Origin of the sequence: Lentilactobacillus sp. TOM.63 (assembly GCF_030361045.1) — a bacterium.
GTDB classification, from domain to species: domain Bacteria; phylum Bacillota; class Bacilli; order Lactobacillales; family Lactobacillaceae; genus Lentilactobacillus; species Lentilactobacillus dabitei.
In genome coordinates this window covers 1-46,408 of sequence record NZ_JAUCAP010000014.1, presented here as the reverse complement: position 1 = coordinate 46,408, position 46,408 = coordinate 1, and the positions used below count along the sequence as shown (strand labels likewise).

Below are 46,408 nucleotides of genomic sequence, written 5' to 3'. Positions count from 1 at the left end.
TATGTGACTGGTTAGAAGAACAGAATTATGGCAATTATGCCGAGAGCACCGTGCGCCGGTACGTCAAACAGCTCCGGGTTAAATATAAGATTGATAAGCATACCAAGCGGCGACAGTATGAAGCGGTTCCAGAATTACCAATGGGATTACAGGGACAAGTTGACTTTGGACAAACGACCCAGATGACTACCGCCGGTAGTCGGATCAAATTGTACTTTTATGCGTTTGTCCTCGCCCACTCGCGGTATAAGTATATCGAATGGCAGTTAAGACCATTTGTGACTGATGATCTAATCCGGTGTCTTCAAAACACCTTCAAGTTTTTGGGTGGTAAACCTAAACAAATCGTTTATGATCAAGACCGAATCATTGTCGTCAGTGAAAACAATGGGGATATTATCTTTACACAGGCTTTTCAGGCTTTCCGTCAGACCGAACACTTTGAAGCAATTGAGTGCCGTGGGTTTGATCCCGAATCTAAGGGAAAAATCGAAAATGTGGTTAAGTTCGTTAAGAGCAGTTTCGCCCGAGGCCGAATTTTTAAAGATATTCGTTCCTGGAACAACGAATCAATGGATTGGCTACAGCGTCGCGGCAATGGCAAGCAGCATAATGGTACCAAACAGGTTCCGGCCGTTATTTTTGCGGAAGAGCAACCTCATTTACAGCCGATTATCAACTATCAGCCAGCTCAGGAAGTGGCAATTGAACGGACAATCCGCAAGGATAATACCGTGATGTACCAAAGTAACCGATACAGTGTCCCGTTTGGATCATACGATGCGCATGGTCGTCAGGTGGTGCTCAAAGTTAACGATGATAATTTAACGATTATTGATCAGCAAACCGGTGAGATCTTGTCAGAGCATCAGATCTCAACCGCCAGCGGCAAGCTCATTCAACGATCTAGCGATCGCCGAAATCGATCCGTGGGGATTCCAAAACTGATGGCGCAAGTTGTCCAATCATTTACTGATCAAACGGCAGCCCATCAATTTACCAAGCAACTTCATCAAAAATATCCACGTTATATTCGAGATCAGCTTCAGGTGATTTTACGTTTGCGTGGAGACTATTCGCAGCAAGCCCTGGATAAGGCCTTGGAATTTTGTCTCAAACAGCACCTAATCAGTGCCACTGATTTCAAAGCAACCATGGAGATGCTTCCAGAATACGAGGCCCATCTTGATCGCGTCCGCGATGAGTTAGCAACCCTTCCACTCGCAGAAGCCACTCAAGCGAAGTTGGAAATCCTTCAGCCGGAAGTACGTTCACTAGAGGTTTACGCGAAGATTCTGAAAGGGGCTCATCATGGCACAAATTAAGGAGATTCAAGCCATTATGCAAGAATTACGGTTAAGCGCAACGGGGAAAGTTCTGCCAGAATTGATTCAAGAAGCGACTAGCAATGAAGTTACCTACAGCGATTTTATTTTAGCGGTGATGAGGCATGAGCAACAAGCCAGAGCAGCGAAGGCCCGAATGCGACGGTTGAACTGGGCAACCCTACCTTACCAACGGTCTTTGGATGAATTTGATTTAAGCCTCCAAGCCGGCTTAAATCAGAAGCAAATGAATGAACTGCGAACTCTAAATTGGGTTGATCAAAGTTATCATCTAATTCTTTTAGGGCCAACTGGAGTGGGTAAAACCTTCCTATCAATTGGTTTGTGTGTGGAAGCCATTAATAAGGGGTACAGCGCCATTTTCATTACAATGGGTGATCTAATTAAGGCCTTAAAAACTGAGACTATTTCACGACAATCGCAGGTTCGGTTAAAGCGGCTTTACAAAGCTGATCTGGTCGTGCTGGATGATTTGATGTTTATGGCTTTAGATCGGCAAGAAGCCAATTTATTTTTTCATTTCGTTAACAAGTTATATGGCCAAACGTCGTTTATTATCACGTCTAACAAAAGCCCTGATCAATGGGGTGAAGTGATTGGTGATGAAATAATTACTGGAGCTATCTTGGACCGCATGGTCCAAAAATCTCAAGTAATTGAGTTAGTTGGTGAAAGTTACCGAGTTACCCATCGTCAGACAATTTTCAAAGAGTTGTAAAAGAGCCTGAAATCGTTACATATCAGGCGTAACCAGAGGTGGCTCATTCTTAATGAGCAAAACATAGGTAAAATGGATCAAAATTAATGAGCGAAAATGGATCAATTGAACTTGACGGCCACAGGAGTGCAATAAGGAAAAAATCGTGCCAATGACAAAAAAATCGCGTAAAAGAGCATTTAATCTTTTATCAAAAATTCTTTCAGAGCTATACGAACCAAATTGTTAGTTCGTTCATTCTCATACTGCTGAATAAATTTAAACATTTTGTTCGTCCAGTCGTCGTTGGGATTGCCATTTTTGACATCTTCACGTATCCGCTCAATGTTCTCTTCATCATCAAACGTGTCGTCAAACTTGTTTAAAATTCAGCGTATTTTTCATCAAATTCATCGCTTGTCACAATTTTTGAATTAATTAAATTATACGTCAGTAAATAATAGAAGGAAGTAATAAAAAATGGCAAAACCACGTTTAGTTTTAGAAAAGAAAGCACCAGAACCACGAGTATCACGATTGATTAGCATTAACACTGATTTGTATAACCAGTTGATGGACATTAAGCACGAAACTGGATTAACTGTCACAGCGGTAGTTAATAAGTTTATCGCTTATGGAGTGAAGAATGTAGAAATTGAAGACAACAAAAACGACGATTAATTAATCCACGTCAGATCTTATCAAAAGGAAGTGAGAAAGATGATTAAAACATTAAAGCAATTAATCCACGTTTTATGGGCAATAGAAAAAGACCTCCATGTTATCGCAAGTAACACAGGGGTCAACAGTAAAGCTGAAATTAATTCTAAAGATATTATAAGTACTATGCGTTCAGCCATTCATGATAGTAACGCAGTAAATTGAGACTAATCAAATAAGAGGAAACGGCGATTTGATTTCCAAACAAATTTTCAACGGCTGAAGTATTTCTAACATTAGCAAGTTCTTGATTAATATCGGCTATATTACAGATATCTTCATCAGACAAGCTAGAAATAAAATCATCGAAAGACTTTTCCATATTTATCACCTCGATTAATTGGGATAAATCAAGTATACAACTAAAGGAAGTGACAAAATGTCTCAAGTCATTAGTGCTAAAGTATCAATTCAAATTCCTGATAATTTTGAATTGATAAATAAGGAAGATTACCAAAAGTTAAAACGGGAATCAACCTTTGGACGGACTTGGAATTTAAACGATCTTCGTAAATGGTGTGGGAACAAATCACCACAATGGTTAAAAGAAAATTTCTTGGAAAATCCAAAATATTCACGGGAAATGCAAGCCTTAATGGATGATAGATATTTAGTCCATCGTGGCAGTAAAGGTAGTCCCTGGTTGTTTAAAGCTACCAAAATGCAGCAGTTCCTGGAGGATCATTGGAGCGAATTCAATTGGTAAAAACATTAAATTCTTGGCAAATCTAATAATCGATCGTGACGATTTGAGGAATCATACGACTTAGCCTCCTTAATGAATTGAATTCAAAATTCTACAAATATTAAAAAGGAGTGGTTTGATTAATGGAATCATTGGAAGTACTAGTTTTAGTGTTCTTAGCAGCCCTAGTCATTGAATACTTTATACCAACTGGGCGTCACTAAAAAATAGAAAGGAATCATATCGATGAATAAATTGCAAAAGTATTCGACATCTGAATTAATAGGTGAATTAAGAAAAAGAAAGGAAGCCCAACTGTTCCATGGTGGCCTTTATGCCAATACTGAAATACGAGGCAAATATGGCCAAGAAAATATGAAGCTTCCAAATGATTACTGGATTTTATTAATTAGCGACTTTTCTCCGCTAGATAGTAATTAAAGGCGTTGCGAACAATTTCTAATTCAGGATTTTGGGGATTTACTGATTTGATATATTTTTCTAAAGTTTCCCAATCTAAATTTCCTTTGGGAAACGATCTATCAGATTTCGCGTCTCGGGCCAAATCACCGATTGGCAGACTGACGTCTTTAAATCTCATTAACCAATTGTAAAAATCCATAAAAATTCACCACCTTAATTATATGCACTAAATAGTCCACTACCGCAAATGGGTGGACCAGCTAACAACTATAACTACTAATATTATAACACCTGGAGGGTCATCAGAATGAAAACATTAACAATACAGAACCGTATCAAACGTTTGAATATGATTATTGGACGCACACCCGTGGAAAACGATCATAGCTTGTTGGCATATTTCTTTGTCCTAGATAAAGAAAAGCAACGACTATCTGAATATATTTTACATCACGAGGTGGAATAATGACTAAATTTTGGAAAGCAGTTGGTGTAATGGATTCCCAAATATTAGAAACTGGTGTCTCTCGTGCCGACGTTATGCGAAAGCTCAGCATAAAGTATCCGACTTACGTCGTAACTGGGACCAACAAGAATTTTATGAAGAAGCAGAAAAAACGAGTCCCGATTTATCCGGAACCAATTAGATTAATCTGTGGCAGAATCACAAAATCTAAAAGAAAAGAAATAGCGTCAATGAAGGATTCAATTGATCAACGACACTATTTACATTAAAAGATGGAGGTAAATATAAATGGCAAATGAATTATCCCTACCAGAATACACGATTGACTATCAGCTACCTGTGATTACAATTAATAATTTTGATCAATTAAAAACAGCTGTAAAAGCATATGCCAATAAATATCAAGGAATGGCAGTAACAGCTTCCACAGAAAAAGAATCAAAGTCTAGCCGGGCAGAGCTTCGGAAATTGAAGCAAGCTCTTGATGATAAACGTAAGGAAATTAGAAAAAAATATGCTGAACCATATCAACGGTTTGCAGCTCAAATTAAAGATTTGGAAATGACCCTGGATAGTTCGATTAACCCAATTGACGCTGGGCTAAAAGAATTGAAAGAGCAGCAGCGTCAGCTTCGTTTGAAGCATGTTAATGCTTTGATTGCTGAAATGGCACCTAAACACCATGTGGAACCAGGCGAGGTTGAAATTGATCCTACTTGGTTAAATAAAACCACCACCGAGAAGAAAATAACCGAAGGAATTGCTGATGTGATGGGTTACATTAAAAAGCAACACGATGATTTAAAAACCGGTATCAGTACTATTACTAAATATGCTCAAGCTTATCACATTGATCCAGCTGGTTGGATCGACCAGTTGAAGCAAGGCCAAGATGTTAATTATTTGCTTCAAGCAATTGATAATCAGGTCAAACTAAATAAACAAAAACAGCAGACTCTGGAAGCCCAAGCAGCGGAAGCACAAACACATCAAGTTCAGCAGAAAGGTAAAACGATTGATACTAACACTGGCGAAGTTGTTTCACACACTGTAGTTTTAAAGATTACGGCTACAATTCCCCAGATGAAACTGTTGAAAAACTATATGGAGAGCAACGGAATTCAATATCATAAAGTGTAATGGTTATTCGATATGTATAAGCTACGTAATTACCAAATAGAAGAACTTCAACAAATCGTTTTATCAATGAAACATGGCAATAAGTCAATTATGGTACAGTCACCACCACGAACGGGTAAAACCGTAATCATGGCTGAAATTGCTAGGCGGACAACCGCTAATGGCAAACGGATTTTATTCATTGTGCACCGTAAAGAGATCGTTGATCAGGTAGTCACCACCTTTAAAGCCCAACAAGTCAATATGAAATTGTCTGAAATTGGCATGGTGCAAACTTTTACTCGGCATGTCGATAAACTAGCTACTCCAGATGTGATTTTTGTTGATGAGGGACACCACGCTTTAGCTAAGTCTTATCGACGAATCTTGTCTGCATTCCCGAAGGCGTACAAGCTGTTATTTACGGCCACCCCTTATCGAATGAATGGCGAAAGCTTTGATAAGATTGCTGATGATTTAATTATTGGTAAACCGATTGACTGGTTAATTGAACATCACAATTTAGCACCGATGGAATATTATGCTCCAAAACAAATTGACACCGCATTGTTAAAAACTAAGCGAACTGGTGAATTTAGTGAAGAAAGTATTGCTAAAGCAATTAAACCCAAAATTTATGGTGACGCCGTTAAAAATTACCAGAAATTGGCAAACGGTAAGCAAGCAATTGCCTATACCTACAACGTGGCAAGCACCAAGCGATTAGCAGAAGCATTTAATAATGCCGGAATAAGTTGCCAGGCGGTATCAGGAAAAACACCAAAGGATGAGCGAGATCGAATCATTCAGGATTATCGAGAGGGCAAAATTCAGATTATCACTAACGCTGAATTATTTACGGAAGGGCTAGATTTACCCAATGTTGATTGTGTGATTATGTTACGGCCAACGCAGTCACTGTCGTTGTATTTACAGTTTGCTATGCGGTCGATGAATCCACGCAAGGGTAAAACCGCGATCATTATCGATCATGTTGGCAATGTCGAACGATTTGGATTACCAACTGATCATCGAACCTGGACACTTCAAGGTAGTAAGAAGCAGAAAACCAATTCAACGACCGCAGTTGTTTCAAGTGTAACAGTCTGTGAACACTGTTTTGCCACGTTTTACCGTAAGGGTGATACTTGCCCGTTCTGTGGAGCACAACTTACCAAAGATGAAGAAATTGAAGTTGTGGAAGATGCCAAATTGGAGCGGGTAGACACCAAAGTTAAACAAATGGCCAAACAAATGATGGAATCTAATGTTGCTATGAACGTGGCTGACAAGAAACCAGCAGAGTTAACCAGCATGGCGGAATTACAAGCTTATGCCAAACTTCATAAATACAAGCGTGGTTGGGTATTCTACCAAGCTAAAGCGAAAGGACTGATTAGAAAGTGAGTATTTTACCAGAAAACAAAGTACACAAACCTAAAAGTACGCCACGAAATTTCTTTATTTTTGGAAAAACCATGAGTGGCAAAAGTTATTTAGCTGAACGATTCCCAAATTCATTGATTTTTAACACGGATGACAATTCCGAATCCGGAATTCGACCAGCAATTCAGTTGAGAAACCAGCGGAATGCGAAAGGGAAGCTAACTCAATCGATTATTGACCAGTTAGATGAGTATCTCTTAGCGTTGCAAACAGAAAACAACACCTATGAAACCATTGTGATTGATGTCATTGAAGATGTGGTATTCATGTTGGAGCAAGCGATCTGCATGGAAAACGATGTGAAAGCTTTGTCGGATATTCCATATGGAAAAGGTTACGCCATGTTTAATGCAGCGTTGATTGGGCTGGTAACGGAATTAAAACAGTTGAATATGAATGTGGTTTACATTAGTCGAGCAGTTACTACCGGTGAAGGAATCACAGAACACGAAATACCGGCGCTCAAAGAAAAATACTATAACGTGGTTAATGGTAACTGCGACTTAGTTATTCAAACCCAACGAATTGGTAAACGATACATTCGTCGAGTAACTGACCGTCGTAAGCATTATCAACGCGACCAAATTGAAGATCCTAAGATCTTAAATATCTTGGATAACATTTCTGGAGTATTTGATAAACCGATAAAAACAACCAAGGATGAACAAAACAAGATTGTTGAAAAAATTGACGAAGAAAAAGGAGATCATTAATTATGAGTTTACGAGATATGGCTAACAATGCACTAAAAGATTTTAACGCCAAAAAGGATAACCCAAACACTTTTAATTCACTACCATCTGGTGACTACTTAGTTTCATTTGATGGGATGGAACACCGCCATTCTGATAACGGTTGGGATGGATTAAGTATTGCAGTCACCGTCATTGATGGTGAACAAGCCGGTCGAAAGGATTTCAATGGATTCAATTTCGATACCAAGTCAGCCAACGGTAAGGATATTCCAGAAAGCGTCATTGCCACTCGAATCAAACTAGTTGCCAAACTTGCTAACGCATTAGGAATTACTCTAAATGATGATGACTGGGACGATATGGACACCCTTTCCGCCGCCTTCCTGGGTTCTAAAGGGACACCGGTTCATATGAAGCTAGATGTGCGAGAAAACAAAAAGAAGCCCCAATATCCATACAAGAATTATGACTTCTCTCCGGCAACCAAAGAAGAAGCTAATAACGATCCCATTGACATTGACGACGATGATCTGCCTTTTGACTAAATTTATTTGACGCAGTGACGTTATCCACCAACAGGGTGAAATGCCCTTTAAAGTGAGGTTAGAACATGAGGAACTTAGTAAATTATGCCATTAAGTATGCTGAATTTGGTTTTAGTGTCTTACCAATGGCTGGGAAACGCCCTCTGATAAAATTTGCTGATCAACCTCCCTTAACCGTTGAGCAGGTTAAACAGGTTTGGAAAAAATATCCCTATGCCAACATTGCCCTTCGAACCATTAAATTCTTTGTGGTCGATATTGACGTTCATGAAAATGAAGCGAATGGTTTTGATTCAATCAAACAGTATGAACATCCCGAATACTTTCGCAAAACGTTAGAACAAAAAACAGCTGGTGGTGGTCGTCAATTGTTGTATTTAAAACGTGATGATATGACGATTCAGCAAAACATTGGTTGGCTACCTGGTGTTGATATTAAAGCCCATCCAAATAATTATGTGGTCGTCGCACCAAGTAGTAACCACGGCAAGCTATACGAATGGTTAAATAAACGGCCAATTGTGACGGCAAGTCCAGAATTAGTGAAGGCGATCAATCAAGAAAAGATCACTAATTACACCCCAGAAGATTTAAAGTTCAGCGGTGGTAAAACCACAACCACGCATTTATTTGAACAAATCATGCAGGGACTAGGCGAAACCGGCGGTCGTAATAATGCATTAGCAGCCTTCATCGGTGGGTTATTGTTTCGCAATGTGGATGCTGAAATTGTATATCAGTTGGCAATGATGGCTAATCAAAACACGCCAAAATCATTATCAACCAATGAGTTTAACCGAACTTTTGATTCAATGGTTAAGAAAGAAATTAAGCGAAGGGAGGATAGCGATTAATGGCAATTAATGAAGAGATCGATAAGCTAAAAAAGTTACAAGAAAAACAAAATAAAGTTGCCGAAATGCCAATTCAAGGTTTGAAACTGAATAAAGACGGTGCCATCCGAGCAAACAGTATTCACAATATTGGTGTGATTCTACAGCGTGACCCACTGTTAGCAGGCAAAATTGCTTTTAATGAATTTACCTACGAAATTGAGTTGTTACAGGATATTCCTAAATTGATGCTGGAAAAAGGCGTGATTGATGACGATTATCCACCGGCAATCTTGAATTACATCGAAAGTAAATACAACGTCCTGTTCTCTGACAAATTATTAAATGGTGCATTAGTCAACGTGGCCAGGAAAAATGTGTATAATCCGGTGCTAGATTACTTTGAAGATTGCTATCAAAAGTGGGATGGCAAGATCCGTTCTGATGATTTTTTACCAGATTATCTAGGGGTTGAAAAATCAGCAGTAACAGCATTGCAGACTAGATTATTTTTTGTTGGAGCGGTTGCTAAAGTCTATAAACCTGAAATGAAATTTGATTATGTTTTGGATTTAATTGGCGGTCAGGGTGCCGGAAAAACCACCTTACTGAAGAAGGTTTCTAACGGTTGGTACACTGATCAGTTTACCGATTTTGAAAACAAAGATAATTATTCAAATATGTTACGAGCTTTAATTATCAATGATGATGAAATGACCGCGACTAACAACAGTAGTTTTGAAATCCTGAAAAAGTTTATCAGTTCTGAAGTTCTGGAGTATCGCAAGCCATATGGACGACATACTGTACGGCGTTACAAAAATTTTGTAATGGCTCGAACAACAAATGAACTGACATATCTAAAAGATAAAACTGGTGAACGGCGGTTCCTACCGAATTTAGTTAATAAACGGTTACAAAAGAAATCACCATTAACCGATTTGAAGCAAGATTATATCGATCAATTGTGGGGTGAATTTACTGCTTATTACCAGGACGGCTTCAGTTTCATGTTAGACGAAGCAGAGGAGGAATTATTAAACCAACATCGTTCGGCGTTTATGTATGTAGATGAACAAGAAGGCGCTATTGAGCAATGCTTACAAGAGTGGCAAGACAATTTTATTACCAGTTCACAGATTGCTAAATTTATGGGTGAAGACAATTTAATTAACAATCCAAAATTAGCAAGAAAAATTAAATATGTCATGGATAACCATCATGATTGGCAAGCTGTTCAAAAACGATTTGGGAATGTTTCTCAAAGGGGGTATCGAAAACGAATACAGTAAATACAGTATGTATACAGAAATTTTTAATAGGTGTATGCATCCGAAAACCCTTGGGACACACGGCCTTAATACCATTAAGAATACACTACATACACTTATAATAATAATAATAATAATATATACCCTGTATATAGCCTATATATAGAGTATTGAAAAAGTGGTGTATTCGTGCATGCAAAGTCCCGCAACCATTGGGAGAGTAAGAACGAGCAACTGTTTTCGGTGTAAACAGTTACTGTATACATGTATTCGGATGAATTATGACAGCAGAACATAAAATACAAAATGACATTCGCGTTGAGCTTTCAAAACATGGTTGCACTGTGTTTAGAGCTAATGTTGGTAAAGTTTTAATGGAAAATGGCCGCTGGTTTGATACTGGTTTACCACGTGGCTATCCTGATTTATTCGGGTTTAGACATTCGGACGGTAAGATATTTTTCATTGAATGTAAAAACGAAACGGGACGATTACGTGACGATCAGAAGCGGTTTGCAAAATTTATTAAGCAATATCCAGTGTTATATGGGGTAGCTCGATCAGTAGATGACGCGTTAAAAATTATTGGAGGTAAATAAAATGACAGTAAAAATTGCTGATAAGGAACTGTTTAAAATGTACCAAAATGCAATGGCAGAAAATATTTCTGATTGGAAGCGAATAGCTAAATTCTACAAATTCATTGATAAATATGTCGATGATGAAACTATTTCTAACCGTGATGATTTATCTAGTGTTATAGATGCAATTTTAAATCATAAAACAGTGAAATTGTCTGCACCAATGTATCGCTTGAAAATGAATGGCATGGTTGGTAGTGATGGGCAACAATATGTATCTCGACGAGTAGATGATCGTGGTGGCTATTTCATCTGTGGAGTTCGTAACCCGCGCGTTTGTCGAGGGAAAATCACACAACAATTTACACGGGATGAAGCTGAATTCCTGAAGGATTTATTAAATAACTCAAGTATCCAAAGTGTGGAGGAGTGACGATAATGAACAGACAAATTAAATTCAGAGCATGGCATATGCCATTCGGCAGCAAAGGTCCAATGCAAGAGATGCTTCATAGACGTGCAAGTAGCATTTTGAGTTTTGCTGAAATGAATTCGGACGCTTACATTGTTGAACAGTTTACTGGTTTAAAAGATTCAGATGGTGATGATATTTATGAAAATGATTTAGTGTTGCTTGACCCAGACGACCCACCTTATCAAGTTATTTTCGATGAAGGAAAATTTGAACTATCTAATGATTATTTAAGGTTAGTTTACGATCTTAGTGAAGAACATATGGACTGTGAAATTGTTGGTAACGTGCATACGAACCCGGAACTATTGGAGGTAGACAAATGAGCCAGTTTGAATATGTAGCAATGTCAGAAAAAGGGATTATTGAAAGCACTTTTGGAATTCAGCCAAATTCAGATGGTACCTTTACCTTTATTATGAATCAAAAGTATCCTCGCAAGAAAGATAAGGTTATTCAAATGCGGTTTACCAAGAATGGCTTGAGTGCCATTACTGGAATTCTACGCCTTCTTGAATCTCGGGAGGTAAACAAATGAAAATTAAAGTAGCTGAAATCAGCTATCAGGTATTTCAGTTTAAAGACGGAAGCTATTTAGCCGGTTCCGATCAAGATGGTATTAAAGCAACAACGAGGATTATTTACGCGGTGCCAGTGACGGCCAATTTAACACTTTACACAAGACTTATGAAAGCTTGCCAATTAGCTGTTAAATGTGCACAATAGGTATATGTAAAATTATGTGATTAGAAGAGGAATTTTATATGACGTATGTGATAACAAAGCGAGGGAAAGTTCACAAACTGAAAGAGTTTCGCAGCATTCAAGCAGTTTTAAAAGCAGAAACCGGTTTGCCAATCAAAACTTGGATGGTTGAAGAATCTGTTCAGCATCATCAAACCATCTGTGGATGGACAATTTCCGAAATAAACGCAAAGAAATCCGTTAATAATTAGTTTCTCCTTATCGTCAATGTCTAGCTGTAGGTAAACCAAGTTTAAAGGCGGTGAAAAAATGGAAAATGAAAACTTAGTAAAAGCAATTACTGAGAGCCGGAATTTTGAAAACGGCATTAACCGGATTCATTATTCAATTCATTGTTCAAAAGACGATGCTTTTAGTCTATTAATTGAGCAAGTATTAAGACGAATTCATTTTTGGAATTCTAACAATGCTAATACCTTGATTAAGGCATTCAGCGATCACAGCAATCCAGATTTTAAGAATAAGCAATGGGCAATTACCTACGCTGCTAAAGATGTGGTTGAAGATTATTATGGTCATAAAACATTATTGGTAGAGAATTTTGATAAATCTGATGAACTTGGACAATTGGCGCCTATAAATTGTAAAAGTTCAGTGTCAGTTGAGAATTCATTGGTTAATAAGGTTATTTCATTATTCCCGACGGATAAAACCAAACTGTTTGTAAAAAGCCTGCTTAAATATGGAAAAATAGCTACAATGGATATTTTTTCAATGACTGATAAAAAGTTTGAACATGCATTGTATGATCGTATAGCTTACGTTAAATCAAATGTCCAAATGTTTACGGAGCAGTTAAGTGGTTTCGATCATCAGGATACGTTAGATAAACTAAAGATATTAGGCGATTTTGAATATTGCCTTAATAAATACATTGATCCGATAACATTAAATAGCGAGGTTCACGCTTTATTTATCAGCAATAGCGACTTGTTCAATGATATATTTGATTACGCAACTAAAGTATATGGAATGAAATACCAAGGCGTTGTTTGGAAATCGTTTGGCTTAATTAATGATCATGAATTGAAACTGGATGAATACAAATTAATTGATTCAATCATTGATTTACAGCAGGAATTAAGTAAACAGTTCGTACCGAAAGAAGGACAGGTGAGCTTATATGAAGCTACATATCTGTCATGAGGTTGGCTGTCAAGCATTGATACCAATGGGGCAAAGGTATTGCAGTGAGCACGTTACACAGCACCAGAAGCCCAACCATGCAGTCAGTTCTGCACGAAACCGAGAGTACAATATGTACTATCGTGATCAAACAGCAAATAAGTTTTATCACTCAAAGGAATGGAAAAAGATTCGGCAATTTGTTGCTGCACGAGATTATTATTTAGATGCAGTCACTGGCTTGCCAGTCTCAAACGATAAGATTATTGTTGACCACATTGTGCCTAGACGTGTACTATCTGTTGATAAATGGTTAGACATGGATAACTTATGGTGCTTGTCACCAACTACGCATAATACCAAAACCAAGATTGAACAATCACTTAACCAAAACCAACTCAAACACTGCAACAAACGCTGGTGGATTAAAGTGTTATCTGAACGCACGAAATAAACATCCCTGATGTAGGAAACTCCTGCCAGCTTGGATGGTAATAATTTCAGGGGTGGGTACCGTTTCTTGGATGGTGGGGATCTTCATCAACAAAATTAAAAAAAGATGTCTTTGTGAAACGACAAAGTGTTTTTCAGGTGGTATCATGTAGGTAATCGGAATAAATATTTCTGATGAGGTTTACTTATTAAAAACAATTTTTTCAACCTCCTTTGGGTGATATAGATATAAAGAAAAAATTGTTTAAAGCTTACTGTTTGAATCTTACAAAAAAATATACAATTTAGGTGAATGTTTAAACACCCCCGGGGTGGTGAAAGCCTAGGGGAGCGCACGCCCAGGAGTAGCGCACGTTAAAAGTTGTAAATTCAAAACTTTTTTATGGGCTTACTATAACTGGGTGCACGCAATTTCACAAATTGCTTATATGAATAACCCTACTATAATGACTATGTATATTTCCCTCCTAAAAGTTAATATAATTAGACGTTTTTTCACGATTGTAGGGTGTATACGTTCGAACAGTGTGTTTAATGATTTTTTTTGTGATTCATTAGTCTAAATGAATCAGATTGAAAGAGTCCCTATTGGGGGCTCTTTTTTATTGCTTGGAGGTGAACTAAAAAATGCCAAAACAAATGAAACTAACTACAGACAAGCATGCTCGCAAGGATCAGCGAGTTAGAACTCAAAAACTAATAACGGAAACTTCTGGAATGGATTTGATTCAAAAGAGTTGTCCAAAATATCTGTCAAGTTATGCGCGAGCAATGTGGACGAAACTTGTACCAATTTTGCAAGCATCAGGATATGTTAAACAGGCCGACAAGGGAACAATTGAAGCGTTTTGTATTAACTATCAATTATTGCGGAAAGGCTATGACTCAATTAAAACAGATGGTGTTGTCACCAAAGTTTCTAAAACTGTGGTCAATCAACGAACTGGAGAAACATATGAAGACAACGCAGGCTGGAAACGTAATCCGGCATCACAAATTATTGATTCTGCTACGGCAAAATTAAACAGCTTAGCACACGAATTAGGCTTAACACCATCTGCACGAGCCTCATTACTGCAACTCTCAGATGACAACGATGAGGAACCCAATATCAAAGAGATGTTAAATGGGGGAAGTGAGTTTTAGTGGTACAGGAATTTGATTTTACTCAAAGAAATACTAACTTGGATAAAATATTTCAGCAGCTTGATGGGAAAGGCTACTTTGATGAAATCAAAAGCAAATACCGTGATCCGGCCACTGTTTATTGTTACCGGGTATTAACTGGTCAACAGTTAGCCTGCAAAACAATTAAACTAGCAGCGTTTAGACATTTGAATGATTTAAAGCGATCCACGGAAGGTAATTTTCCGTATTACTATGATTTGGATAAATGCCGAAATATCTGTAACTTCGCACGCATGTGTCCTGATGTTTCTCAAAACAAGCCAATACCACTGATGATTTGGCAACAAGCAATCTTGTGCCTTTCTCAGGGATGGCGAACAAAGGAAGACAAGCAAAAGCGATTTGAGCGATGTATGGTTTCAGTGGCTCGGACTAATGGCAAGTCATATTTATTGAATATCTTGATCCTTTATGCTTACCTGGTCGAGGCTAGTGACCAGTTTAACGCTGATTTGTGTTACTTGGCACCAGTTGATAAGCAGTCTAAGAAGTCTTGGCGTTACATTAAACAGACTTTTAACAGCTTACAAGAAATGCCTGGATTTCGTAAATTAATCAAGGATCAGAATATTGCGATTAATGATGATGTTTTGAAATCTACGAAGACTCAAAACCAGATATTACGAATGACAGCTGGTAGTGCACAATTAGATGCCTTTCATTTCCTCTTTGCCACTGTGGATGAATACGGGGATGAAAACTTTAATTCAGATGTGATTTCTAAGGTCACTTCTGGACAAGTTCAAACCAGTAACCGGCAAACATTTTTTATCAGTACGGCATACAGTAACCCTAAAGTCCCGATGTATAGTGATGTTAGACGACTTACTAAGGTGATGGAAAAAGATTCTAACCGAACGGAAGATTCAACGTTGGCATTAATTTGGCAGCAGGATGACCAAGATGAAGTTGATGATCCAGAAACATGGGTGAAAAGTAATCCATTACTAGATTTACCGGCTAAGCATGATACCCTACTGAAAGGGTTAATTAGTGAACGTGATTCTAAGCTGGAAGACGGCACATTAAATGATTTCATTAACCGTAACCTCAATATGTGGTTGCAGACGGCTAAAGATAAATATTTGAAACTAGAGGATATACAAAAGTCAGTTGTTTCTGATTTCGAAATTGATAATCAAGATTGCTATGTGGGTTTTGATTTATCACATGCTTCAGATGATACAGCTTATAGTTTTGTTTTCCCACATTTGAATGGCGAACAAAAGAAATATTTCATCTTGCAGCATTCATTTGTTCCGTTAGCCCGAGCAGATAATTCCATTATTGTGAAAGAAAAACAAGATGGAATTAATTACTCAAACGCAGAAAAGTTAGGCTTTTGTGATATTTCGCAAAATTCTTATGGCTTAATTGATGAAGATTTTGTTGGGCGCTGGTTCCTGGATTTTGTTAACGATCATCATTTGAGAGTCAAAGCGTTTATTTATGATCCTTATCAAGCTAGCGCAATTACTGATTGGTTGGATAATAATATGCCAGAAGTGCCTTTTATTACTTTAAAGCAAGGGACGGTTAGTTTGAGCTCACCCACAGTATTTTTGAGAAATCAGTTTATTGCGGGAAATATTGAGATGCTGGCTGATCCGATTTTGCAGACCTGCTTGGCTAACGCTGTAACAGTGGCTAATCCATATGGTATTAAAATTGATCGAACGGCGTTGACTTCGAAAATTGATTGTGCCGATGCTACTATCGATGCCGTGTCTCAAGCTCTCTTTTACTTTGAAAATCCCAATCATGGTCTTAAAGAAGATAAAAAGAATCCATTTAATGGAATGAGCAACGAGGAAGTCAACGAATTCTTTACCAGTGATCGTTTTAGCTTTTGATATTTTCAACACTTGTTGGGTGATATATGTAGTGAATAAATTATTAGGGAGGCAGATTAGTTGAATCTGAAACAATGGTGGACAGGTTTAATCACTAACCTGTCTTTTATATTATTTTTATTTGGATTAATTGCATTTGTGGTTGCCGCAAGCCTTATTAATTTTATTGTAGGTTGGGTAGTGGCCGGGATTGCTTTAATCGTTTTAGCCTATGTCATTTCGTGAAAGGAGGCGTTGAATGCTGAACCCCTTTAAAAATTTTATGTCAAAACAAACACAAACAATTAGTACCACCGGGTATTCACCATTTATGTTAAATGGTACATTGTTATCCACTAACACTGTGGATGCAGACGGAGCACTGCAAAACAGTGATATTTATGCGGTGATTAATCGAATTGCAGGTGATGTGGCCAGCTGTGAATTTAAAACAGATCAATATAGCAACATGCTAAATCAGCCCAGCACATTATTGAGTGCTTATAATTTTTGGCAAGCAGTTAGTGCTCAAATGATGTTAACTGGCAACGCCTTTGTTCTAATTCAGCGAAATGGCAATGGAAGTCCAGCAGGGTTGACCTTAATCCCGTTTTACCAGGTCAGCATTACTTTAGATAATCAACAAAATGTTCTTTATTACACAGTTAATTACGGTGATGACCGAGGGCAGGTGACATATTTAGCTGCCGATATTTTACATTTTCGCTTGTTTGTTTCTGGGCAAGTTGCCACTGAACTAGTGGGTAGCAGTCCGCTAAACAGTTTAGCTAAAGAAATTAACATCCAGAACTATAGTAATCAATTGTCACTGAGCAGTTTAAAGAATGCAATTGCGCCTAGTTATACGATTACGGTTCCGGCGGCCAAATTGGAACCGCAGGCTAAGGAAAATATTAGAGAATCGTTTGAAAAACAAAATTCTGGTGCTAATTCTGGTCGACCAATTGTTTTGGATCAATCTGCTCAGCTTGATTCATTACAAATTAATCCAGATATAGCCAAATTATTAAATAATGCAACATTTAGTCAGACTCAGATTGCCAAAGCCTTTTGTGTTCCAGATAGTTATTTAAACGGTCAAGGCGATGAACAATCATCAATTGAGATGATTCGTTCTTTGTATCAAAATAGTTTGAGCTTATACATTCGACCAATTGAATCGGAGTTGTCGTTGAAATTGGGAATTGATATAAAAATGGATATTAATTCGGCTATTGATGTTGATCATCAGCAATTAATTAGTAATATTACTAAATTAAGTACTGGTCAGTCACCAGCATTAACGCCACAACAAGCACAAACAATTCTGAAACAAGCGGGAGTTTTTCCTGATTTGAAAGTTTCAGCAGTGGAAGGAGGTGATGATAATGACAACAGTACCAATTAAAGGTATCGTTTCTAGCGACGATGATGCCGAAGTATATGAATTTTTTGGCTGTTCAACAGTTACTCCTTCCACAGTTAAAGACGCGTTAAGCAATGCAAACGGTCAAAATATTGTTGCCGAAATTAATTCACCGGGTGGCGATGTGTTTGCCGGTTCTGAGATATATACCGCACTTAAGAATTATACCGGTAATGTGGAAGTTGACATTGTTGGATTAGCAGCGAGTGCGGCCAGTGTCATTGCAATGGCTGGTGATACGATTAAAATTTCGCCAACGGCTCAATTAATGATTCATCGGGCTTCCACTGTATCTCAAGGCAATGCAGACAATTTATCCAGCGATTTGCAGGGGTTGAACTCGACTGATCAATCAATTGCAAATGTTTATGTGCAACGAACGGGTTTGGATCCGCAAACAGTCATGCAAATGATGGCCAAGGAAACTTATATCAATGCAAAAGATGCCGTTGAACAAGGATTTGCAGACGAAATTATGTTTGACGATCAACCAGCCAAAGTTACTAATATGCTCTCGCCGGTTATGTTGAGTAATCAGGCAATTAGTAAAATTAAATCATTGTTAGCAAAAGTAAAACAAAAGCCAAAGGAAACTAATAGCCAAACTAGTGACCAATTGCGATCACATAAGTTGGCTATTTTATTTAAGAAAGAAGGAAATTAAATTATGGATTTAAATAAGCTACATGATGCTTGGATCGAAGCGGGTCAAAAAGTAACTGATCTACAAGAAAAGCGCAATCAAATGGCAGTTGAGTTGAATGATTCTCCTGAAAAATATTCGGATGAGGATCTCAATAAGATTGCTGATTCAATTGATAAAGCAAAGAAAGCTCGTGATTTTGCTAAGGGTGCATATGATGATGCTTTAGCAACGGCTAAACTGGCTAAGCCTGGTAAACCAGCTGCAGGTGGTCAAAAAGATGTTACGCCAAAAGACAAGCCTAAGTTTATTAATATTGTCAAGGGAGCCTTAAAGGGCGATCCCAAGTTTTTGAATTTGATGTCTAGTGGACTTGATTCCCACGGAAATGGTGTTGGTTTGACGATTCCAGACGATGTCCAAACAACCATCAATACTTTAAAGCAAACTTTTACGTCGTTGGAGCCTTTAGTAACTGTGGAAGGAGTTAGCGCACCATCTGGTTCACGAGTTATTGAACCACGTCAGTCAGTAACTCCATTTGCTAATTTGGACGATGAAACAGCTCAAATTGGTAATAATGATGAGCCAGCATCTTTCAAACCATTAACTTATAAAATTCATCGCTATGCTGGTATTTCTAGCATTACAAATACTTTGATGAATGATAGTGATGCCAACCTCTTAGCATATTTGGAAAACTGGATTGCTAAGAAAGATGTTATTACTCGAAACAGTGAAATTTTAAAAGCGTTGGCTAAGTTACCAAGCGCACAAAAGACCAAAGTTAATAGTTTTGATGCAATCAAGGATATTTACAACAAGGAACTGGACCCATTAATTTGGAATGAATCTGCCTTTATTACTAACCAATCAGGCTTTGCTGTTCTGGATAAAGTCAAGGATAATAACGGACAATACGTCATTCAACCTAACCCGCTTAATCCATCACAAAAAATGTTGGCTGGTAAGACAATTACAGTTATTGCCGATGCCTTTCTGCCCAATGATGAAAGCAGTTTCCCACTTTACATTGGTGCTTTGACGGAAGCTGTTCGTCTATTCGACCTTCAGCAGATGTCTTTGCTGGCCACCAACATTGGCGCCGGTTCTTTCGAAAATGACTTGACTAAGATTCGGGCAATTGACCGCTTCGATGTCGAATTGTGGGATACCAAATCGGTCATTTATGCACCATTTACTGGGTTGGCAGATTTAACTCCTGCTGCAAAGACTAGTTCAACTGGCAAGTAATTGAAATAAGTCGCCAATGAAATAAACAATACAGTGATGGGCGGCTGTTAGGAGGGATCATGTGACGGTTAATCCGACAGAATTAATGGGTGAGTTGCATATTGACCAAAGTCCGACTGAATTAACGACTGTTACCAATTTGATTAATGAGGCAACTGAGATTGTCAATCATTCAGTTAATTCATCAAGCAAAACCCATTATCAAACCTCACCAATTTACGACTTGGCAATAAAAACTCTAGCAACCCAGTTATATTATGATCGAGGATTATCTAAGGGAATGTCAGCTGGTTTGTTGATGATGCTAGATCATCTTCAAGGAATGATTTCGGGAAGTGATCCGGATGGCACTTAATAAATTTAGTCCGGAGCAGTTTAATCGGCAAGCCCAGTTTGGAACGGCTTTACCAACAATTAATCCTAATACTGGTGCATCAGGAACGCAATTTAAACCACAGTTCGTGTTATGGTGCATGCCTTATACGCGAACTAACACACAGAACGTTTCGCTTTTGGGAACAGATTTTGAAGATACTATTCAAATTGTTATTCGACACAATCCGTTAATTGACAAAGGTCTGCTAGTTCAATATCAAGACCAACTATATCAAATCGTTAATTTGAGTTTAGATGATAGCAATAAAATTGTGACTTATGACATTTTGACTCTACAGATTAATGAGAGGGTTGGTAAAAAACATGGTTAGTATGGCCGAACAATTAGACGATTATTTAGCGAAAATAAAACGATTGGTACCCAACCGGGCGGAAAGAACTATAATCACTAAAGCCGGTGCCGATGTTTTACAAAAGAAATTAGCTGACGAAACTAAACGGCTACATTACAGTAATCGAATTGCTACCGGAAATGATCCTCACTTGGCTGATAGTGTATTAGTTAGTTCGAAAAATATTGATGGTGATGTGGATGGGACAGCGACAGTTGGCTGGGCCAAGAAAAAGCAGTGATTGCTCGCTGGCTAAATGATGGCACTGTTTACATTGTCGGTGATCACTTTGTGGAAAAGACCCGTGAGGAAACTCGTTCTGATATATTAAAATCTGAATATATTAAGTGGAAGGAGCTGGGTCACTAATGGAATTACCAGTTATGACTGTTTATCAGTTAATTCAATCTTTACACTATGGTTGGATTGACCAGCTTTATTCCATGAACATTCCTCCCGGAGCTGATACTTCTGGAAAGCAGACCATTGTCTTGATTACTTCCATTACTGAACCGTTGGGCGGATATCGGAACGATCAATTTAGTAATATGCAAGTTAATATTCAAGTTCAAATATTTTGGAAAAAAGATACACAAGAAAATATTTTTAATGAAGAAGTTGCCCTAATGAATAATTTGGAAAATCAGGATTGGCTGGTTAGCTCACATGAGCCTCACACTGTAGATCCAAACACCGATCAAGTTACGGCAACTTTTTCAGTTACTAAAACAATTATAGTAAAGAAAGAAGGACTTTAAATGTCAACACATGGTATTAAAGATGTCACCTTTGGTTTGGTTGATGCTAATGGTAAATTACTGACTAGCGATGCAGGAGTAGGAACTAATGGTATCTATTTAGTTGATGGCGATGCTAAAGGCGCTACGACGGCCACAGTTTCTGGCTTGGAAGCCGCGGGTACTATCGCCTATGCTAATGATGAAGCAAAACGAGTTTCAAATGGTCAGGCACAACCAGAGGTCGCATTGGAATTCTTGGATATTGATTTTGACGAGTTGCAAAAACTCAAAGGATATATTCATGATTCGGCTAATGGTGGTTGGACACGTCGATTGCCAAAGCCCCATGTAGCAATGTTGTTACATTTTCGTTCATACACGAATATTGATATGTACGAAGGCTTTGCTAATGGTCAACTAATTGAAACTGGTAGTTCTCATGCAACGGATAATAATGCTGAAACTGATGCCAATACGGCGTTAACTTACCAAGCATTAACACCAGCTGACAATAAAATCTTCAACGGAGAACCGTACAAGATTTGGATGTCTCAAGATACTGGATTTGATAAAGCTAAAATGTTGGCCGAAGTCTTTGGTGGTTATTCAGCTACTACCGGCGTTAAAATGCCAGGAAAATAAATTAAGGCGGGGATTGTTCCCCGTATACATAACTAAATAAAATAAAGGAGTTTTGATCATGAAAATTAATATTACTCGATTAGGTTTACGTAAAAAGTCAGCTGAGGTTAAGACTACTGTAGGAGTCGTTGAGAAAGCACAAAATTTACAAATTCAATTGCTAAAATCGGATTCAATTGACTTTACTAATGATGATCCACTAGTAGTTTTAGAAACGCAAAAGAAAATGGTTCAAGGATTAGTGCAATTTATGATTGATATTTTTAAGCTATCCGACAAAGAAGTTGAAAAGATTAAATCCACTTTGGATTTTACGGATTTTCAAAATTTCATGGCCTATGTATTATTCCGGTTTCAAGGTATGAGCGATGAAGATTGGGAGACTGTTACTAAACAACAAACTGAGGAATCAGCAGACCCAAAAGAAAGCAATTAAGATTAGCCAAATTAATTAATGACCTAAGCATATCCCAACAAGATATGCTTTTTTTTAAACAACAAATGATGAAGCAAGGAATCTTACCAGATGAGTTAAACCGACAAGATTACTTTGAATTTATGGCAGTCTTAAATGCTAAAGATAAGAAGAAACAAGTAACAGATCCGGTTGTCGAGTTATTAAATAAACGAAAGGGGACTGACTAATGGCTACTATTAATGATGTAATGAGTACTTCAATTCGCTTGGATGCAGTACAACCAGCACGGTCATTAAAGACTTTAACCAATTACATTAAAGCTAATACCAATGCATGGCGTTCTCAGGAGGTGGCTTTAAAGTCTTCTGGAGATAAACTAGATGCTTTAAAAACTAGGTATCAAGGAATATCAGAAGAAATTAAAGGTTATAACTTAAAAATTGATGAGCTGAAACGTCGACAGTCAGGCCTTGATCAAACAACCAACCAAGGATCAGAAAAATATGCTAAATATGCTAATCAGATTGCTAAAGCGCAAGAGAAGATTGCTGGATTAAATGATCAACAGTCTAAGGCGGAAAAGCAATTTGAATACCTTAATTCAGGACTATCTGGATTACAGCGCAACTATCATAACCTTAATCAGGTAACTAATTCTTATGTGGATGCGCTAAAGGCTCAAGGAAAGATTAACCAGGCTGGTCAAGTAAAGCTTAAAGGCCTTAAGGAAGGATTGAATAGCTTATCTGATCAGTACAGATTACAAAATAGTGAACTCAGTAAAAACTCACAGGCTTATAAACAAGCCCAGTTGGCCTATGAAAAACAACGAGACATTGTTCACCACCTTACCAACGATACCCACAAGAATGCGGACGAATATGTCCAAGAAAAGGAAAAACTTAATCAATTAAAAGGGAGCTTGGATATTGCTAACGAAGCCTTTAACACCCAACAAGTGCGAGTTAACAAAACAGCCACTTCACTAGCCAATGTCCGTTCAGATGTTGTTAAGTACGACTTACAAGTTGGCCACATGAGCGATGCAATGGTGCGATTGGGCGATAAAGCTAACATTGCTAAGAATAAATTTAAAAATTCATTTGGATCAATTAAAGGTAGTTTACTAGGTGCCAGCGTAGCGATGGGGACATTGGGAGCAGCAGCTTTTTCTGGCGCTAAAAAAGCAACTGAACTTCAAAATGTTTATAAAGTAAACCAAAACTTACTGGTTACGGGTGGCGACAAGGCTAAAATTGCTATTAAAACCGTGACAGAAATGCAAAAAGACGGGGCTAAGTACGCTCTTAAATATGGAGTTAGTCAAAAAGAGATTGCTGATCAATACCAGGATTTAATCAAGCGTGGTCATACAGGTGCTGAATCATTAGCGGTTATGAAAACCGAACTGCAAGCCAGTGTGGCTTCTAGTGATGACTTTAAAGATGTGGTTAAAGTATCAAGCCAAGCGATCGAAGCATTTGGCATGAAAACCAATAATACGGCAAAAATGATGCACAACACTAAACGTGTAGTTAATGCATTAGCTTATTCTGCTGACATGACTGCTACTGACTTCCACAGTTTAGGCAAAGGCATGGAATATGTAGGCGATTCAGCTCATAATGCGGGCTTTAGTATTGAGCAAACTTCCGCTGCTTTAGGTGAATTGAGTAACCATGGCTTGGAAGCTGATAAAGCTGGGACAGGTCTGCGAAAAATTATTACTAGTTTAGCATCTCCAACAAATTCAGCTATGGGCGCTTTAAATGAAATTGGAATTAAATCAACTAAAATATTCCAAACTGCCAATGGTAATTTCAAAACGTTGCCTGCAATTTTTAAAATTATTGAGGAACATACTAAAAAACTTGGTGGAGCTGATACAGCACGCATCTTTAAAAATATTTTTGGTCCAACCGGCATGCAAGCAGCTCAAATCTTAGCTAAATATAATGGCCAATTGGTTGATTTAACCAACAATGTTTCTAAAGCAAGCAAAGCTGGGACTTACGTTCAAAGATTAGCTAACAAAAATGCTCAAACTGCCCAAATGTCTCAGAAACGATTTAAGCAAGCCTGGGATCAATTATCAATTATGTTTGGGTCTAAGTTATTGCCGTATATGACAAAAGCGGCTAATCAAATGACCAAGCTTTTTGGTGAAAAAGGCTTTCAGAAAGATATTGGTAAAACGGCTACTTTAACTGCACATGTGGCAGGAGGAATTGCCAATATTGGTATTTTTGCTGTTAAGCATTATGAAGGTGTCAAACATTTCGGTGAAGCATTAGCTGCAATTTGGGCAGTTGGTAAAGTTTATAAATATTTCAAAATATTTAGTGATATTACCTCTGTATTTGGCGGTCAAAAGCTAAAGGTGAACCGATTGACATCAGCATATGATGATCAGACCCTAGCTATTGAACGTAACACTAAGGCTAAAGAAGCTAATGTGGATGCCGGAAATGGTACCAGTGCAATTGATAATGTTGCTGATAACGCTGGTGGCGAAGGTAAGGTTACCGAAGGTGCCGAAAAAGATGGTAAAACGGCCATCCACGATATAGATGATACAAGTAAAGTCACCGAAGATACCGGAAAGATAGGCCGATTCGCTAAATTAGCTGAAAAGTTTAAAGGCGTTAGTAAATTTGGCAAGGTTGCGGCTGGTTCTGTCGGTGTCTTAGATATCTTAAATTCGGCAACTGATTTAATTGGCATGAAAAAGAAGACTGCCGGTTCACACATTGGCGCTGCTACCGGTTCATTAGGTGGTACAGCAGCAGGTGCGGCAATTGGAACAGCTATTTTACCTGGAATTGGCACAGCTGTTGGCGCTGGATTGGGTGGCTTGGTTGGCGAAGGTGTTGGTCGTAAGTTTGGTAAAGCTATTCAAAAAGGACTTTCAGCACAAAGAATCCATACACCTAAATTATCTACTAATTCTTCTTTCAAGAAACTTTCTGGTGAAGCGACAAGCTATTATAAAAACCGTGAAACTCAGGACAAGAAGAACTTACAATTACTTTATAAAAACGGGGATATTACTAAAAAAGAGTACGAAAAACGCCTGCAAATTATTAAAGATGAAGGATCTAAAGCCAACCGATTAACTCTGATGAGTCAAAAGGATCAGCAGGCAATTGCCAAATATTATGCACAATCACGTCAACGATTAACCGAATCGTGGAATAAAAAGATTCTAAAAGCTGAGAATAAATATGGTAAAGGGTCCGTTCAAGTTGAAAAAATGCAGAAGGAAAAGAAAGAAGCACTTGAGAAACAACATCTTAAATTTGCTACTCAAGTGACTGCTAAAGAAGCCGAACTGCACACAACCTTAGCTGGTCAGATTAAATTGTCTACTAACAAGATTGCAAAAGATTACAAAACTCTTACTGAAAAGGGTAAAAAGTATTCTAAAGAAAAAATGATTAAATTGGTGGCAAACGCTGATGAAGAACAAAAGTCTGTCAGCAAAAAAGCTAACGATGAATATCATAGTGTTTATAAAGCGGCTTGGAAGAAATATAAAAATACAGTTAAAGCAGCAGACGAAGAGTATAAGGGAAATAGTTCAGCTGCCAAAGCTCAACGCCAAAAGATTATTGAAGAAGCTCGTAAACAGAGAATTGGTGTAATTAATCACGCCGCTAAGCAAAAGAACGATTCAATCACTAAGGCTAAACAGCAATCTGACAAAGTGTACGATTACGCACATAATCAAAATCGTAAAGTAACGGCTCAGGCTGTTTCTCAGTATGAGAATATTAAGAAAAACAATTCCAAAACTAAATATAATTACAGTCTTTCCTGGCATGGCATTTGGAAGTCAGTTGGTAATTGGATTGGAAAATTAGTTAATGGGATGAATAAGAATGCCATTTCAGCCCAGAATAAGGTCTTTAAACAATACGGTGGTTCACAAACCCTAGATCAGATTCCAACGGTAGCCTGGGCAACAGGTACCGGATTATTGAAAAATGGTTTATTAACCCAACCGGTTTTGGCTAAGCTTAACGATGGCCATGACTCACCAGAAACACATAATAAAGAAATCATTGTCCACGCAGATGGGCAATTAGAACCAGTTGAAGGTAAAGATACTCACCGGTTCCTAGAAGCTGGTTCCGGCGTTTTAAATGCTACAGAGTCTAAGATGTTAATGGCTTTAAATGGCATGCAGCACTTTGCGTCAGGTACCGGTTTATTTGGCGGTATCGGTAAATTTTTTAAAGGCATCTGGGGTTCTTTAAAACAGAAATTGTCGGCACTATCACATATTGCTAAGCATTCAGATACAACTTTCAAACAAGTTTTTCAACCTGACTTTGGCGATATAAAGGGAACGGTTGGAGAGAACTTTGCCAATATGTTTGGTAAACGGGACAAGCAGCAGGGATCAGTTTGGTGGGATACTGCCTGGAACATGTTACATGGTATGGTTTCGGGAGGCGGCGGACAGACTGATTCAGCGTTTTTAAACGAAGCTAAGAAGCTGGCAACTCGTGCCCATCACCGATATTCTGAAGGTTCTAATCTCCGTTTAGGTCCGAATTATTATGATTGTTCTGGCTTGGTTTATGAGACTTTGAAGCACATGGGGATTACGGTTCCAGGTGGATCTACCACAGTCCCAGAGTATAAATACTCAAAGCCCGTATCGTGGAAGAATGCCAAAACTGGTGATTTAGCTTTCTTCGGCCGTGGCGGAAGCCAACACGTTGGCATTGTTGTTGATAATAATGGCTCTGGACATATGTTTAGTGCCGAAAACAGAAAAGATGGAATTAAATATTCTACCATTAAGGGTTTCGGTGATTTTGTTGGGATTCGAAGAGTACCTGGGTTGATTGACAAAGTTAAAAAGTCAACTAAAGCTCATAAACAAAGTTCTGGATTACAAGCACTAGTAAAATCTCAATTAAAAAATTCTGGAGTTTGGAGTTGGGTATCCAAAAACTTAAAACCTCTTTGGAATAAATTGTTTGGAAATCTAAGTAGTTTTGGATTGAGTGGAGACTGGGCAGCTAGAGCTAGAACTTTGGCAAAAGCTCTTAAAAAAGCATATCCAGCAGCTACTGATGCCGGAATTGCAGGCATCTTAGGTAACTGGGAACAAGAATCCGGATTAAGCCCATCAGCTATTGATAGTAAAGATCATGGGACAGGCTTAGGCCAATGGACATTTATTCGTGAAACTAGATTGCGTAATTGGTTAAGGAAGCACGGGTATAAATGGAATTCAGCTGCTGGACAACTTGAATATGCTTTACGTGAACCAGGGGCTTCTGCATCATTTAGATCAGTATTAAGGTCTAATGGTACTCCAAGCGAAGCCGCAAATAAATTCTTTGCAGGTTGGGAATCTGGAGGCCATGAAGATTCTACTGGTCCTAAACGTGAATCCAATGCACGCGCTATTTATAAAGCTATTAAGGGCTATGCGAATGGTGGCTTAGTTGATCAAGAACAGTTAATTAAAGTAGCCGAACGTAATAAACCGGAGACCATCATTCCGTGGGATATTAATAAACGGGGACGAGCCTATGAATTATTAGCCGATACTATGGCTCATTTTAAGCAAACAGATCAGCATACCGACCAATCAAGTAATTCAAATGGTCAGGCTGTCAAAAGACTTGAAGCAAAGTTTGATACAATGATTAAACTTATGAGTCAATTGGTCGATGGCCAAAACAATCCGATTCCGGCAGTAGTGACTGACAAGCAAGTTGTTCAGGCAGTCAATAAGCATAACAAACGAACAACGGCTAAGAATAATTGGGGAAGAGGTGTAACCTTTGGCTAATAACGATAATTATGATGTAAACACATTTGATTTTGCGTTTGATGAAGATGGAAATGGTGGTTTTAATTCACAAGATGATTTAGGAATCTTTTTGAATCATGTATCGAAACCGTTAGCACCTAGCATTACTGAGTCGTTTCAAGATGTTCCTAAACGTTATGGTGGTGTTTACTTAGGAACAGACTACGGTGAAAAGGAATTTGACATTCCAATTACTTGTTTCTGTACCACTCGTGATGAATATAACGAACGCATTAAAACGTTGACTAATGTTTTAGTTAATACCAGTAGTGATGCGGATACTGAATATCCGCTGAGGTTTAATGACGATCCAGATGTAACTTATTATGGACACTTTACGAGCATTCCAACACCGACGTTTATTAATGAAGGTGTCCAGGACTTTCAAACTACGTTAGTCTTCATGTTGGCGGATCCACGTGGATTTCTACCACAAAAAGAAATAAAAATTACAGATAATGATCAACAAATTATTCCTGAAGGAAATACGGAAGTTGATCCAATTATTCATATTATTCCGAAAACCGATCTTTATTATGTGGGTTATGAAACAAATGATGATTATGTAGCGGTTGGATATAACGTTGATGATGGTGATACGGCTACGGATAGTGATGGTAACATTACAGTCATGGGACAATCCCAAACCCAACAGGTTGACGACCCATGTAACTCATTAGCAACGTGGATTCAATGTGGCGAGGATACACAAGCTTTTCCAATTTATAAGGGTGAGTTAGATGGAAAATCGGCAGCCACTGGTACTTCAATTATGGTGGCTAAAGATAAAGATGATCATTACGAATGGGGATCTCGTGGGAAACACAAGAATTTTTACGGACCAGCGGTTATGCATAATGGTCTACCGAAAATTACTCCCTATTGGAAAGTTTCGGTACGCTTACATCATGTTAAACGAATGAAAAATGAGCGGGCGATGGGAAAAATCGAAGCTTATTTGTTGGACAATAACGGTAATGTTTGTGGAAGAATGGGCATTGAAGATTATTCGATGGGCCGTTATCCACGGGCGTTTATTCAATTAGGTAATAATTTTGATAGTAGTAACTCTGATAGTTATTTGACATTGCTATTTGATGAAGGTAATGGTCAGCAGAAGCATAACGGCAAACCAAAGCCTGTTAAAGTTGCCTACACCAAAACGGTCACCGTTAAGAAGAAGACAGCCAAAAAGAAGAAGACAGCCGTTAAGAAAAAGACGGCTAAAAAGAAGAAGTGATAAAAATGAATTTACAATTCTTTGCTCGAAGGAAACGAAAAAAGCGTAAGAAGACTAAGACTAAAAAGAAACGAGTTGTAAAAGCAAAAAAGGGTGGTAAGAAAAGTAGTAGTAAAGGAGGCAAAAAGACATCAGCCCCCAAAGCTACGACAAAGAAGAAAAAGGAAAAGGAATATGTAACTGAAACCTCGTATATGAATAGGGATGCCTACTCGAATTTTTATGGTGAATTTATTCTTGAACGACAGAAAAAATCGGATAAGTCTGGTAAAGTTTACGACAATTGGGTAGCAGAAATTAACCAGTGGGATCCTAAAACTGGTGAACCATATAGTGTTAATAATACCCATAAAACTCACATGCATAAGGAAAAGTTAGATAAATCCGGTAAGTTTGGTTTTGCTTTAGCTAACTTAGGCGTTTTCTTTGGTAAGCATGATATTAAAGAGGACTTAGTTAATCCAGTGGTGGCGTATAAGTCGGATTATGAAGCTTTAACCAATTATGAAGAATGGCGCAGTGATGGCTCTACTGATCCGGATGATACACCACATATTATTGCCAAGGCTGGTCAAGAAATTATTATTGATACGGCCAACAATAAAGTTACTATTGATGGAAAGCCGGCCGATAAATACGTTTCATGGTTATCGACCTTCCCTAAATTAACCGGTGGAGTTCCACAAACTCTACACTTTGTCCCGGATCCCAAAAATGCTGATGTAACAATTGAATATCGACCAGCAATTAAGTAGTCACGAAAGCGGCTACTTTTTTCATACATAAATAAGGAGGTTAGAGATTTGTATATTATCCTGGATAAAAATTTAAAGCGAGTTGCCACGTTATCAACTAATTCAGACGCCAACCCGTTTTGGGGTGAAGTAGTTGAACGCCAAATTGCCGATGATAACAGTAACTCGGATGATGGTATTACTGGCGTTAGCACTTTTAATAGTACGGATCCGAATGCTAACTCCAAAAGCTGGAATGATACATTAACAGGACTAACCATGTTGCAAAGTGCCCCTGCGGCTCAATACTTAACGGTTGGTAATAGTGTCGCAGTGTATGATGATGTGCATAATCATTGGCGTATTTATCGAATCTATCAGGTTGACGAAAACATTGATGCAACTAGTGGAGCTCATCTGGTAACGGTGGATGCTATTAACCTAGCAATCTATAAACTAAATAAGACCATTCCACCCCAAAAAGAAATTAAAGATTGTAAATTAGATCAAGCCATGCAATGGATCATGGCAGATACCGGTTGGGACTTACAAAATAATTGTTCTTCGGGATTATTTGCCGATATTAATTTTGATGGAACGTCTTCTAGTCAAGCTGCCTTACAGACGGTTCTATCAACTTACGATGCGGAAGCTGATGCTTATTGCCATATTGACACTAATGGTATTGTGACTGACCTGATTTTAGAATTAGCTGATCAATTGGGAGAAGATGAAGGTAAGTCAATTACCTATGGGCAAAACATGTTATCTGTCCAACGAGAAACAGTTGATACTAATTTAGTAACCAAGCTTTACATTGTGGGCGCAAATAATGCTTCAATTGCAGAGGTTAATAATGGTAAGAACTATATTACCGATCTATCGGCAAATTCTCTTTATAACAATGATAGCAATACCTGGCTAGAAGGGACCATCACGAGTGATACCATTACTGAACCTAAAGCATTACTTGATTGGGGATTACGTGAATTAAGATTGTACAATCATCCACGAATTAACTATGCCGTGGAGGTTACTCAAGATTTTCAAGCTAACTTGGGCGATACTATTAAGGTGATTGATTTATCTATGAACCCGATTTTAACCACGGAGGCAAGAGTCATTCAGCAAACTACCTCAGAAAGTGACCCAAGTCAAAATAAAGTTGTATTAGGTGAGTTCAGTACAGTTAAAGTAATTACGCCGGCGTTTATCCGTAATATGGAACAGCGTTGGAATGACCATGTTAAGAAACTATTTGAAGATGCCCGAGAAAATGCCAATGCAGCCACAGTTAGTTTGATTACGCCGTTGGGCTCGACTTGGTATAACACGGATACTTCCAAACGGGTGATTGCGAGATTGTTTATTGAAGGTGAAAACGTGACTTCTTATCTGTCACCGCAAGCTTTTAATTGGCAAAAAATTAATATGGACGGTACCCGTGATATTGGGTGGGAAGCTGACCATGCAAAAGATGGTTATCAGGTTACTATTGAACCACCATTTGTAGGTACTTTACTTGTAACAATTGATGATGCTTACGTCAAACATCAAGCTGAAATGTGGATTGATACCAGTAGTTCAGCTGACGGCTCTTGGCAGAAGCTTTGGGAAACTAAGGATGCCGCCAACAAAGATTTTAATGGCGATCAGCACATTGGGGCCTTACAATTTTCATATTTATTGAGTGATGGTTCAGTGTTGTCTAGTTATCACTACACTAAAGACAAAAGCCATTCTGATTGTGAGTTTATTAAATGGAATGCCGATGGAACATTACAAAGCATGATGTTTGTGACTGGAGGTGGCCATTGTGGTTCTTTTGGTTATGATGAAGGTTCCAACACAATTTATACAGAAATAAAAGATCAGAATGATGGGAAATATTATTTAGTAACTCTTCCTTACCAAGCAAATACGAGCGCCAGTAACATAACTAAGTGCTGCCAAGTAAAACAATATTTTCGAGTTGCAGTTGATTTGAAGAACAATCTGTGGTTGGGAAGCACGACGAGTGGGAAAGTGTATGTTTGTCAGATAAGCGATTTACAGGCAGGAAACTTCAAACCAATCATTGAATTTAAATTGCAAGATTTTAAATGGAAGCCATTACCAGCTGGAACCACTAATAATGGCGCTTATAACACTCTTCAGGCAAATGGGATTAGTTATCCATTTGCTTTTTTTACGGCGGGTGATGCTAACAATGCTGATGACAAACATGTTATGTGTATTAACTTAATTACACAGTCAATGGTATTTGATTATGTGGTGGAACCAATGCAGGATATTAAGTTAACAGTGCCGTTGGAAAATGGCGGGCATTTGGAACCCGAAGGTGTTTATGAAGATGTTAATAATTCTAGGTTAATTGTTGGCTTTAACGTTTCTGAATATAGGGATGATGCACACACTGTGTCTATTGCTCATAGTGCATTATATACGGCTCCCCTTAAAATCCGTGATGATTCTAAAGACTTAGTTGTTGAATATCCTGAACAAGATGAAGGTGAAAATGATGAAGCTGAACAACCAGTAATTGCTGGAAATGATAATGCGGATGATTCGGATGCAAGTTCAGATAGTGATGAAGATGGTGATGAGTCAACTGGCGAAGGGACAGAAGTTGAGGATGGTGATAACGATTGATTATTGCAACGGGGACGTTAAATATTGATGAAAATGCCAAGCTTGCTCAGCAAGCCTCTGATGACGCCAAAAATGCTGCTAACTCTGCAGCTGATGAAGCGGGTAAAATTAAAACTTCTTTGGATGGGAAAATCACTGTCTCATCTCAAGAACCATTTGATGATGGAAAAGCCCATGATGAAGGTGATATTTGGTATGTTCAAGACAGTAACCATATGACTAGTGAAATGTATACCTACGATGGTTCGGACTGGGTTAAGACTAAAATGTCTCAAACTGTCCTATCGGTTGGACAGCTTTCAGCATTAACTGCTGATTTGGGAACTATTGAAGCCGGATATTTGAATTCGGTAGAAATTGATTCATCAACCATTAAAGCTGCCAATATTGATGCAAAATCAACAATTACAGGAGCTTCAATTACAGGAGCTTCAATCGAAGAAGATAGTAATAATGGAAGGATTACATTAGATAAAGGCGGATTCTGCGCCATTCATAATGGGAAATATCTTCAATTTGTATCTGGAAATAGTAATGGGTACACTCAAATCCGTGGTGGCTTGGATATTGATTCAATTAATGTTGGAGCCTCAGTTATTAAAGGACAGACTTTTTCAGCATATGGCGGTAATAATACTCATATTGGTAGTGAAAATGCTTGGACGTATTTAGCGGAAAGAATCAAGTGTGGCTCTACTGATAGTGGCCATCCCTCAATATCTTCTACTATCGGAACTGATATCTATTTTCATAATGAAGCTGGATCGACAATTGATATTCATGCTGGTGATGTTATTTCACATGGGACCGATTTACTTAAAGAAATTAATAGTAAAACTGATAGTAGTGGTGATGTTAGTAGGATTGATGGTGACATTAGTAGGATTCGCAGTGAAATTAGTGATATTAAAAGTGAATTGAAGAGGAAGAAGAATAAGTAAGGTGATTTGATGAATGATATTAAAGCGCAAGATTTAATTAACCAATTAGTTAATGAGTACAGTCAAGATATGGCAGCAAAAAATCAACAAATTGCGTTATTAAAAATTGAAAATAATCAGCTTAGAAAGAAGGCGAAAAATAATGAGCAAGGAACTCGCATTCACGGATGATAATGATGTGGTTAAATATTTAGATACAACCACTGCTTTTAATCTGGCACTCACGGCCGACGGGGTGGCCTTTGATTTAACTAATGCTAAGTCAATTCTGGTAAAAATAGCTAATGATGATGGCTACATCATGCAACAAACTATTGATTTAACCACTGTAACTAGTCCGCTTGGTGGAACACTAAGCTTTCCAATTAATCAGGATATCATGAACACATTGGTTTCAGATGATTATGATATTGAAGTTTGGGTTACTATGAATGATGGTACGCAGGCAATTTTTCCAAGTGATGGGACATTAGGGTTCTCAATTGAAGAGAATCTGATGAGTGATACTGGTGAAGTAATTCCAGTTATTACCTTTGATCAATTTAAAGATCAATTTGATGATATGATGACACAAATGCAAAATACAGTGTCAAACGTTAAAAAAGGCGATAAAGGTGATACTGGTACTGGTCTTGAAATCAAAGACAAAGTTTCATCAGTTTCAAATTTACCCTCAACAGCAAACGAAGGTGACGGCTATTTAGTTGGCGAAGAATTATATGTTCGAGTAAACAACGCATGGAAAGATTGTGGACCATTACAAGGACCGAAAGGTGATCGAGGAATTCAAGGTATTCAAGGAAATACTGGCACGGGCATTTCTTCAACTACAATTCAATATCAAATTTCAAGTAGTGCAACTACTGCTCCAACAGGAATTTGGTCAAATAACATCGTTGCTACAACGACTACAAATCCCTATTTGTGGATGAAAGCTACTTTAAATTATACTGATCACACAACAAAAGTCTTTTATCTTGTTTCACAAAAAGGTGATAAAGGTGATACTGGACCAATGGGTCCTATGGGACCAATTGGCCCACGAGGCCCTGTTGGTTCTGGGTTAGTTGTTAAAGGTACAGTCAAGGAAGCTTCACAACTTCCAACTGCTGGAAATCAAGAAGGATATTGTTATTTTATTGGTACAGATTTATATGTTTGGGATGCAGGAAAATGGAAAAATTGCGGAAGTGTAAGTCCAGATTTAAGTAACTACGTTACTGTTACTGATTTAAATAATGGATTAAGTACAAAAGTTAACGTCACCGATACTGCTAACTGGCAGAAGTACCCAATTACTGATGTAACGGGTGCGCCGACCGCCCATATTGGAGCAAATTATCCATATAAAAGCATAAAACAGCTTTTAGACACTTCTACTACTGGGTTTTATACCATTTATATTGGTAAAGATGCTTTGGATACACCAGATTCTTCGGATAATTGGCGTGGTATTATTCAACTTCAATTTAATCGTGTTTGGGGAATTTTAACTGGAGAATTTACGAAAGTCTCTTACTATGTTGGCGGAATTTATAACGGAAATACCAGTGCTCTAAATTGGGTTAAATTGGCTAACGATCCAGAAGTTGTTCACAGTACAGATATGCGTAAACCAGCCAGTGATGTAGCGGGAATTGAAGAAGTTAACGCTAAACAAGATAAAATTGGTTACACACCTGCTGACGACAGTAAAGTTGCTCATAAAAGCGGTGCTAACAATTTCGATACCGTTCCAACGGTCAACAATAATCCGTTGCTTCTCGCAAGCAGTTTGCCAAGTGACCTAGCACGTACAGGTTCAGATCAAGAGTTTACAGGTAAAAATACTTTTGATACTGCGCCAATTGACAAGACAACAGGTAATCCGTATATCACTAAAGACGGTGTGCCAGCAGTTTCATCAACACTTGCAGATACGACTAAGGATGCCAATTTTACAGGAAAACTTCAAAAGTCTGGAATTGATGTGGCAACTAAATCAGATGTTACAACCGCCGTTAATACGGCAACAAGTAAAGTGGTTACAACTGATAAGCCAGCAAACTTTACTGCTGGTTTGCAAGTAGATGGTACGGATGTCGCAACAAAAAGTGATATTCCAAGTAATACGAATGATCCAAGAGTTGATAAGCTAATCGGCAATTTACAATTTGTCATTCTTGATATTACTGCAAATGTTCCAGAATTAAGTAGTATGGGAGATACATTAATAAATCAACTCAAACAGGGATTATAAAATATGGAACTTATTTCTTCGAGAACAAGGGTAGTTATATCTATTTAGTTAAATAAGGACGGAGATCAACTCATTCTAATCTAATTAAATTTAATGTAGATTTTTTCAAGTAATATACAAAAAATTATAATTATTGAACAACGATAAAAAAGGAGATAATAAATAATGTTTATTTATATTACGTTTGATTCAAATGGTTTTGTTACTGACTATAAAAAAGTCGAAACAGATGGTTACACAAAAGTATTTGTTTTAGATTCATGGATTAATCAGTTTGCTCAATACCCAGATAAGTTTAGATATGATTCAACCAATCAAAAATTGCTCAATCCGGGTAACTTACCAAGCGTTTCATTGAATCAAGTAAGTACAGATGTAACAACTTTACAAACTCAATTACAATCTTTGCAATCGACAGGTACTCAAACTGATTCACAATTGGGATCTTTGGTAAGTAACATTTCAGTGGTTCAAGGACAAATTCTCGGAGAACTACAAAATATTCAAACTCAATTAAATGATTCTGAAAAAGCAACTGCTGTACCGGTAGCAAATACAACTAATTCACCAGCTTAATAAAAGGAGGTAATACAATGTTTAATATTGATTGGCACGGAATGCTTAAAATTGAATATGATAACGGTTGGTTATCTTATGATAAATTGAAACTGTTCGTTGGTTGGAATGAATTAACAAAAGATCAGTTTACTGATATTACTGGTAAGAATTATGACACTGGTAGCGTTGCCCAAGTAACAAGCTCATCATAACGATTACTCAGTTTAGTAAACCCACATGTGATCTCTTGGCGGAATGCAAGTTTAATTAAATTAAAGTCGGTCACTCTTTTGGAACAGTGGTATAATCATTTTCGTAGGCATTAACCCCTCTAATGTCTACGCATTCGAATATTCATCTGAGCATTTATGAATGCCCCATGCTCATACATTCCCCTCAATGTATGTGATGTATACACGCCCGTCATAAGATGGGCGTGTTTGTTTTTAATAATTAGTTGTTACGACTATATAATCGTGATACAAAGTGTTTGTGGAATTCCATTCCTCCAAGAAGGAATTTCATATTCTTCAATATGATATGAATTGAGGACGCCCTTTAAAGCGGGGCGTTTTCTTTTACACAAATTTTATGGAGGTAATTTTATGTACACACAAATTGTCGATATTTTTAATTCTCTTAAAGCAACCGGACTGGTTGCTTTTTTAATTGCTGTAATTCCAGCAACTTACAAATTGGTTAAACCGTTGATTGAAGCTAAAATTAAAACTGAAAAGAATACTCATATCAAGCAAGGGATGGAATTAGGCTTGAAATTAGCGAATGCTTTCGTTCCTGTGGTGGCAAGTATGCCAGCTTTAAGTAATTCTGATCGTAAAAAAGTGGTCAATCAATTTGTTGATTCTGGCTTAAAAGAGTCCGGCTTTAATTTTAAAGCAGAAACAATTGAAGGATTAGCAGAACAAGCTTACCAGTATTATAAACACACTCTAAAGGGAGATAATCACAAAGCACCTGTTACTCCGGCGCCTACCAATGACGTTACACCCGACGTTCCAGTCAATGACGATCCGGAAGTATTTAACGAACCCCAATCATCTGAACAAAAGTAGGAAGTGACGAAAATGACAAAAAAGGTTGCTGATTTATCTGCTTACCAAGGCAGTTCTGAGACCTACATGAAATTTTTAAAAAGTCACGGAATTGATGCCACGGTGGTTAAATTGACGGAAGGCACTGGATACATTAACCCTAAAGCTAGAGAACAAGTGGCTAACGGATTCAAAGTATTTGGTACTGTGAGTGTTTATCATTTCTTTCATGGTCATGGTTCATCAGAAGCTAAGTATTTCTTAGCTTGGGTAAAAAGCTTTGGGTTGGATAAATCCACAGTCTTGGCCCTAGATGTGGAAGCACAAGACCTTCCTTGGAAGACCACAGCTGAAGTAAATGCCTTTTTAAAGGAGTTAAAAGCCAACGGATTTACCAACGTTATTACTTATGGATCCGGTTCATGGTTTGCTGAAAAGCGAATTGATCGAGCGAAACTTATTGATAAGCATATTTGGGTAGCGGCGTATGGTGTTAGTCAACCGGGAATTGATAATGCGAATGCCTGGCAATATACCGATAACTACGATGGATTAAAGGTTGACGCCAGCTTAGATTTTGATGGTTCACTGTCCGGAAGTGGGGTAGTTATTAAACCTGCTAAACCGGAATATTATCAAACTCCAGGCCTATACGAAGCAACACAAAGCGTAATTCACCAATTTAACGATGCTGAATTCAAGTCAAAACGGCATACCCGTCTGATTAAAGGAAGTCGATTCTATGCTACCCCAATAAAATATGGTAAAATTTATCGACTTTCTACACCGACTGGTTACTATACAGCAAACAAAGATAAAGTTAAATTTATTTTTGCAGTAAAGGCTGGTGATAAATAATGGTGGAAGTTCCTGATGAAATCAATATGACTAAAATGCTCATTGGCATTAAAGAAGATATTTCTTCCATTAAACAACAGCTGAATGATCAGGCTGATTTGAATGCTAAAACAGATAAAGCTTTGGCTAAGTCTATTGAAAATGAACATCGAATTGATAACCTTACACATATTAACTATGCATTAATTTCTTTAGTGGCAGCGGGAATTATTGTACCGTTGATTATTTATTTAATTGAGAAATTTATGTGAGATGAATCTCCCTTGAATGATTATGGGGGGGAATACATATATTGGTATATATTAATTAATATTATTTTGTGCTTTTGATAATATTATGCACATATTAGCCTTTGGTTATTGAACTATCATTTTTGAGGACAAAATAGCTAATAACGGTCAAATAACGGTCAATTAAAATTATAAATGCCTTTATATCAGCGTTTGTAAGGGGCACTTGTGCCTGCAGTCGGCATCAATGATTATAGTCAGTTTTTTATGACAGAAGAAGACACTCTTAGTCCTTTTAATTAAGAAGGGATTAGGGGCCTTTTTTTGTTTTTGTCTTATCTACACGCTGCTTCTTTAAATATTGTAGGGCCAAAGAAAGTGCTTGTGTTGAAAAAGTACTAATTTTTAATTGTGAATCAATTAAAAACGCCAGAATTAACATCCAGGAAAAGCGAAGCCGTACCCATACTAGCGACTCATAGCAGCACTTATAATTGGTACATGTAAAAACGCTATAATTGGTATAGAACGCATAAATATCTAAACTGCTTTATATAAAAGAACTTGTGCATTAATAAATCCGAATATCCCCTTGTGGTATACCAATATATTTGTTATTCTGTATAGGTAATAAAAGAAAAGGGGATTTTTATAATGAAAAATATTTTACTCGTTTGCGAAGATGGAATTTCTAGTAATTTTTTAGTTAAGTCAGCTAAATTATTTATTGAGAACTATCAGGCAGATATTAATTTAATACCAAGTGATTTTGAAAATGCGGCGCAACATTTGAATGACGGTGTTGATTTGGTCTTGGTAGCACCACAGGCCACTTATCACGAAAAGGAGCTTGAATTGCTTGACGGTAAAGCCAACCTTTTAACAATTCCTGATGAAGTATATGGTTGGGCTAACGGCGAAAAGCTCGTCAAGTTCATTCTCAATCAATTTAAGTCTGCAAAGGCAGTTTAATGGATGAAAATGAATTAAATCAAATCTCAATGCTCATGTTGACCTATTCGGGAAAAGCCAAGCAGATTCTTAACCAAACAATTGATACAATCTCATTATCTACATATAAAAAAGACGATGTACCTGCACAATTCGAGAAAGCTCATAAATGGCTCATAAAGGCGCATAATGAGCAAAACAAAGCAATTAAATATGTAGATAATTTGCAATACTCGGTGCTGTTCACCCACGCACAAGACACACTGATGAATACTGAAACAATTTATTTCTTATTGACCAAATTAATTCCGTTGATAAGAATAAGTCAATAAACAGGTTGATTTTATTTTTCTCAAAAAATACTGGTCGATATTCTGCCGTCATTGAATTACCTTCCATTCTGGAATATAATAGTTGTTATGGTTTGATCTTTGATAAGCTTTAAAGAACAATTATTAATGAATGATCTAATCCAGTTAACACGTGTTAAGGTGGATTAGATTTATTTTTTGGAGGGTATCACATGCAACAACATGAACAAACTGACCAGGAAAGACGAGCTGACAGCTCATTCTTTGGCCAACCAAGAGGATTATCGACGTTATTCTATACTGAAATGTGGGAGCGCTTTAGTTACTACGGAATGCGGGCAATCCTGTTATTTTACATGTATTTCAGTATCAGTAAAGGTGGTTTGGGCTTTTCACAACCACTTGCTGCATCAATCATGTCCATCTATGGATCGTTGGTTTACTTGACTTCTGTTGCCGGTGGTTTCATTAGTGACCGTATTTTAGGAAGTCGGAGAACTGTATTCTATGGTGGTGTCCTGATTATGTTTGGCCACATTGCTCTCTCAATGCCATTAGGACGGATTGCGTTATTTGCCTCAATCGTTTTAATCACCTTGGGAACCGGTCTATTAAAGCCAAATATTTCTGAGATGGTTGGTGGGTTATATACTGAGTATGATAACCGACGAGATTCTGGATTTACGATCTTTGTGTTTGGGATTAACTTAGGGTCGTTTATTTCACCAATCCTAGTTAGCTGGCTGGGAATGAGTTACAACTTCCACCTTGGTTTTTCTTTGGCTGCTATTGGGATGTTTTTCGGTCTCCTACAGTATATCCGTGGTGGTAAGAAGCACTTGCCAAGTACGAGCCTTTATCCATCTGATCCGCTTGAACCTGAAGACGTTAAAAAGTTATCGTTTCGGATTGGCGTTGGCGTGGTCGTCTTTGGATTAGTATTGTTATTGATGCAAGTGATGGGGACCTTGTCACTAAGTACATTTATCACCTTACTTAGTCTCATTGCGATTGCCACCCCAATTATTTACTTTGTCATTATTATTTCCAGCAAGAAAATTTCAAGTACTGAACGTTCTCGAGTTATTGCTTATATTCCATTATTCATTGCTGCAACGATTTTTTGGGCCATTGAAGAGCAGGGATCAGTTGTTTTAGCTTTGTTTGCGCAGAATCAAACCAATAATAACTTTTTTGGTTTCCAAATTCGAGCTGGTTTCTACCAGTCATTAAACCCCGCATTTATTATGCTCTATACGCCATTCTTTGCATGGTTGTGGATTAAATTAGGGAAGAAGCAACCTAGTTCGCCTTCTAAATTCTCTTTAGGAATGGTGATTGCCGGGTTATCGTATATTTTCATGATCCTGCCAGCTTCTTTGTTCGGAACTTCCGCTCGCGTAAGTCCGTTGTGGTTAGTTGGTAGCTGGGCAATTGTTGAAGTTGCGGAGTTGTTAATCTCGCCAATTGGCCTTTCTGTAACGACAAAACTTGCACCAAAAGCTTTTGAATCTCAAATGATGAGTATGTGGTTCTTAGCCGACGCGGCTGGACAAGCAATTAACTCACAAATTGTTAAGTACTATACGCCTGATAATGAAATTAATTATTTCTTGATCATTGGAATTTGCGCAATTGTTGCTGGAGTCATCCTGGCGTTCCTTGTCAAGCCGGTTAAACGACTTATGGAAGGCGTTAACTAATAGCGATCAACAAAAAAGTGTTATCCTTTCTGGGATAACACTTTTAATTATGGGAGAAGAATATGGTAAAAATAGTTGCATCTAGCGACGATCATTTTGACATCAATAAAGTTGATATTAACCGAATTATTGAACAGCAAGCCGCATACTTGAATGAGCATTACGTAGATTATTACTTGATTGCAGGTGACATGTTCAATGATTTTGAGAAAGTCTTGGCATATGTGCATGATCTGAAGAGGAAAGTGGTATCGACCAATGTTTTGTTTATTGCCGGAAATCATGACATGATCAGAAACGTTACTTATGAAGAACTTGAAAAGGGGAGGTGGCCTGGATATATTAACAATCGATTTGTTGATATTCCCAACACTGATATCAGGATTATCGGGATTAACGGGTGGTATGACTACTCATTTGCCAGCAATGTTGCTAAATCAGAATCAGATTTTTATCACTGGAAGCAGACGTATTGGATAGATAGCCAAATTTCGCAACCTATGAGCGATATTGAGCGCGAGGACATCGTCCTTCAAGAATTGGAGAAACAGCTCATAGCGGCCAAAAATGCCTCGAAAAAGGTGATTGTGATGACGCACTTTGTCCCGAACCAAAAGTTTATTCGATATACAAAAGATTTTCGCTTTTGGAATATGGCAAATGCAATGATGGGAAGTATCAGATTTCAGGCACTTATTGACCAATATGCGGTTAATTCTGTGATTTTTGGTCACATTCATAATCGATATGTACCAACGAAAATTAAGGCAACTTGGTATTACAATGGCGCCGTTGGATACCACAATCACCATCATAACGAATGGCAAAGTGCTGATTTCATAACAGAATGGCAACGCCAACTCAAATTTATTCAAATAAATTGAATATTGCGCTTGACGGTGGCCGAAAAATTTTGTATTATAATACTCGTTGGTTTGATAGCAAACACAATGCTGGAGGGGTAGCGAAGTCTGGCTAAACGCGGCGGACTGTAAATCCGCTCCTTCGGGTTCGGTGGTTCGAATCCACTCCCCTCCATTTTATTTTTGGGCTATAGCCAAGAGGTAAGGCAACGGGTTTTGATCCCGTGATGCGCTGGTTCGAACCCAGCTAGCCCAATTTTTGGTTTTCTCCCGTTTTCATAGGTTGTCAAAAGCCTATGAGGACGGGATTTTCTTTACCTTCGATTGTTATCCGTTGTCACTGATTGTCACCCCAGGGGGAGCCAAAATATCAGTGGCAACAATAATTGACCGAATCCGGCCGAATTGGTATACCGTAATTAAAATTTTAAATACGCTGCCAACTTTTTTGTAGCTTCATTAGGTTCCTTGCAGGTAGTGGCGGTATAGACGTCAAAAGTAGTCTTTAGTGACGAGTGACTTAGTTGTTGTTCTTTTACTGCAATCGGATTGGCACCCGCATCATGGGATAAAGTAGCATAAGTATGGCTGAAAGCATGGACAGTAACTTTCTTCAAATCATAGTTATCAATGACATATTTTAGCCATAGCTGGGGTTTAACTAGTTGAAACATTTTATTTCGTTCGTTACAGAAAACTAAATTGTCACCAAGTGGAAAACCTAAGGCCTGCAAATACTTTGCTTGCTTTTTTTCCACTGTCGCAAAATTTAGGCGGCTTCAGGCGCTATAAACACGGTTCGGTAGTTTTGGGCGACTGGGCTACTAAACGATTATCAGCGCCACGAGATTGCGTTTTATTGATATCAATTGAACAATCTTTGAAATTAACATCACTCCATTTAAGTGCCAGCATTTCAGATTTTCGCATCCCCGAAAAAGCAGCTAGTCTAAAAAAGACACAGGCTTGAGGAATTTGACTATCATCTTTGAAACATTCGAAGAGGTGTTCCAATTCTTGCTTATCGTAATAATTCTCAATATTTTGCCGGGTCCAATTATCAGTTTGACGAGGGATAATGATACCATCTACCGGATTGTACATAATTAGCTGCATGGTAATGGCATATTTGAGTACTTTACCGGCGTAATTCAGAAAACGATGGTATTGACGCAGCCTATCATTGAACCAGTCGTTAACAGCCTGCTGACACATTGGTACAGTGATCTTTTCAACCTGGTATTTCCAAACACGGGTAAGATATGTAACCGAAAGATTCGCTGGGTGGTTGCCCAGGAAGATTCCTTGACGGTGTTTTTGTACTGGATCAACCAACATGGGGATGTGTCATCTGAACTTTGCTATGGCGGGCTTTTCGAGTTATTACATTTTGGACTAAGTATTTAGCCTAGTTGTCCGTTCAAATAAGCTTTTAAAAGAACTATTCCTAACCCAATAATGATTAGTAGGATAGCAAGCCATCCCAGTCCTTTGCTTCGACTGTCGTAATGGGTGAAAAAGCCATAGCGAATCTTGGTATTAAAGGCTGAGATCATGACACGATGCCGAAAATAACTGCCCCTATTAAAATAACAATATCCATAAAGAATTTCTTTCCTCCAAAAAATAAATTTTTCGTACGAAGACTTTTGATCATATTCGTCCATGATTGAGTTTTCGTAAGCAGTGAAAAGGTTCTTTCCAGTATCGTGTGAAAGAATTGAAATTTCGTTGCTGGATCCTTATAAAACGGAGGACATGCGAATCTTAATGTAACGAATCACACAGGATTGGAAAGAACCTATCTACTGCTTACAAACTACTTCGTACCTTTCGTGATCATTGGAAAAAATAAAACATTTATTATCAACTTTTTTATCAGGCACTATCAAGCAAAAAGGCTTCAGATATCGGATAATCCAATATCTGAAGCCCTTTTAGAAAGAATGATTTTATAAAGTCAGTCATGCACTGGGTTATTCTCAATTTCAATCCCAGCATTCTTGCCAGCATCCAAACTAACCGTTCGGTCAACAGAAATAACGACAGCGGCGAGTGCCTTTGGGAGTTGATTTGCGGCAGCATATTTTTCAGCATCATCAAATATTTGATCATCCTTGTGAATGGTTGCTTTGCCCTCGACCCGGAAACCCTTCATACCGGGATAAGGATGAAAAGCAGCGGCAATCTTCGGATTCACTTGGACGTTATGCCATGATTGATGACCCGTTTCCTCGTTATAGATTAAATGTTCATCATCAAGAACCCGCAGAGTACCCTTAGGGCCAATTTGTGGATTACCATTTTCATCGACGGTTGCGATAAAGCCAAACGCATCTTGAACTAATTGTTTCTGTTCCTCAGTTAAAGTTGCCATTATGTGAACCTCCTAAATTTAAATCAACGTCAAAAATTGTTGATGAACCATAAACAATATTATCGACCCTTTCTTAGGGAAGTGTCAATAATAATGACACGAGGTCAACTATTCTCCTGCTAATTTGAGCTTACCGATGGACTATTAACCGAAATCGTCACTTCCATCACATAATGGCGAATGTGCTCGTGGGCATAGCTGAGTGCTTCGTTAAAGTAATCAAACAAATCATTCACGGAACCGGATAATTTAGTTGCGTAGTGCATTCCTTCAGGATTGAGCCCCTTAACTTCGGCCATATTAACGATTTTTTCGATATCTTTCATGTAGTCGGCATCCCCAAATGCATAGAAGGAATACTTACAGTCGACATGCATATTGGGGAGCGCTTTGCCCAACTTGATTGGGGTGATTTCTTCATTTAGGTAATGATCCGCGTCGGTATCGCCTGGACATCCTTTTGAGAAGGTCAATTCATATACGGTATGAGTTGAATCCGTGTAGGTAAGTTGGCATGCAGCTTTCACAATGTTAACGACATTTTCTTGGCGTCCCCGGTATGTTGTACTGAACATATCCGTTTTTTGCCAAACAGGTAATTCAAGCGAATTAAGTTGTTTAATGGCGTCGGTAATGATCGTGGCGAATTGGTCACTCATGGGATAGACACTAAGCTTGCAGCCGGTTACGTCTACTGAGCCATCAATATTACAGTCAATGTTCATGTGAAGTTCCTCCAATTATGATTTTCTGGTTTCAAAAGTATGAGCCCGGGTAAATAAATTATGAATCAAACTCACAAGGCCAACCGAGAAAATTAGGTTGGAAACTAAGCGAGTGAGAAATAGGGCTAGCATCATCAAGAGTTTTAACTTGATGTAGCCATGGATAAATAATGCAGACCCAAAGGTGACAACGGTTGATAAAACGGCGGCCAGCAGGAGTGACCTAACATCAAACCGCTTGTATCTAAAGCTCGCAAAACCCAGTTCACTCCCTAGTCCTTGAAAGAATCCGGCAAATAAGGCCGTAATTCCAAACTGGCCACCCATGCCGCTTTCCAAAAAGGCGCCAAGAATTTCACTGATCAGAGATGAGCCTGGCAATCGAACCACCATAAAAGCGATTGGACCGCCCATACACCACAGCCCGAATAACCCTTCACCAACAAAAGGCCCCAAACCAAGTGGTGACAAGATACCGTAAACTAACGTGTACAGCCAGTCTGAAAAAACAAAAATGAATCCAAACAAAACAGAAATAATTGCAATCGTCCTGATTTATTCATAAAAATACACAAAATACCCATCAAACACATGTTTCACGCGTTTGATGGGTATTTTGCATTTT

General features: G+C 38.1%; 58 protein-coding genes and 2 tRNA genes. 53 read left to right on the top strand and 7 right to left on the bottom strand.

Translation table 11 applies throughout. The features are described from left to right. The 6 genes from QUF07_RS04405 to QUF07_RS04380 form a co-directional block, all read left to right on the top strand. The coding region (locus tag QUF07_RS04405) for a Mu transposase domain-containing protein (protein ID WP_289426873.1) at positions 1-1,325 on the top strand (1,325 nt) is incomplete at its 5' end. After that, complete coding sequence (gene istB, locus QUF07_RS04400) at positions 1,312-2,064, top strand: IS21-like element helper ATPase IstB (protein ID WP_217165458.1); 753 nt, start codon at positions 1,312-1,314, stop codon at positions 2,062-2,064. The genes QUF07_RS04405 and istB, both read left to right, overlap by 14 nt. A 459-nt stretch (positions 2,065-2,523) precedes the next feature. Then, the gene (locus QUF07_RS04395; RefSeq protein WP_008213892.1) at positions 2,524-2,724 is read left to right on the top strand and encodes a hypothetical protein; all 201 of its coding nucleotides are present in this window, start codon (positions 2,524-2,526) and stop codon (positions 2,722-2,724) included. 39 nt (positions 2,725-2,763) lie between these two features. Beyond that, entirely contained in the window at positions 2,764-2,928 is a 165-nt protein-coding gene (locus tag QUF07_RS04390) for a hypothetical protein (RefSeq protein WP_179286852.1), read from the top strand. A gap of 214 nt (positions 2,929-3,142) precedes the next feature. Next, entirely contained in the window at positions 3,143-3,469 is a 327-nt protein-coding gene (locus QUF07_RS04385) for a DUF771 domain-containing protein (RefSeq protein ID WP_008213898.1), read from the top strand. A gap of 225 nt (positions 3,470-3,694) precedes the next feature. After that, positions 3,695-3,889 (top strand): hypothetical protein, encoded by a 195-nt coding sequence (locus QUF07_RS04380; protein ID WP_081759896.1) that lies wholly within the window; start codon positions 3,695-3,697, stop codon positions 3,887-3,889. On the opposite strand, the gene QUF07_RS04375 is transcribed toward QUF07_RS04380, so the two are convergent. Continuing rightward, on the bottom strand, positions 3,858-4,049 hold the full coding sequence (locus tag QUF07_RS04375; protein WP_235807134.1) for a YozE family protein: 192 nt from the start codon (positions 4,047-4,049) through the stop codon (positions 3,858-3,860). The genes QUF07_RS04380 and QUF07_RS04375 overlap by 32 nt on opposite strands. Positions 4,050-4,178: 129 nt before the next feature. Between QUF07_RS04375 and QUF07_RS04370 the strand changes: the two genes are divergently transcribed. The 47 genes from QUF07_RS04370 to QUF07_RS04140 all read left to right on the top strand — a co-directional run bounded on the left by QUF07_RS04370 (position 4,179) and on the right by QUF07_RS04140 (position 42,937). Beyond that, a complete protein-coding gene (locus QUF07_RS04370) occupies positions 4,179-4,337 on the top strand; it encodes a hypothetical protein (RefSeq protein WP_008213905.1) in 159 nt (52 codons plus the stop codon). Further along, the gene (locus QUF07_RS04365) at positions 4,337-4,606 is read left to right on the top strand and encodes a hypothetical protein (RefSeq protein WP_289426872.1); all 270 of its coding nucleotides are present in this window, start codon (positions 4,337-4,339) and stop codon (positions 4,604-4,606) included. The genes QUF07_RS04370 and QUF07_RS04365 overlap by 1 nt, the downstream gene beginning before the upstream one ends. 19 nt (positions 4,607-4,625) lie before the next feature. Further along, entirely contained in the window at positions 4,626-5,477 is an 852-nt protein-coding gene (locus tag QUF07_RS04360; protein WP_289426871.1) for a DUF1351 domain-containing protein, read from the top strand. A gap of 12 nt (positions 5,478-5,489) precedes the next feature. Beyond that, positions 5,490-6,863, top strand: a complete 1,374-nt coding sequence (locus QUF07_RS04355; RefSeq protein WP_289426870.1) for a DEAD/DEAH box helicase family protein — start codon at positions 5,490-5,492, stop codon at positions 6,861-6,863. Next, entirely contained in the window at positions 6,860-7,615 is a 756-nt protein-coding gene (locus tag QUF07_RS04350; protein ID WP_065492960.1) for an AAA family ATPase, read from the top strand. Before QUF07_RS04355 ends, QUF07_RS04350 begins: the two co-directional genes overlap by 4 nt. Before the next feature lie 2 nt (positions 7,616-7,617). Continuing rightward, positions 7,618-8,142, top strand: a complete 525-nt coding sequence (locus tag QUF07_RS04345; RefSeq protein WP_057911345.1) for a DUF669 domain-containing protein — start codon at positions 7,618-7,620, stop codon at positions 8,140-8,142. Between the two features lie 65 nt (positions 8,143-8,207). Next, positions 8,208-8,996: a bifunctional DNA primase/polymerase gene (locus QUF07_RS04340; RefSeq protein ID WP_095344899.1), complete on the top strand. Its 789-nt coding sequence runs from the start codon at positions 8,208-8,210 to the stop codon at positions 8,994-8,996. Then, a complete protein-coding gene (locus tag QUF07_RS04335; protein WP_289426869.1) occupies positions 8,996-10,267 on the top strand; it encodes a virulence-associated E family protein in 1,272 nt (423 codons plus the stop codon). Before QUF07_RS04340 ends, QUF07_RS04335 begins: the two co-directional genes overlap by 1 nt. Before the next feature lie 260 nt (positions 10,268-10,527). Continuing rightward, positions 10,528-10,845: a VRR-NUC domain-containing protein gene (locus QUF07_RS04330; RefSeq protein ID WP_289426868.1), complete on the top strand. Its 318-nt coding sequence runs from the start codon at positions 10,528-10,530 to the stop codon at positions 10,843-10,845. 1 nt (position 10,846) lies between these two features. After that, positions 10,847-11,260 carry a hypothetical protein gene (locus QUF07_RS04325; RefSeq protein ID WP_289426867.1) on the top strand — a complete coding sequence of 138 codons (414 nt, stop codon included), beginning with the start codon at positions 10,847-10,849 and terminating at the stop codon, positions 11,258-11,260. 5 nt (positions 11,261-11,265) lie between these two features. Beyond that, complete coding sequence (locus QUF07_RS04320; protein WP_289426866.1) at positions 11,266-11,625, top strand: YopX family protein; 360 nt, start codon at positions 11,266-11,268, stop codon at positions 11,623-11,625. Continuing rightward, positions 11,622-11,837: a hypothetical protein gene (locus QUF07_RS04315; RefSeq protein ID WP_289426865.1), complete on the top strand. Its 216-nt coding sequence runs from the start codon at positions 11,622-11,624 to the stop codon at positions 11,835-11,837. The genes QUF07_RS04320 and QUF07_RS04315 overlap by 4 nt, the downstream gene beginning before the upstream one ends. Next, the gene (locus QUF07_RS04310) at positions 11,834-12,025 is read left to right on the top strand and encodes a hypothetical protein (RefSeq protein WP_289426864.1); all 192 of its coding nucleotides are present in this window, start codon (positions 11,834-11,836) and stop codon (positions 12,023-12,025) included. Before QUF07_RS04315 ends, QUF07_RS04310 begins: the two co-directional genes overlap by 4 nt. 38 nt (positions 12,026-12,063) lie before the next feature. Further along, positions 12,064-12,255 carry a hypothetical protein gene (locus tag QUF07_RS04305; protein WP_153108492.1) on the top strand — a complete coding sequence of 64 codons (192 nt, stop codon included), beginning with the start codon at positions 12,064-12,066 and terminating at the stop codon, positions 12,253-12,255. Positions 12,256-12,313: 58 nt separating this feature from the next. After that, positions 12,314-13,210 carry a hypothetical protein gene (locus tag QUF07_RS04300; protein WP_289426863.1) on the top strand — a complete coding sequence of 299 codons (897 nt, stop codon included), beginning with the start codon at positions 12,314-12,316 and terminating at the stop codon, positions 13,208-13,210. Continuing rightward, entirely contained in the window at positions 13,188-13,643 is a 456-nt protein-coding gene (locus QUF07_RS04295; RefSeq protein WP_289426862.1) for an HNH endonuclease, read from the top strand. The genes QUF07_RS04300 and QUF07_RS04295 overlap by 23 nt, the downstream gene beginning before the upstream one ends. A 626-nt stretch (positions 13,644-14,269) precedes the next feature. Beyond that, positions 14,270-14,788, top strand: coding sequence for a phage terminase small subunit P27 family (locus tag QUF07_RS04290; protein WP_003636406.1), 519 nt, complete (start codon positions 14,270-14,272; stop codon positions 14,786-14,788). Continuing rightward, positions 14,788-16,683, top strand: coding sequence for a terminase TerL endonuclease subunit (locus QUF07_RS04285; protein WP_289426861.1), 1,896 nt, complete (start codon positions 14,788-14,790; stop codon positions 16,681-16,683). The genes QUF07_RS04290 and QUF07_RS04285 overlap by 1 nt, the downstream gene beginning before the upstream one ends. A 60-nt stretch (positions 16,684-16,743) precedes the next feature. Next, complete coding sequence (locus QUF07_RS04280; RefSeq protein ID WP_289426860.1) at positions 16,744-16,908, top strand: hypothetical protein; 165 nt, start codon at positions 16,744-16,746, stop codon at positions 16,906-16,908. A gap of 13 nt (positions 16,909-16,921) precedes the next feature. After that, entirely contained in the window at positions 16,922-18,070 is a 1,149-nt protein-coding gene (locus tag QUF07_RS04275) for a phage portal protein (RefSeq protein WP_084998975.1), read from the top strand. Beyond that, the gene (locus QUF07_RS04270; RefSeq protein WP_289426859.1) at positions 18,051-18,752 is read left to right on the top strand and encodes a head maturation protease, ClpP-related; all 702 of its coding nucleotides are present in this window, start codon (positions 18,051-18,053) and stop codon (positions 18,750-18,752) included. The genes QUF07_RS04275 and QUF07_RS04270 overlap by 20 nt, the downstream gene beginning before the upstream one ends. Before the next feature lie 3 nt (positions 18,753-18,755). Further along, positions 18,756-19,985, top strand: coding sequence for a phage major capsid protein (locus QUF07_RS04265; protein ID WP_289426858.1), 1,230 nt, complete (start codon positions 18,756-18,758; stop codon positions 19,983-19,985). A 61-nt stretch (positions 19,986-20,046) separates the two neighbouring features. Continuing rightward, positions 20,047-20,340: a head-tail connector protein gene (locus QUF07_RS04260; protein ID WP_502878969.1), complete on the top strand. Its 294-nt coding sequence runs from the start codon at positions 20,047-20,049 to the stop codon at positions 20,338-20,340. Further along, positions 20,330-20,692 carry a phage head closure protein gene (locus QUF07_RS04255; RefSeq protein WP_003636420.1) on the top strand — a complete coding sequence of 121 codons (363 nt, stop codon included), beginning with the start codon at positions 20,330-20,332 and terminating at the stop codon, positions 20,690-20,692. Before QUF07_RS04260 ends, QUF07_RS04255 begins: the two co-directional genes overlap by 11 nt. Then, positions 20,685-20,954 (top strand): hypothetical protein, encoded by a 270-nt coding sequence (locus QUF07_RS04250; protein ID WP_289426857.1) that lies wholly within the window; start codon positions 20,685-20,687, stop codon positions 20,952-20,954. The genes QUF07_RS04255 and QUF07_RS04250 overlap by 8 nt, the downstream gene beginning before the upstream one ends. A 127-nt stretch (positions 20,955-21,081) precedes the next feature. Beyond that, positions 21,082-21,471, top strand: a complete 390-nt coding sequence (locus QUF07_RS04245; protein WP_289426856.1) for a DUF806 family protein — start codon at positions 21,082-21,084, stop codon at positions 21,469-21,471. After that, entirely contained in the window at positions 21,472-22,095 is a 624-nt protein-coding gene (locus QUF07_RS04240) for a phage tail protein (RefSeq protein WP_289426855.1), read from the top strand. 58 nt (positions 22,096-22,153) lie between these two features. Continuing rightward, positions 22,154-22,531: a phage tail assembly chaperone gene (locus tag QUF07_RS04235; protein WP_020282074.1), complete on the top strand. Its 378-nt coding sequence runs from the start codon at positions 22,154-22,156 to the stop codon at positions 22,529-22,531. A gap of 44 nt (positions 22,532-22,575) precedes the next feature. Next, the gene (locus QUF07_RS04230) at positions 22,576-22,740 is read left to right on the top strand and encodes a hypothetical protein (protein ID WP_003636432.1); all 165 of its coding nucleotides are present in this window, start codon (positions 22,576-22,578) and stop codon (positions 22,738-22,740) included. Beyond that, positions 22,740-28,328, top strand: a complete 5,589-nt coding sequence (locus QUF07_RS04225) for a phage tail tape measure protein (RefSeq protein ID WP_289426854.1) — start codon at positions 22,740-22,742, stop codon at positions 28,326-28,328. The genes QUF07_RS04230 and QUF07_RS04225 overlap by 1 nt, the downstream gene beginning before the upstream one ends. After that, positions 28,321-29,589 carry a distal tail protein Dit gene (locus QUF07_RS04220; protein WP_289426853.1) on the top strand — a complete coding sequence of 423 codons (1,269 nt, stop codon included), beginning with the start codon at positions 28,321-28,323 and terminating at the stop codon, positions 29,587-29,589. Before QUF07_RS04225 ends, QUF07_RS04220 begins: the two co-directional genes overlap by 8 nt. Positions 29,590-29,594: 5 nt before the next feature. Then, positions 29,595-30,344, top strand: coding sequence for a phage distal tail protein (locus QUF07_RS04215; RefSeq protein ID WP_289426852.1), 750 nt, complete (start codon positions 29,595-29,597; stop codon positions 30,342-30,344). A 48-nt stretch (positions 30,345-30,392) separates the two neighbouring features. Beyond that, the gene (locus QUF07_RS04210; RefSeq protein WP_289426851.1) at positions 30,393-32,975 is read left to right on the top strand and encodes a phage tail spike protein; all 2,583 of its coding nucleotides are present in this window, start codon (positions 30,393-30,395) and stop codon (positions 32,973-32,975) included. After that, on the top strand, positions 32,972-33,916 hold the full coding sequence (locus tag QUF07_RS04205; protein WP_289426850.1) for a hypothetical protein: 945 nt from the start codon (positions 32,972-32,974) through the stop codon (positions 33,914-33,916). The genes QUF07_RS04210 and QUF07_RS04205 overlap by 4 nt, the downstream gene beginning before the upstream one ends. Positions 33,917-33,925: 9 nt before the next feature. After that, positions 33,926-34,087, top strand: coding sequence for a hypothetical protein (locus tag QUF07_RS04200; RefSeq protein ID WP_289426849.1), 162 nt, complete (start codon positions 33,926-33,928; stop codon positions 34,085-34,087). Continuing rightward, positions 34,059-36,155: a hypothetical protein gene (locus tag QUF07_RS04195; RefSeq protein ID WP_289426848.1), complete on the top strand. Its 2,097-nt coding sequence runs from the start codon at positions 34,059-34,061 to the stop codon at positions 36,153-36,155. Before QUF07_RS04200 ends, QUF07_RS04195 begins: the two co-directional genes overlap by 29 nt. Before the next feature lie 165 nt (positions 36,156-36,320). Further along, positions 36,321-36,731 (top strand): hypothetical protein, encoded by a 411-nt coding sequence (locus QUF07_RS04190; protein WP_289426847.1) that lies wholly within the window; start codon positions 36,321-36,323, stop codon positions 36,729-36,731. A gap of 17 nt (positions 36,732-36,748) precedes the next feature. Beyond that, entirely contained in the window at positions 36,749-36,925 is a 177-nt protein-coding gene (locus QUF07_RS04185) for an XkdX family protein (protein ID WP_014940198.1), read from the top strand. 393 nt (positions 36,926-37,318) lie between these two features. Continuing rightward, the gene (locus tag QUF07_RS04180) at positions 37,319-37,786 is read left to right on the top strand and encodes a hypothetical protein (RefSeq protein ID WP_289426846.1); all 468 of its coding nucleotides are present in this window, start codon (positions 37,319-37,321) and stop codon (positions 37,784-37,786) included. Positions 37,787-37,798: 12 nt separating this feature from the next. Further along, positions 37,799-38,623 carry a GH25 family lysozyme gene (locus QUF07_RS04175; protein WP_289426845.1) on the top strand — a complete coding sequence of 275 codons (825 nt, stop codon included), beginning with the start codon at positions 37,799-37,801 and terminating at the stop codon, positions 38,621-38,623. Next, a complete protein-coding gene (locus QUF07_RS04170) occupies positions 38,623-38,874 on the top strand; it encodes a hypothetical protein (protein ID WP_020282065.1) in 252 nt (83 codons plus the stop codon). The genes QUF07_RS04175 and QUF07_RS04170 overlap by 1 nt, the downstream gene beginning before the upstream one ends. 633 nt (positions 38,875-39,507) lie before the next feature. After that, the gene (locus QUF07_RS04165; protein ID WP_217162500.1) at positions 39,508-39,825 is read left to right on the top strand and encodes a PTS sugar transporter subunit IIB; all 318 of its coding nucleotides are present in this window, start codon (positions 39,508-39,510) and stop codon (positions 39,823-39,825) included. Continuing rightward, entirely contained in the window at positions 39,825-40,136 is a 312-nt protein-coding gene (locus QUF07_RS04160) for a PTS lactose/cellobiose transporter subunit IIA (protein WP_217162499.1), read from the top strand. Before QUF07_RS04165 ends, QUF07_RS04160 begins: the two co-directional genes overlap by 1 nt. 191 nt (positions 40,137-40,327) lie before the next feature. Beyond that, positions 40,328-41,818 (top strand): peptide MFS transporter, encoded by a 1,491-nt coding sequence (locus tag QUF07_RS04155; RefSeq protein ID WP_289426844.1) that lies wholly within the window; start codon positions 40,328-40,330, stop codon positions 41,816-41,818. 62 nt (positions 41,819-41,880) lie between these two features. Beyond that, entirely contained in the window at positions 41,881-42,702 is an 822-nt protein-coding gene (locus tag QUF07_RS04150; protein ID WP_289426843.1) for a metallophosphoesterase, read from the top strand. Positions 42,703-42,773: 71 nt separating this feature from the next. Beyond that, positions 42,774-42,856 (top strand) — tRNA-Tyr (locus QUF07_RS04145). A 9-nt stretch (positions 42,857-42,865) separates the two neighbouring features. Beyond that, positions 42,866-42,937: transfer RNA gene (locus QUF07_RS04140), tRNA-Gln, on the top strand. Between the two features lie 163 nt (positions 42,938-43,100). Here the strand turns inward: QUF07_RS04140 and QUF07_RS04135 are convergent. From QUF07_RS04135 to QUF07_RS04115, 6 genes are all read right to left on the bottom strand, one after another. Then, entirely contained in the window at positions 43,101-43,439 is a 339-nt protein-coding gene (locus QUF07_RS04135) for a site-specific integrase (RefSeq protein ID WP_217162327.1), read from the bottom strand. 28 nt (positions 43,440-43,467) lie between these two features. Continuing rightward, entirely contained in the window at positions 43,468-43,785 is a 318-nt protein-coding gene (locus QUF07_RS14115) for a tyrosine-type recombinase/integrase (protein ID WP_217162326.1), read from the bottom strand. A gap of 47 nt (positions 43,786-43,832) precedes the next feature. Beyond that, positions 43,833-44,012 (bottom strand): N-terminal phage integrase SAM-like domain-containing protein, encoded by a 180-nt coding sequence (locus QUF07_RS14110; RefSeq protein WP_217162325.1) that lies wholly within the window; start codon positions 44,010-44,012, stop codon positions 43,833-43,835. A 629-nt stretch (positions 44,013-44,641) separates the two neighbouring features. Beyond that, positions 44,642-45,058, bottom strand: a complete 417-nt coding sequence (locus QUF07_RS04125) for a pyridoxamine 5'-phosphate oxidase family protein (RefSeq protein ID WP_217162324.1) — start codon at positions 45,056-45,058, stop codon at positions 44,642-44,644. Between the two features lie 119 nt (positions 45,059-45,177). Continuing rightward, positions 45,178-45,783: a YkoF family thiamine/hydroxymethylpyrimidine-binding protein gene (locus QUF07_RS04120; protein ID WP_217342177.1), complete on the bottom strand. Its 606-nt coding sequence runs from the start codon at positions 45,781-45,783 to the stop codon at positions 45,178-45,180. A 15-nt stretch (positions 45,784-45,798) separates the two neighbouring features. After that, positions 45,799-46,320 (bottom strand): ECF transporter S component, encoded by a 522-nt coding sequence (locus QUF07_RS04115; RefSeq protein ID WP_289426874.1) that lies wholly within the window; start codon positions 46,318-46,320, stop codon positions 45,799-45,801. Between the last annotated feature and the right edge of the window lie 88 nt (positions 46,321-46,408).

What these genes read in the sequence shown, in the direction of transcription:
- istB (WP_217165458.1), top strand. Translation starts at nt 1,312, where the DNA reads ATGGCACAAATTAAGGAGATTCAAGCCATTATGCAAGAATTACGGTTA.
- QUF07_RS04395 (WP_008213892.1), top strand. Translation starts at nt 2,524, where the DNA reads ATGGCAAAACCACGTTTAGTTTTAGAAAAGAAAGCACCAGAACCACGA.
- QUF07_RS04390 (WP_179286852.1), top strand. Translation starts at nt 2,764, where the DNA reads ATGATTAAAACATTAAAGCAATTAATCCACGTTTTATGGGCAATAGAA.
- QUF07_RS04385 (WP_008213898.1), top strand. Translation starts at nt 3,143, where the DNA reads ATGTCTCAAGTCATTAGTGCTAAAGTATCAATTCAAATTCCTGATAAT.
- QUF07_RS04380 (WP_081759896.1), top strand. Translation starts at nt 3,695, where the DNA reads ATGAATAAATTGCAAAAGTATTCGACATCTGAATTAATAGGTGAATTA.
- QUF07_RS04375 (WP_235807134.1), bottom strand. Translation starts at nt 4,049, where the DNA reads ATGAGATTTAAAGACGTCAGTCTGCCAATCGGTGATTTGGCCCGAGAC.
- QUF07_RS04370 (WP_008213905.1), top strand. Translation starts at nt 4,179, where the DNA reads ATGAAAACATTAACAATACAGAACCGTATCAAACGTTTGAATATGATT.
- QUF07_RS04365 (WP_289426872.1), top strand. Translation starts at nt 4,337, where the DNA reads ATGACTAAATTTTGGAAAGCAGTTGGTGTAATGGATTCCCAAATATTA.
- QUF07_RS04360 (WP_289426871.1), top strand. Translation starts at nt 4,626, where the DNA reads ATGGCAAATGAATTATCCCTACCAGAATACACGATTGACTATCAGCTA.
- QUF07_RS04355 (WP_289426870.1), top strand. Translation starts at nt 5,490, where the DNA reads ATGTATAAGCTACGTAATTACCAAATAGAAGAACTTCAACAAATCGTT.
- QUF07_RS04345 (WP_057911345.1), top strand. Translation starts at nt 7,618, where the DNA reads ATGAGTTTACGAGATATGGCTAACAATGCACTAAAAGATTTTAACGCC.
- QUF07_RS04340 (WP_095344899.1), top strand. Translation starts at nt 8,208, where the DNA reads ATGAGGAACTTAGTAAATTATGCCATTAAGTATGCTGAATTTGGTTTT.
- QUF07_RS04335 (WP_289426869.1), top strand. Translation starts at nt 8,996, where the DNA reads ATGGCAATTAATGAAGAGATCGATAAGCTAAAAAAGTTACAAGAAAAA.
- QUF07_RS04330 (WP_289426868.1), top strand. Translation starts at nt 10,528, where the DNA reads ATGACAGCAGAACATAAAATACAAAATGACATTCGCGTTGAGCTTTCA.
- QUF07_RS04325 (WP_289426867.1), top strand. Translation starts at nt 10,847, where the DNA reads ATGACAGTAAAAATTGCTGATAAGGAACTGTTTAAAATGTACCAAAAT.
- QUF07_RS04320 (WP_289426866.1), top strand. Translation starts at nt 11,266, where the DNA reads ATGAACAGACAAATTAAATTCAGAGCATGGCATATGCCATTCGGCAGC.
- QUF07_RS04315 (WP_289426865.1), top strand. Translation starts at nt 11,622, where the DNA reads ATGAGCCAGTTTGAATATGTAGCAATGTCAGAAAAAGGGATTATTGAA.
- QUF07_RS04310 (WP_289426864.1), top strand. Translation starts at nt 11,834, where the DNA reads ATGAAAATTAAAGTAGCTGAAATCAGCTATCAGGTATTTCAGTTTAAA.
- QUF07_RS04305 (WP_153108492.1), top strand. Translation starts at nt 12,064, where the DNA reads ATGACGTATGTGATAACAAAGCGAGGGAAAGTTCACAAACTGAAAGAG.
- QUF07_RS04300 (WP_289426863.1), top strand. Translation starts at nt 12,314, where the DNA reads ATGGAAAATGAAAACTTAGTAAAAGCAATTACTGAGAGCCGGAATTTT.
- QUF07_RS04295 (WP_289426862.1), top strand. Translation starts at nt 13,188, where the DNA reads ATGAAGCTACATATCTGTCATGAGGTTGGCTGTCAAGCATTGATACCA.
- QUF07_RS04290 (WP_003636406.1), top strand. Translation starts at nt 14,270, where the DNA reads ATGCCAAAACAAATGAAACTAACTACAGACAAGCATGCTCGCAAGGAT.
- QUF07_RS04275 (WP_084998975.1), top strand. Translation starts at nt 16,922, where the DNA reads ATGCTGAACCCCTTTAAAAATTTTATGTCAAAACAAACACAAACAATT.
- QUF07_RS04270 (WP_289426859.1), top strand. Translation starts at nt 18,051, where the DNA reads ATGACAACAGTACCAATTAAAGGTATCGTTTCTAGCGACGATGATGCC.
- QUF07_RS04265 (WP_289426858.1), top strand. Translation starts at nt 18,756, where the DNA reads ATGGATTTAAATAAGCTACATGATGCTTGGATCGAAGCGGGTCAAAAA.
- QUF07_RS04255 (WP_003636420.1), top strand. Translation starts at nt 20,330, where the DNA reads ATGGCACTTAATAAATTTAGTCCGGAGCAGTTTAATCGGCAAGCCCAG.
- QUF07_RS04250 (WP_289426857.1), top strand. Translation starts at nt 20,685, where the DNA reads ATGGTTAGTATGGCCGAACAATTAGACGATTATTTAGCGAAAATAAAA.
- QUF07_RS04245 (WP_289426856.1), top strand. Translation starts at nt 21,082, where the DNA reads ATGGAATTACCAGTTATGACTGTTTATCAGTTAATTCAATCTTTACAC.
- QUF07_RS04240 (WP_289426855.1), top strand. Translation starts at nt 21,472, where the DNA reads ATGTCAACACATGGTATTAAAGATGTCACCTTTGGTTTGGTTGATGCT.
- QUF07_RS04235 (WP_020282074.1), top strand. Translation starts at nt 22,154, where the DNA reads ATGAAAATTAATATTACTCGATTAGGTTTACGTAAAAAGTCAGCTGAG.
- QUF07_RS04230 (WP_003636432.1), top strand. Translation starts at nt 22,576, where the DNA reads ATGCTTTTTTTTAAACAACAAATGATGAAGCAAGGAATCTTACCAGAT.
- QUF07_RS04225 (WP_289426854.1), top strand. Translation starts at nt 22,740, where the DNA reads ATGGCTACTATTAATGATGTAATGAGTACTTCAATTCGCTTGGATGCA.
- QUF07_RS04215 (WP_289426852.1), top strand. Translation starts at nt 29,595, where the DNA reads ATGAATTTACAATTCTTTGCTCGAAGGAAACGAAAAAAGCGTAAGAAG.
- QUF07_RS04200 (WP_289426849.1), top strand. Translation starts at nt 33,926, where the DNA reads ATGAATGATATTAAAGCGCAAGATTTAATTAACCAATTAGTTAATGAG.
- QUF07_RS04195 (WP_289426848.1), top strand. Translation starts at nt 34,059, where the DNA reads ATGAGCAAGGAACTCGCATTCACGGATGATAATGATGTGGTTAAATAT.
- QUF07_RS04190 (WP_289426847.1), top strand. Translation starts at nt 36,321, where the DNA reads ATGTTTATTTATATTACGTTTGATTCAAATGGTTTTGTTACTGACTAT.
- QUF07_RS04185 (WP_014940198.1), top strand. Translation starts at nt 36,749, where the DNA reads ATGTTTAATATTGATTGGCACGGAATGCTTAAAATTGAATATGATAAC.
- QUF07_RS04180 (WP_289426846.1), top strand. Translation starts at nt 37,319, where the DNA reads ATGTACACACAAATTGTCGATATTTTTAATTCTCTTAAAGCAACCGGA.
- QUF07_RS04175 (WP_289426845.1), top strand. Translation starts at nt 37,799, where the DNA reads ATGACAAAAAAGGTTGCTGATTTATCTGCTTACCAAGGCAGTTCTGAG.
- QUF07_RS04170 (WP_020282065.1), top strand. Translation starts at nt 38,623, where the DNA reads ATGGTGGAAGTTCCTGATGAAATCAATATGACTAAAATGCTCATTGGC.
- QUF07_RS04165 (WP_217162500.1), top strand. Translation starts at nt 39,508, where the DNA reads ATGAAAAATATTTTACTCGTTTGCGAAGATGGAATTTCTAGTAATTTT.
- QUF07_RS04160 (WP_217162499.1), top strand. Translation starts at nt 39,825, where the DNA reads ATGGATGAAAATGAATTAAATCAAATCTCAATGCTCATGTTGACCTAT.
- QUF07_RS04155 (WP_289426844.1), top strand. Translation starts at nt 40,328, where the DNA reads ATGCAACAACATGAACAAACTGACCAGGAAAGACGAGCTGACAGCTCA.
- QUF07_RS04150 (WP_289426843.1), top strand. Translation starts at nt 41,881, where the DNA reads ATGGTAAAAATAGTTGCATCTAGCGACGATCATTTTGACATCAATAAA.
- QUF07_RS14115 (WP_217162326.1), bottom strand. Translation starts at nt 43,785, where the DNA reads ATGTACAATCCGGTAGATGGTATCATTATCCCTCGTCAAACTGATAAT.
- QUF07_RS04125 (WP_217162324.1), bottom strand. Translation starts at nt 45,058, where the DNA reads ATGGCAACTTTAACTGAGGAACAGAAACAATTAGTTCAAGATGCGTTT.
- QUF07_RS04120 (WP_217342177.1), bottom strand. Translation starts at nt 45,783, where the DNA reads ATGAACATTGACTGTAATATTGATGGCTCAGTAGACGTAACCGGCTGC.